The sequence below is a fragment of the Prochlorococcus marinus XMU1404 genome (assembly GCF_017696175.1).
Classification (GTDB): Bacteria; Cyanobacteriota; Cyanobacteriia; order PCC-6307; family Cyanobiaceae; genus Prochlorococcus_A; species Prochlorococcus_A marinus_X.
In genome coordinates, this window is sequence record NZ_JAAORE010000002.1 from 57,672 (window position 1) to 112,760 (window position 55,089).

A 55,089-nucleotide genomic window follows, 5' to 3' on the forward strand; every position below is an offset into this window, starting at 1 on the left:
ACTTCTATTTTAAGTTGATTGTCAACAAATTACTTTAGTAATTGAAGTACCTTAATTTATTGTTTTTCATTAATAGATCTAACCCAAGAATAATATCTTGATTTTCTAATCCTCTGTTCTTTCGAGACTAATCTATCTGCAGATTCAAATGGTGATTCTCCTTTCTCAATTTTTGTTGTAATAGATATACCAAAACCTTTCGCTTCAATTTTTGCAATGCCACCTTCTAAAAAAAATAGAAATGACCAACCTTTATTCCATCCTAAATAGAAGGGATTTCTATACATTTTATTTTTTGGATTTACTACTTAATAATATTTGCCTTAAGAAGGAGTTACTTGTATAGACCATTACCAAATAAAAAGTTTACGTTTGATTAATCCGGAAAATAATTTTCGAATTTAAATAATTACTTAAAGGAATACTTGACGCTGGGCAATAGTACATTTATATTAATAGTACAACTGTATTAGATGTATGACATCAGGAGTCGCTAATGTTCGGGCTAATTTTTATCATGGCAGCCTTATTGACCCCCCAGCTGGCTGGTTGTTTAACCAAAAAGGTGGTTTATTAATTTTTTTTGAGTGTTATAAGAAATCTTTATCTAATAACTTAAAAGTATATACTCACCTTTTTTATTCAAATGAATTAGGTGAACCAGCCCAACTTAAAAACTCAAGACTTCATTCTATTGATTGTGCTTGTGAAACATGGAATGAATTAATTTCTGGAGGCTGGCAAATTGTTACTGGTAAATTCCAGTAATCATGATTAATGTGAATCTATCAAAATGGTAATATCTAAAAGAATTTACCTTAAAACGAAAACGTACAAAGATTCTTATTACTTGCAATCACTTTCGCTAAAGCACTACAGAAACTTTTGCTAAGATTTTGATTTGTCCAATACACCAAAAGTTATACCATATGGTGATCATTTACTTAAAGGTTTTGAGTATGGGCAAAAATAGGACAATATTTTCTCCTAGATCCTCTTAATTATTCTCTCAATTAAACTTCAGTAAGTTGAGATGATTTAATTATGTAAACAAAGCATTATTTTATACAACTTCAAAAAATCTTTTTAAGTAATTTATGATTATGATTCAATTTTACTTTTCAATATTTCTATTAGTTGTGCTTACTTTCTTTGCACTTTTGTTAGATGCACCAGAATTAGCATCTTTAATTCAAACATTTTAGAAAATAATAAATCAGCATTTTTACTGATTTACTTTCTTTATAATTAAGATTTAAGTTTAACTTGTTGAATCGGAGGGATCTAATGATTGACAGTCCACCAAAGGAGTTAGATTCTAATATTTAAATCTAAATAAAACTAATGCTAAATTTGGAATGAATCTTTTATTTGAGATTCATTCCTTTTTATTTTTTTTTTTGAAAATGTGAAATTAGGAATATTAAATTATAAATTTAAAAATATGCTCATATAAAACTAATTTTATGCCAAAGGTACTTTTAGAAAGTGGCTAATTTAATCTAAATCCAAAGCCAGTTTTTTGTTCTTTCTTTTCTTCCCATTCGTTCATAATCAGTTTTAGTATATTTTTCACTTCTAAATTCGAGGCATCAGTATCTTTTTGCAGATTTATACAAATATTCTTTATTTCCTCAAAAGCATTATCAATTAATATTGTTTTTTGATCTAGATTAGCCATAGACTTTAATAAGCTCCATTACAGTTAAATCCACTGCAGTTAATAATTCTAAAAATGTTCATTATGAAAGTATGGAATCTTTCATCATAGAAAAATGCCCAAGTCGTAAATATAGCAAAACCCGAGACAGCAAAAGCAGCATATTGAAGCCAATGTATTCCATAGCTGTCAACACCATTTTTGTCGAAATCAGAATTACTCAATTTTTTTATACATATAATAAGATTATTTTTTTTAAAGGGAGAGTTTGTTTTGAAGGAGAGATTTATTTTTTCTTAATTTTTAAAGTATTGAAAGCTTAAATAAATCCTGGAATTATCCACCCAAAAAAACCATAGTTTATTATTAATGCTGAAAGACCAATCATAGCTAGTCTACCGTTTGTCATTTCGGCATTTTTCCAATATTTACCCATATAGTTGTTAATTTTTTTTGAATTTTTATCTATCAAATAATTTGGTTCTAAAGGTTCTTGGAGCCTTTTGATTGCGTATAAGGAGAATTGGATTGTAATAGCGATAATAACAACTATAAAACTAGTAAGAGCATCCATTTTTTAATTTCATGTGTGATCGATAAGTCAGAAAAGTAAATGACATTTGTATTTTTCAAATATTTCCTCGTAGCTGCTTTATTGACAAAGGAAAATTTAACTTGAATTATTAACGAATGTAACATATCTAAAGTAAATAAGTATGAATCCTTACCTTTTCTTTGGATTTCAGACTTAAAAAGACTATTATGTTACATTTATGTGTAAGCTATATGTAAGGAGTAGCTTCAGTTGAAATACAGAATTAGCTTTAAAGTCTTATTTCTCTAGATCATATAGAGTATTGAAGATTTATTTAATAGGAGTATATTTTTATGTTATTTGTTAGAAATGATTTTTATAACTAGTTATTATTACTTTTGTTTTATTTCGGGAAGGTAGAATTTATTACCTAATGTATAACCTATTGACATAAGCACGAACCCAATAAGTTGAGGTAAATGAGAGTTAGCTAGAGAGATTTTTTCAATCATTTCTCAATTCATAAAATATTATGATAATAAAAAATTTTTAATACTGTAAGTCTATTTTTTTTTTGCTTCTTTAATTTCCCCAGATTTTTTTAGTGAATTTACAAGTCTTTCATTTTCTGTTTTTAAATTTTCTAATGCTGATTTAGTGAATTGTTCTTTAGCCTCAAATTTTGCTGAACTTATAACTTTTTTATTAGGAAGTTTTTTCTTCGGTTCTGGCTTCATATTAAACAGCTTTTTAAAAATTTTAGAAGTTATTTTTTTTGTTTTAGGTATTATTTTTTACACTTTTCTGGTTAATAATATTTGTTTACATAAACAAATTAATCTTTATCTTTTGGGAGACTGAACCATCCAGTAGTCCATTCTGATTTTAGTTTTTCCCATGAAATCCTTTTAATATCTTTTTTATTTTTGGCAGGAAAAATATCAACCCATCTATCCTCTTTTTTACCACCATAAGCTTTAACTTGAAAATGCCTATTGCCATTAATAGTCTTTGGTGATGTCCAACAAAGAGTAGGAGGCCATTTCATGAGATATTTAAAAAAAGTTAAGAAAACTAAAGGTTGCTTTGCCCAGTAAAAACTAATCCATAATATGCAATCGTACCAAGAATAAGTACGATACCTAGTATTCTAATAATCATGCTTTAATGTTTTTAACTCCAAATTATATTAATGAATTTTTACATATTTGAGTTGAGGATTATAAATTTTTTAACTATTCCTTTTTTTATTTCTAACTTTTGAGTGGCAAGATTCAGGATGCCATTCTTTCTGAATATTGCCAATAAAATCATATATAAATGAATCGGGACATCCTGTTTCTTTTTTAAGTTCTGAAAGCTCTTCTTTAATGGATTCATATACACTCGTTATTAACCCTAAATTTTCTTCTTGAGAGGCGACCCATTTTTTGTTCTCCATTATTATGGTTTTAATTATTTTCCACAATATCGTAATAGGTTATATCTCCATAATCAGCATCTGAACAACATAAATCGCCATATAGTTCTTCTAACAAATCGTATGCATCTGAATACTTATCAAAACTTTGAGAAGTTAATTCGTCATCTTTCCCATCTATTCTAATTATCTTGTAGTTCATATTTAGCTTAGATGCAAAAAGTATTATTTTTCATTAGAGCATCTTATTAAATTAAAATCTTATTTAAGAGTATTGGTTGGATAAAGCTTCTGTATTTTATTTTTCTGAATTTCTATTTTTCTTTGTTCATATTTTTTTGCCATTATTTTTCTGATAAATAATTGTGGGATAAGCCAAACTAATGCAATAGCTATAGCCATGAAAGCAGGATTTCTCCAGGTTAACCTAATAATCTCTTGTATAAATTCTTGATTGAAAATTTCCATAAATTAAATCTTGATGACAAAAATATCTTTGCTTTCTTGTATAAGATCTTTTGAATGCCAATAATTATTATAACCTTAAAAAATCTTATCAGGAATTTTATAACTTTTTACTTTTTCTAGTTTGTTTTTTTTTATATTTGGATCTAGATTAATTTTTAATTTTTCTTGAAAGATGCCGACTTATTTAATTACAGGAACAAATAGGGGTATTGGATTAGAATTATGTAGGCAAATTCATAAGAGAGGAGATTATGTAATTGCAACGTGTAGGAAAGCTTCAAAAGAACTTAGAGATTTAGGCGTGAGAATTGAAGAGAATATAGAAATTTCTTCTGATGAGTCGATCACAAATTTGTGTAAAAAATTATCTGGAGTTAATTTAGATTGCTTAATTCATAATGCAGGAATTTATGAATTTAATTCTTTCGAAAACTTTGATAAAAAAAGTATTTTGCGTCAATTTGAAGTCAATGCATTGAGCCCAATATTTATCACTCATTCACTTAAACATCTTTTAAAAAGATCTTCTAAAGTTGCTTTTATCACAAGTAGAATGGGCTCTATTGAAGATAATAAATCTGGAAGTTCTTATGGTTACAGGATGTCTAAAGTCTCCTTATCCATGGCAGCAAAATCACTTTCTATAGATTTATCAAAAGAAGATATTTATGTAGCTATTTTGCATCCTGGGTTAGTGAGTACAAGAATGACTGGCTTTACAAGAAATGGAATTAGTCCTGAAGAATCAGCAAATGGCATTTTAAAACGTATAGATTCTTTAAATAAAAAAAACTCAGGTACGTTTTGGCATGTCAACGGAGAAGTTTTGCCTTGGTAATATCTTTACCTTTGTATTGAAGAGATTTATATCGTTAATTTGTTAAAAAACTTTTAAATTTTTGACGATTTTCTTTTCTTGTTTAATTCTTTAAGTTATCTTTAAAAAAACATTAGTAAAGGAGGTGATTCATTGTCGTATCTACCGAAAAATGCGGTTATTAAAGGGACCGTGAATTCAGTATCTTCATCACATTCATCGGTCTCTTTTTCTTTTATTAAGAAAAAAGGTTTTATCATCAATAGATTTATATAAATCAATCACTTAATAATAAAAAGCTCTGCATCTTAGATAGTTGCAGAGCTTTTTTAATGAATTTGAATAGTCTTTCAAGATGCACTCTATCTTTTTTGGCCGAAATAAATTAAGGCTAAAAATGATAATGTGCTTACCAAAGCAATTAAATACCACCCAGTTGATGAGTTACTAGTTACTTCTGTCATTTATTTTGATTTTTGTCTGAGGAATTGATTATTTGAGAGAAAATTACAATTGATATCATTAAAAAAACTAAAAGGATGTAAGTTACATTCATTTATAAAAAAATGCTAATTATCAAAAAGATTATTCCTAGAACTACCGTAACAATTGCTCCATCAACTAATAAGTCTTTCCATGTATAACTTTTAAGCATCCTTGTTTTATCTTCCTCGCTCATAAGGTTCTTCAACCACGTCCAATCTAAAAGCTGTGTCAATGCAACACCAAAAATTAAATGACCAATCAAAATACCAATTAGATCAATTCTAGAAATATCTTTGGTTAAGCTCGTAATAATAAAAAATTCCACTAGTTTTTGTTTTTATTAGATAAGGCTCCACCTTCTTTTTTATATTTTTCCCAAGCTTCACTTATTTTTGCTTTAGAGAAATTTTGTTTCCCCTCAGAGAATTTATTTTTAAAGTTATTAAAACTATTTGAAAGCTCTTTCTTTGTTGGTTCATCAAGAAAGTTTGATGTCAATTTCCATAAATACCAGCTACTAGCTAGAAGAAGAATTAATCCGAGTAATTGCATATTTGTTTTTTACCATGCTACAACCTTTTAAATGCTTTCGATAAATTAATTTATCTAATACCTGTATAATTATTTTTCTTTAAATCTAAATTAAAACTTTAACCAGTGAAAAAAAATCCTATCTAGCAACCAAATAGTTAATCCCCCTTCTAAAAAAGCTAGCCAGTACATCCCATAATCTGAAAACCCCATTTGTTCTTTTACTGTTTTAATCAATTTTTTGTGAGCTTGAATTAGATCTTTCATTAATAATTAAATTTGTTTTAAACCTGCTGAATTTCTTTAATTAAAAAACCCTTCCCATAGCATGATAGACATGTTTTAGTCTCATCTAATGAAATTCTTAGAAAACCTGCTCCATTACATCTAAAACAATTTACTTTAGTATTTGAATAGAGTTTTGACTTGACTTTAGCAGCACGATTTAAGTAAGAAACTGTTTCTTTACGTCCATTTGCTTTAGCAGCTTTGTTTAAGAGCTTTGTGTAGTTGACTTTAAGTTCTTGAGTATTCATCTTTTAACCGGGACTAGTTTTCAAATATAGGTAATAGGTGTGAATAAATAATTAATATAAGCCCTATTAATTTACCGTTTATATTTCTTATCAGATCTCAGATTGAGACTTAACTAATATAACTGAAATTTTTTTTTAATGTTTATTGTAGGACTACTATTTTTTATTTTTAATAGAAAATTTATATTTGATAAAGTAATTTTAAATATTTAAAAACAAATTATTTGTTGCATTTAGCAGAACAAAATTTTAATTTAAGAAGTTTCTTCAAAATTATAATTTAGTAAATCTTAGAGATTATCCAGCCTTTTTTAGGTTTTTAACTAAAAAATCATTTTCGTTTGTAAGTACATCAAACTTTGATTTCTTAAGTTTTTCTTTGATTTCAGTAGTCGAATTTTTTTTTAATTTATTGGGATGCATAAGTTTAAAAATCAATTTTTAAAAAATGACATCTTGAATCCTAATGATCATCAAAACAAAATGTGGATATATTTTTTTTAAAATAGAAAATATTTTATTTTGCACATAGAAGATTTAATTTAATCAACATATTGTGGAAAACCCTGTTGAAAAACACTAAAAAAGTGGATAACTCTCGGGGAGCATGTTCAAAACAAGCTTTTCTGGAATAATTCCTAAGTATTAATACTTCATCAAGAAAAGTTTAAATATAGTTTAAAAGGCATCAAAATCTATTGTTATAACTGTGGGATCATTACTTTTATATTTATAAAAAGGATCTTTTCTTGAAACTAGTGTTGAAAAAAAAAATTAATTATTTTTTTTGAATGATGTATCAAATTGACAAATAAAGTTAAGAAAAATAAAAGTAAACTTGAATTTTTGAAAATTTATCTCATCTGTTTAAATTAAGTCTTGATTCGGTTTTCTCTATGGCAACATTTCCCAAATGTAAGATTAATCAAATACGTTTAAATGAGTTGGATATTTATAATGGAAAAAGAAAAAAAGGATTCAAAAAAATGTTCTGGCAAGAAAAACATTATGTTTGCCTATGGTTTTATACAACTTGGTTCTAGTTTCGTATCTGCAATAGCTTTAGCTGCGATCGCTTTTGGATTCTGTTCAGTAAAAAAAGAGTCTAAACTTTTCAATAAATGTGTTGCCGAAATTATTGAAGATGGTGGTACGAATTCCGAGGCAGTAAGATATTGCAATGGAGGCAATTAAAATCCCTCACAGAACTATTAAATGGATTCAGCAAGTGATTTGATTTTTGACTCTTTAAAAAAGGAGCCAATTGGAGAAACTGATCACTTTATTTGGTTCATAACAGATATTGGTATTGCTGCCCTATTTAAAAGAGAGCAAAACTATGAAATATATAGTTCAAATGTCGAAATTGAGGCTAATAAAATAGGTTTGGATATAACTAAAGAAGAAAAAGAATATCTCAAAATAAAAGAGAAACAAATTTTCTTGTTTTATTCATAATTTTAGATATTTTTGATTTAGTAAGAGGGCTCAAGGTTAAATGATTGCTCTTTAATATTCTCGCTAAGTAATTCGTATGTCAGCTCTTTATTTAGGGCATTTATATAGGATGTATAAAGTTTTCCCCAAACAAATTCAAATTCATCTTTACTTAAATTCTTGAAAAGAATTTCTCCTTTGAAGTAAATGTGATAAGAATCATTCATCATGGAAAATAAATCTTATCCTTTTTAACGCAGTGAAATATGTATGTAGTATTGTCTGCTACTAAAAAGGAATTTATAAATGTAATTAGAAATACTCTTAGACTATTCGTGTATTCATTTTTTGTTTTTTGAATAATCCTACTGTCTCATCAAGATCCATGCACGGCTGAATACTGATATCCATTAATCTCCTCCATGGATGCCATTGTTTCCAAATTGTCTCAAGTGAATCTGCACTAACTACAGAATGTCCAATCCCATTTTGAACCATAAAAATCCAAGAATGAACCTCATAGTTTTCGGGTCTGTTTTGGGGACCACCTGATTCGTACCAATTAATCAGCATCTCTGCCCCTTCTTCTTGATCCTCGCCATCAGTAAATTCGTAGGAAATCAAATACCTTTGCATATAGATTATTATTAAAATCTCTAAACTATATTAACTCTAGATTTAGATATTGCTTTCAAATTTAATAAATGCTATGAAGTTTATATAAGTGATTTTTTTAAATGATTGAAAGATTTGGGAAAATTAAAAAGAATATTTTGACTAATTTATCTTTTATAAATAAGATAATTTTTAAATATTTTCAAAACCATGATCTTTTTGTATAGCTCCTGTTGAGAGAAAACATTTGATGCTTTTTAAAGTCCAATAAATTAGTTACTATATTTATGTTTAAGTGACTTCAATGAAAAGTAAAAAGAATAATAGTGATCCAATTGATAACTTAGAGTACGAGAAAGTTCTAGAGGAAGAAATAATTAATTCATACGAAAGTAAATTTCAAGAAGTTACTAAACAAAGTAGTAAAAAGACTAAATTTTACAAGCTTAAAAGAACTCCATTGGAGATTGTAAATAGGACATTTTTCTTTTTCTTTATTGGAAGTTTTCTTTTCTCTTTGTTTTTAGCTTATTCAGAAAGTAAGTTGTGGTTCATACTTTATGTAATAAGTACATTGTCTTGTGTTTTATATACTCCCAATAGAAAAGCACTGAAAGAATTAATAGCAGCCTGGCCAAATATAGAAGATCTTATCAAAGGGAGGAGTTTGTGGAGAAAAGATAAGTAAATAGATTGTGAAACCGTTAAATGTATTTAAAAAGTGGTTATTAAATATTCTTGTTCCATGCATTGAGGGCACAAACAAGAAAAAAGAGGATAAAAAATGAGTTTATTAAAGGTTGGAATTATTGTTGAAATTTTTTTGTTCGTAGGAGTTTTTTTATGGGTTAGGAAACTAACTAGTAAAAATGGTAGACAACCATCTCTATCAAAAAAAATAATTAAAAATCTTAAATTTTAGAGTTTTGATCACAAAATAAGGAATCTTTATAAATAGATCTAATTTATGGGAAAATTCTTTACTTTTTTCTCTCACTTTGGATGTGAAATCGGTTAGAACATCCATATCGTTTTAAAAAAATATGGTTTCCTCCATCCAAGGTCTTGCTCCTATAACTAATCCATTAAACAGTGTTCTAATAGAAAAGAAACTAATCAATGTTGATCAGAAGTTTATTCAACTTGTTTCTCTGGCAGAAGGGTTACCTCGTACAGAAGTTGTTGAAAGTGGAAGGAATTATTGGAGAGGTGTTTGTAGAAGTTTGATTTTTAGATTTCCAGATGACCTCGAAATTTTGAAGCTTGATGTAAGAAGTTATGTAGATAGATCAAAAGGAATTATTCAGATAAGATCTGCAGCAAGATTAGGGCAATCAGATTTAGGTGTAAATCTTAGAAGAGTGGAATATTTATTTAATCAATTAGAGAAATTTTAATTAATCTATTTTTTATAAATTTAAACTTCTTTTTACTGAATAGGTGTGCTTTAATTCATAAGAATATTTGAAATGCCATGGTAAAGATAATCTTAGTTGGAATTATTGTCGCGCTTGTATATTCTCAACCAGACCTTCGTCTTACCGTCGCTGATTGGTTAAAAGCAGCTTCTGATTTTCTAATTGAATCGGTACAAGTAAAACCTTGAATATACTTCTAAATTGATAACTAAATAAGACCTGAGACAGTAATCATTTGTTTAATGCATAGAGCTACGAAAATAAATATTATTATCCTGCTTAATATGTATTTCACTTAAACAAATAAATAGTTTTAGGAACATAATAGAAAATTTTTTTGAAATTTTTGAATAGTTAACGATAATAAGGGATATGAAGCTTAGATTATTTGAGTTCTATTTTATTAAAGACTATTTAAGACCTTGGTTTGGTCTTATTTATTCTTTATTCTTTCTGTTTTTTTTAGGTGCTATTGGCTATCGAATAACAGAGGGATGGGAATGGAGTGATTGCTTATGGATGGTTCTGATCACAATAACCACTATTGGTTTTGGAGAAGTTCAACCTTTAAGCCCTGAAGGCAGGATAGTAACTGTTTTAGTAATCGTTGGCGGATTGATCTTTATTCAATTTACCTTTCAAAAAGCTGTTAGATTATTCGAATCCGGCTATTTTCAAAGAGTAAACGAATTACGTTTTAAAAGACTTCTTAGAAAAATGGAAAATCATGTAATTTTGTGCGGATATGGGAGGGTAGGTCAGGAAATATCTAACCAGATAAAAACGCAAAATATTCCAATTATTGTTGTTGAGAGTGATGAAGATAGAAAAAAGATTGCTGAAGAAAACGGTTTAGAAGTTCTTTGTGCAGACGCCACTCTTGATGAGACGTTAAAACTGGCAGGGTTAGAAAAATGCAAAAGCTTGGTCGTTACCTTACCTAATGATGCTGCGAATTTATATGTAGTTTTAAGTGCTAAAGGGATAAGAAGTTCTATAAGAGTAATTGCAAGAGCTGGAACTGAAGAAGCCGCAAATAAGTTGAGATTAGCTGGGGCAAGTATAGTAGTAAGTCCTTATATTGCCGCAGGAAGAGCAATGGCATCAATGGCATTAAGACCTATTGCTATTGACTTCCTTGATCTTCTCGCCGGAAGTGAATGTGAAATTGAAGAATTTGAATTAAGTAATGATATTAGTCTTTTTGAAACAGCAGAGAAAAGATCACTTTCTGAACTTGGAATAGGCAAAAAAAGTGGTGCAAAAATTTTAGCTATTAAAGAAAATGAAAAGTTGTTTACTAATCCTGGAGGTAATTTCATACTTCAACCAGGACAGGTATTAATAGCATTTGGTAGTAAAGAACAACTAAATATTTTGAACGGACTTTTAGGAAATCTTGTTGTGGCAGTAGAGCTATTAAAATAGATTTATCAAAATAATTTGATATATAAATCTTTCAATTTTTAAATTTCTTTAATGCTGTAAATTAACTTTATAATTAACAAACTTATTTCTCATTACTAAGTGGGCATTTTTAAAAAAACCCTCATTTTCTCTTCTGTAATTTCATTGATACTTTCTCCATCTGCAATGGCATCAAAAAGATTGAGCGGAGCAGGAGCTACATTTCCCTCGAAAATTTATACTAGGTGGTTTTTTGACTTAGCCAAATCTGGTGGACCAAGGGTTAATTACCAAGCAGTTGGTTCGGGCTCTGGAAGAAAAGCTTTTATAGACCAAACCGTAAACTTTGGTGCATCAGATGATCCTATGAAAGATTCTGATATAGAGAAAGTTACTAGAGGACTTGTTCAAATACCTATGGTTGGTGGAACTATCGCTTTTGGTTATAACTATGATTGCGATTTGAAACTTACTCAAGAGCAAGCAGTACGAGTTGCAATGGGTATGGTTAAAAACTGGAAAGAATTAGGCTGTAAATCAGGAAAGTTAACTTGGACGCATCGTTCTGATGGTTCAGGAACTACTAAGGCTTTCACAAACTCTATGGAAGCATTTTCACCAATATGGACTTTAGGAACTGGTAAATCAGTTAAGTGGCCAGCAGGCGTTGGAGCAAAAGGTAATTCTGGTGTAGCAGGTGTAATTCAAAACACTCCAGGAGCAATTGGTTATGTAAATCAGTCATATATTAAAGGTAATGTTAAGGCTGCTGCACTTCAAAATCTTTCAGGGGAGTTTCTAAAACCATCTGCAGAAGCAGGAGCTAAGGCTCTTAATGGTATTACTTTAGATGAAAATCTTGCGGGTAAAAATCCTAATCCAACAGCAAAAGGAGCGTACCCTATCGCTTCATTGACATGGATACTTGCTTACGAAAAAGGTAATGGTAGAAACACTAAAGCAATCAAACAAGCCTTTAATACATTGTTAAGTGATGAGTATCAAGATAAGGCTTCATCCCTTGGATTTATCCCCTTAAAAGGAGATATTCTTGATAAGTCAAGAGCTGCCGTTGAAAAAATAGGTAGTTAAAAATTTTAATAGATGTCAAATTATCATGACTTTCATATACCTTTAAGTCCTCTTAAAGTCTTTTACAGCATTTAGTAGTAGATTTATAGAGATATTCTTTTTTTAATGGAAGAGAAATTAACTCTTTTCAAGAATCGTAAAAGATTCGGTATCGAAAAAAATATAGATATTATCTTCAAGAATACTGCCCTAGTCTTGTCTAGTTTCGTTGCAATAATACTTTTAGGAATTATTTTAGTAGTTTTTTTTCAGTCATTTGAATCCTTTTCAAGGTATGGCTTGAAGTTTCTAGTAACCTCTGAATGGAATCCAGTAAAAGATGAATACGGAGCTTTTACTGCAATATATGGCACATTAGTAACCTCATTTCTTTCGTTATTAATAACTATCCCTCTAGGAGTTGGAACGGCAATATTTATTACCGAAGACTTTGTACCGAAAGTTTTTAGAGAAATAATAGGTTCTTTTGTTGAATTATTAGCAGCAATTCCATCAGTTGTATTGGGACTTTGGGCAATATTTGTAATGGAACCTTTTTTTAGAGCCTTTTTTGTCTTTTTACATAATTTCTTTGGTTGGATACCTTTATTCAGTACAGAACCTACAGGCAGGAATTCTTTGTTAGCAATATTGATTTTAGTAGTAATGCTTTTGCCAATAGTGACTTCTATTGCAAGGGATTCACTTAATCAGGTTCCTAAAAAGCTAAGAAATGCGGCTTATGGCATTGGAGCAAGTAGATGGAAAACAATATTTTCAGTAATTTTGCCAGCAGCATTATCAGGAATTATGGCAGGTGTTCTATTGGCTTTAGGCAGGGCAATGGGAGAAACAATGGCTGTGACAATGATTATTGGTAATTCCAATGCATTTAGTTGGTCTTTATTATCTCCTGGATATACCATTTCCTCCATGCTTGCAAACCAGTTTGGTGAAGCTGATGGAAGTCAAGTTTCATCACTGTTTTATGCGGCTTTTGTACTGATGATTCTTTCTTTGGTAGTAAATATCTTTGCGCAGTGGCTAGTTAAGAAATTTAGTCTCAAATATTAGATAATTATGAATTCACTCTATTACCAGAAAAGATTATCAAGAAATATAGGAGATAAATTCTTTACTTCTTTATCAGTAATTTGTGCATTGATCGCAATACTCCCTTTGATTTTTCTGTTGACTTATATTCTCATCAAAGGTGGATCCCAAATCACACCAGAACTATTTACTTTAGAACCAAATCCCCCTGGAGATGATTTAGATGCTGGTGGTATTAATCCTGCATTGATCGGAACATTAATAATAACTACCATTGCTTCAATTATCGCCATACCAGTAGGTGTTGGTGGTGGAATATATCTAGCTGAATACTCTAAAGGTGGAGCTTTTTCAAGATTTATTAGATTTGGAGTAAATGTTTTAGCTGGTGTTCCTTCAATTATTGCCGGTGTATTTATTTATGCCTTAATTGTTTCTACAAAAATCTTGTTTGGAAGTATGTATAGCGGTTTGGCAGGAGGTATGGCTCTTTCAATACTGATGTTGCCTACTGTTATTAAGACCACTGACGAAGGTTTAAAGTTAGTTCCTAACGAATTAAGATATGCTTCTCTTGGTGTTGGAGCAAGTATGTATACAACCATATTGAAAGTTACTTTGCCCTCTGCCTTTAGGTCTATTTCTACTGGCGTTGTTCTTGGTATCGCAAGAGCAGCAGGCGAAACAGCACCTTTGATATTTACGGCTTTATTCTCTTACTACTACATAACAGGCTTTGGAGACTTGTTTTATGAGATGGGTTCTTTAGCAGTTCTTATTTATAATTTTGCACTTGAACCTTATGATGCACAGAATAAACTAGCCTGGGCAGCTTCCTTTATTCTTGTTTTATCGATACTATCAGTAAATATATTTTCAAGGATATTAGCCGCTTTTACTGAGAAAACTAAGAGAGTATAAATGATTAAAACTAATAAAAAAATACCAAAGAATATCATTTTATCTCTTGAGAATGTATCTATTAGCTATGGAACTTTTGAAGCTGTAAGAAATGTTTTTTGTAATTTTAAAAAAGGAAATATAACCTCCCTTATTGGACCGTCTGGTTGTGGTAAATCAACTGTTCTTAGATCATTAAATAGGATGAACGATTTGATCCCTAATTGTTCGTTAAAAGGGACTGTCCTCTTTGATGGAACTAATATTTACGATAAAAGAGTAGATCCAGTTGAAGTAAGAAGAAGAATTGGAATGGTTTTTCAACAACCTAATCCTTTTCCTAAATCTATCTACGAAAATATTGCATTTGGAGCAAGAATTAATGGATTTACTGGAGATATGGATGCATTAGTCGAAAGTTCCCTAAGAAAAGCTGCTTTATGGGATGAATGTAAGGATAAATTAAATGATAGTGGTTACTCTTTATCTGGTGGACAACAACAAAGATTATGTATTGCTAGAACCATTGCTATTGAGCCTGAAATAATTCTCATGGACGAGCCATGCTCTGCATTAGATCCGATTTCCACTCTGAAAATTGAGGAGACGATGCACGAACTTAAGAAGAATTACACAATAATAATCGTTACTCATAATATGCAACAGGCATTAAGAGTTAGTGATATGACTGCATTTTTTAATGCTATTGAATATGAAGATGGTGATGGAGGTAAAGTCGGTTATCTTGCGGAATTTAATTCGACAAAGAAAATTTTTAACTCTCCAAAAGAAAAAACTACTCAGGAATATATATCTGGTAAATTTGGTTGATGTTTAATTTTTTACTTTTAAAAGAAAAAAATTTATACCATAGAAGGATGAGGGGTAGACAAACAGTATAAATACTTATATAGTTATCTCGAACTATTAAGTTTATCTTTGAAAAACTATCCTTACCTACCTTTTTTGATTTTTGCAGGGGCTCTAATAACAACTGCAACAATAGGCTTACCTGTATTTACTTCATAATCTAAAAGTATTTCTATTAAGGGTAATCTTATGATTTCAATAATTAATAAACAATTAATTGGAAGTCCTCATAAAACATTATTAAGAGGAAATTTATTTGACTTTATAAAAAAAAGAGAGAATATGAATCTGTGTGGGAGTGAAAAATCTGTATTTAAACCATTGTTAAAGATGGTTACTTTCTAATTTATTTATCATGGATAAAACTAAAGAACAGTTAGAAAAATTGAGAGAGTTCGCAGAAGCATCTCTTACAAAAACCGATGAACTTCAGAAAGTTCTAGCTCAAATTGAAGCTTTAATGTCTAGAGAAGAATCGCAAACTTTATCAAAGAAGAAATAATTATTTAAAAAATAAATTTTAGTTTTTGTACTTTTAATTACATCTCTAGAATTTGATTGTAGTTATTAATTGGTTAAGCAGAACCCGTTCCAAAGTTTTCTGTTAGGTCTCGAGGTCTTACCTTCTTTTAGTAAAAGACCTCTTTAATTTATTTTTGTTTATTATATTTTCTTATAGCCTGTTTATTTAATTTATTACTTTATAGATTTCTCTCAAACAGACATTTACATCGAATAATTCAGTATTTACAACCTCTAATCCTGTTTTTTCTGTAACTTGAACAGTGGCATTACATTCGTCTTGTTTAAGCGCCATGTAACTTGGCTTTTTTTCATCTATATCTAATTCAATACTAGATTCAGTATCTTCTTTATATTGCTCCATTACAAGTGTAAGGGCCTCTATCTCAACGGAAAAATTCTCATTTGCATTTGTCCCAAATGGAATAATAAGAAATGGAAACAAAATCAAGGCTATTAATTTTTTCATTTCTATAAAATGTGTTTATTTTTTTTATAACGTGGATTTTTTAATAAAGGAAGGGGCATTAGTTTTATATTTCATCGTATCTTTTGTACTTAAGAGATCAAGATTTAATGCTTAATTTAGTCGAAGAAAATTTTTAATGAGGCTTGTAAGTATAAATTGGTATATCTAAATGAAAAATTTGAGTCAATTCAATAGGATTTTTCTTAAAATTTTATTTCGATAATTTCTTCTTCAGAAACAATTGCCCATTTTTTAAATGACTTTTTACAGGGATATCCTCCTGTTAAGTCTCCAAATGCAGGAAGATATAAAACATTTTTATTCACATCCATTGCGAAGCACCTAAAAGATAATTTATCTCCTTTGTTTTTTAAATAGATTTTTGGATGATAATGTCCACAAATATTCAAGGTTTTATTTTTTTTTATATTAACTGGTTCATGGCTAAGAGTAATATTTTTAGTTTTTCTAATATCAAAAATTTTTAAATTTTTAATATCACAACCTATATCGTGATTTCCGAGGACGAGTTCAACATTAGTTTTTAGAAGTTCAGGAAGATCCTCAATTTTTTTTTGAAGAGTTTTATCTATTGAATATTTGCTATGGAATAAATCTCCCAATATTATTAACTTTTCAGGACTATATTTTTTTACTATTTTTTTTATTCTTTCGAAATTGCTTTTATCTGAATTATTAGTAAGAGGTATACCATTTTGTTGGAAATACTCAGCTTTCCCAAGATGAATATCGCATATTAACAACTCTTTTGTTTCCGGTAGAAATAATGCTCTAGAAGGAAGCATCTCTAATAATGTATCTTCCCAACAAAATTTAAAAGAACTTTTTTTCATTTAATCACTATATTTTTTTATAAGATTTTCTATTCTTTTTTCTATTGGTTCATTGCTTAAAGTATTTTTAAGTCTTTCAACTAATAAAGGGAAAGCAAAAGGAGTTGGAGTTTTTATCTCGTTTAGTAGCATTTTTAAATTTTTTAATCTTTCTAATGATCTAGATATTCTTTTATTTTCTAATTGATATTCTTTAACTTCTTGATGCGATTGTTTTATTAAAAGATGACCTTCTTCATATTTAGTAAAGACATCGTAGAAAAGACTTGAACTTATTTGAAGTTGAGAGGATGTCTTTGTTTTGGTTGGATTATTTTGATTTACAAGTCCACTTATTTGGGCAATATTTTTAAATCTACGTTTTGTTAATTCTGAAAAATTAATTGCATTTTCTAGATCTTTTTCTAATTTTTTGTTATCTAAAAAGTAATCAGCTTCTTTTTTTATTATGGAAAAATCATAATCTTCTGCGGTAGTTAAGCTGAATCCAAAATCATTAGCAGTAATACTAAATGTAGATTGTTTTAATTTTGCCAATCTTAAAGCCCATAGAAATGCAATTCCTTCATTTACAAATTTGCCATCAAGTGTAAAAACAAAAAGATTTGATAAATCCTTGGTTTTATATATTTCTATAAGGAATTCATCTTTCTTTGGAATATTTGAGAGAATCTTTTGTTTCTTCAATATTGGGCGTAATGAATTTAGTTCGGGATTTAAGTAATCATAATTTTCTAATTTATTGCATATATCTATTTCTTTTCTCAAACTTTCACAAAGTAGATCAGAAATTGCCATTTGACCTCCAACCCATGCAGGAATTAGAGAACTTTTTTTTGTTGATTTTTTAACATATAAAATCATATCTCTTATTCTTACAAATTGAAGCATTTTGCCGGCAAAGTAAAATGTATCTCCGGGATTTAATTTTGAAGCAAAATTTTCTTCTAAATTTCCTAAAGATTTACCCTTTATATATTTAACATTCACAAATTTGTCACTTGTAATTGTCCCAATATTGAACTTATGAATTCTTATTAAAGATTTGTCTTTTACAAAATATTTAAAGTTTCGATTATTATTTTGTGATTCTTCTTTAACTATCTTTTTATATTTTGGGTATGCTTTAAGACATTTTCCTCCATATTCTAAAAAGTCAAGACACCAATTCCAATCTTGATCTTTTAAGTTTCTATAACTCCAGCAATTTTTAATTCTTTCTTTCTCAATTTTCGGATCAAAGCCATTTCCGCATGCCAAACTTATTAGATGTTGTAGAAGCACATCATAAGATAATTCAGGAAGTCTAATTTCCTCAGATATACCACTTTTTATTATTCTTCTCATTGCACTAATCTCTAATAACTCCAAAGAATTAGTAGGCATAAAAATTATTTTTGATTTTCCACCTGGTCTATGAGCACTTCTTCCCGCTCTTTGGATAAGTCTAGCTAAATTCTTTGCACTGCCAATTTGAACTATTTGATCTACAGGTTGGAAGTCAACACCCAAATCTAATGAGCTGGTGCAGACTACCCATTTTATTAATCCGTCTTTAACCCCCTCTTCAACTCTTTTTCTATCTTCTTTATCGAGTGAGCCGTGATGAAGTGCGATTTTGTCTTCCATTTCTGGGAGAAAAAATTTAAGACATTGATACCATCTTTCAGATTGATTTCTTGTATTTGTGAATAATAAGGTGCTTTTATTTTTATCTAATATTTTTAAAAGTGTAGAATGACTTCTAATTCCAAGATGACCACTCCATGGAAAGGTCGTTTCCTCCTCAGGTAAAACACTTATAATTTCGATCTCTTTTTGAATATTTGTGCTTATTATTTTGGGCCTAATAGCCCTCATACCAACTATTGCTCTTGCAGCTTCTTCAATATTTCCAATAGTTGCAGACATTGCCCAAATTTGTAAATTTTTTATATTACCTCTGAGCCAACTTAAAGATAATTCGCACTGGTTACCTCTTTTACTACCCATCAATTCATGCCATTCATCAATAATTATTGATGACAACTCCTTAAATAGACTATTAGATTCTTTATTAGAAAGTAAAAGAGATAGAGACTCTGGAGTCGTTATAAGAATATTAGGTGGTTTAGCTAATTGCTTTTTCTTTTCATATGATGTGGTATCCCCATTCCTAATTTCAACAGTGATTTCTTTGTCAAAATGCAAAGCTGCTAACCGGATGGAATTTTGTAAATCTCTAGTTAGAGCTTTTAAAGGCGTTATTAATAATATATTCACACTTTTATTATTTTTGGGATCTTCTATCTGTGAAAGAGGTCCCATTAATGCAGCATAAGTTTTGCCACATCCAGTAGGGACCTGTATTATTCCATTCTCTCCATTTAAAAATGCTTCCCAAGATTCGATCTGGTAGGATAATGGCTCCCATCCATTCGTGGAGAAAAACTGTTTAATCTTAGAAATCAAATTATTTTGATTTCTATTTTGCATACTATTTTGTGTAATATTTTTCATGATATTTTTTCTATAAGATCATAAGCATTCTTAAGGCTATCTGCATCATTAATTTTTTTATCTTTTCTCCATTTTGTTATTCTTGGAAATCTTACTGCTATGCCTGACTTATGACGTTTTGAAATTTGTATTTTATCAAAAGATATTTCGAATACCATTGCTGGTTTTAATGATCGAACAGGACCAAATTTTTCTATTGTATTTTTCCTTATCCATTTATCCAGCTCTTTAATCTCAATATTCTTTAAACCAGAATATGCACTGGCAAATTTAATCAATTCTTGGTCTTTCCATAATGCAAAACTATAGTCTGTATATAGACCAGCTCTTCTACCGCTTCCGACTTTAGCGTAAATTAGAACAGCATCAAGTTGCATAGGATCAACTTTATATTTCCACCAAATACCTTTTTTTCTTCCAGAGGTGTATGGAGACATTTTGTTTTTAATTATTAATCCTTCAGTATTATTTTCTCGAGATTTCTCTTTATAAGTTAAAGCATCAGGCCAATCTTTAGGATTGATTAAATCACATATTCTGAAAATATCAGAGATATTATTATTAGTTTTATTTTGCCATTTTGAAAAATATTTTTCTAACTTAATTCTTCTATTTTCTAATTTAATTCCTCTTATATCTCTTCCATTAATCTCTAAAAGATCATAAGCAATAAAAATAATTGGATATTTTATTTGGATTGACCTAGTAGGAGATTTTCTATTTATTCTTTTTTGAAGTAAAGAAAAATCAAAGGCAATTTGGTCTTTAAAATTCCAAACTAATAATTCCCCATCAAGAACAAAATCATCTTTTATACGCTCCATTTCCTCTACTAATTCTGGGAAAGATTCATTTACTAATTCTTGCCCTCTTGTCCATAACGAAACATGGCTTGATCTTTTAACTAATTGAATCCTAATACCGTCGTATTTCCATTCAAATTGAAAATCATTTATTGAATGTTTGAAGATTTTATCTTCAAAGTTATTTGCCAGAAGAAATGGAAATGGTTTAGAGTTTAACTCTTCAAGATTGATATTCTTGTTAATTAAAAATTCATATGAATTTATTGAAGGCTTGAAATTGCCCATCAACCTATGAGAAATAATTTCTTCATCAATATTATTTAGTTTTGATAATGATTTTGTTATTAATCCGATAGAGACTCCTACTCTAAAAGTGCCTGTAAGAATTTTATTGAAAATTAGATGGTTATCTTCAGGTAATGTTTCCCAAATATTTTTAATTTTTAAATTTTTATCCTCCTCATTAAGTTTTGATAATTCAGGTATTGATATGCTTAGTAATTCATTGAGACTTATATTTGATAATTTTTTATTTCTGGAAGTTGTTTTATTTTTAAGTAATAACGTTATTACCTCAGCAGAATCACCAACTTTTAAATAACAGGTATCAATTAACCATTGAGGATATTCATATATTTGTGAAAAAAGATTTTTTAAATATCTTCCACTAATAAATCTCTTATTACTTTTTCCAGTTAATAAATAGATTGCCCATGAATTATCAATTGGTTCATTTGATAAAAAATATCTTTTTAAAACTTCAATTTTATTATTTGTACTATTAATTGAATCTAGATCGCCAAATAATTCTGAAAATTTCTTTAAGCTCATATTTATTTACCGAAGAAAAGAACATTTATTGATTCCTTCTCAACTAAATATTTACTTAAGGCTTCACTATCTCCATGATGAAAAATTACATTTTTTGCTTCAGACTTTTTTACTACTTCCAGAATCCCATCCCAATCTGCATGATCAGAAATTGCGAATCCTTTATCATATCCTGATCTTTTTCGTAGAGCTCTTATTGACATCCATCCACTCGCAAAACCTGTTTGAATATTTTTAAAATTTTTTAGATAAGAGCCTTTACTTAAAGATGGCGGTAATAATATTAGACTTCCCTTAAGTTCATCAATCTTTTTTTTATTTTCGATTTTTATAGTATCTTTAATATCAATTCCAAGTTCCTTATAACAATTGTTCATTTCATAAATACTGCCATGGGAATAAATATTACCTTTAAAATTTGTTTGACTAATTTCGTTTAACAATCTCTGAGCTTTTCCAAGTGAATAGCAGAAAAGTAAAGAAGTTTTTTCTGGCGAATTTGTTACCCATTTTGAAATATCATTTGCTATTTTACTAGTCTCATCCCACTTGAATATTGGCAAACCAAAAGTACATTCGCTTATTAAATAATCAGTTTTTACTATTTCATATCGTTTGCATGTCTCATCTTTTTGTAGCTTAAAGTCACCTGAAATCAGCCATTTTTCTTCTCCAAAAATAAATCTTATTTGACTAGATCCAAGGATGTGTCCTGAAGGATGAAAAGAAATATTTATACCATTTATCTTGAATTCTTCTCCATAATCAAAAGTCTTAATTTTGAGATTATTTCCAACTCTTTCTTTAAGAATTATCGCAGTCTCGTATGTGGAAATGTATTCTTCACAGCCAAATGTAAAGTGATCAAAATGAGCATGGGTTATTAATGCACTTTTTACTGGCTTTCTTGGATCAATCCAAATATCAGCAAGTTCACAATAAAGACTTCCATCATTATATCTAATTAAAACTTCTTGCTTAGTTCTCAAAACTGCATCTCTTACAATGAAGTTAATTTAGCGAATTATGTCCATGCTTGTTTTGATAAAGCTATTGCAGAAATTGTTAATAAAGCAATAACTACAAATTTGTTGCTCCAATTTGTCATGAATGAACTTATTCTGTTAAAAGAAACTCTATTAGATGGCTCAATATTTTTCTGAATAAGAATGTGATGATTCTCATTTTTTTCTAAGTAATTTAAATTTCTAATCTCATTTATTAATTTAGATTCGCAAGTTGAGAGTTGTTCAACTTGATTTAATAAATGAATATCTTCTGGTCTTAATAAAGAATTTAATTCTTTAATTTGGTTTTCGTTTTTCAAGAGAAATTCATTAACTATCTCATTTGTTCCTAACCCCTTTTTAATCTTTAAAAGAATATCATCTCTTTTCCAGGATTTATCAAGAGAATTTAAAATTTTAATTATGGTCATCTTAAGTATTTTTACCTATGATAAATCATTATATTTTTTTTCTGTGACTTATTCCTTTTAGTAATTAGGAAAAATTATTTTTATTTAAGATTTGCGTATAAGTCTGTTTTCGAAATAATTTATCTTTACCTTTTCTAAAATTTTACTTGCACTACTTTTGGTTTTAACTTTATTTAAATTGATCACTTCATCAGAAGCATTCTTGCCTGTTTCAAAATAATATTTAATTTTTTCTAATTCTTCTTTATTTAATCTTTTTGTAGCGCCTTTGGCGTTGATTCCAAGTTTTTTGCAGGCTAATAGTACTCTATTACTTTCGACTTTAAGCTCTTTAGCAATTGTAAAAATTGGAGTGTTGATAGACATTATTGTTTTTCTATGGGATTTATTATTAATAATATATTTTAAATTAATAATTAACTCTATTTTTAACTATTATTAATTTCAAATTTTCTTTTTAAATTAAGCAACATCATCTTCTACATTGTGTAAATCATTAAACTTTTTTTTCATCGTCGGGTTATTTCTAGTTAATTTCTTTACCGTTAAGTCCTGAGATTTGCTGCCAGCAGTTAAAAGATGTTTTTTTGAAAGAATTAAAGCCTCTTTAGTTTTTTGTAAATGGGTTATTGATTTATCAATTTCTGAAATTGCATCATTAAATCTATCTTGGGCCAGTGTAACATTTTTACCAAATGCATTCTTAAATTTCTCAAGTGTACTTTCAAAATTAGTTATGTCATAATTTTCGCGTTTCATTAAGTCAATTTGTGATTTGTATTTTAAGGATTCCATAGATGCATTTCTTAATAGAGAAATAATAGGTAAGAAAAATTGCGGTCTTATGACATACATTTTTGGATATCTATGAGAGACATCTACTATTCCTGCATTATAAAGTTCACTATCTGGTTCAAGAAGCGAAACTAGTACTGCATACTCACAAGATTTTTGCCTTCTATCTTTATCTAATTCTTTTAAAAAATCTTCATTTTTTCTTTTATTAGTTCCAGTTTCGCTTTCGTTTTTCATCTCAAACATTATAGATATTACTTCTGTTCTGTTTTCATCAATTTCTCTAAATATATAGTCACCTTTACTTCCTGAAGTAACATCATTATCCTTTTCGAAATATGAGTTTTTAAATGCAGAGGCACGATTAAGATTAAATTGAGTTTCGCAATGGATTTCTAATGTTTCGCCTATCATCTTTGTAGATAATTTTGATTTCATTTCTCTTAACTCCTGAATAGTCAGGTCTCTTTCACTAATTTTGCTTTTAAACTTTTCTTCAATTAATTTTTCGTTTATTGATTGTTCAAGTTTCATCTTTTCGATGCAATTTGTTAAAGATGAGTTTTCTCTTTCTAGGTTAGTAACAGCTTCATTGATTTTATTTTTTAAAGATAATTCTGAAATTAAAGACTGGTTTTTAAATTCATCTTTTATTTTGATTAACTCATTATTGAGTGAATTAATTTTATTTGTTGCTTGATTTCTTAAATCATTTAGGGCATTTGCTTTCTTTTCTTCTGCCAACTTCAATTTAGATTCAAGAGCTTGGATCTCAGTTTCTTTAATACTGTTTTGCTCTATTAATTGTATTTTTAACTCTCGTTTTAATATCTCCAAAGCTTTTTTATTATCTTCTTCAACCAAAAGAAGTCTCTCTTTTATTTGTTTATTAAATTCTTCGTCTTTTATTTGAAGAAGTATTTCTTCAAAACTACTGGGGTCAATTCGGAATGTTTTGCCGCATGAAGGACATTTAATATCTTTCATTTTTTAAAAACAAAATTAATATTAGTAACGGTTTAATATTCAAATTAATTAAAAAGAATATTATCCTTGATTAAGAATAATCAATGATTCATTGTTATGCATTAAAAAATAAAATAAATTTTCGAAGGAAGTTATATTAATCCAGATTCTTTAAGAATATTAATTTTATTTGCTAACTCTATATCAGCTGATGAAATTGATCGATCTAATGTTTTATGAGAAGAAACTGTATAACCACTGTCATCAACAAATTCATCTTCTGCATCTTCTAAATGAATATTTTCACTTTTCACCTCTTTTAAAATATCCGATTTGTATAAATTTGATTTCTTAATATTGCTATATCCAAAATTCGCAATACCTCTGGCATCTAATGCCTCTTCAACTAAAATCCCAACAACTTTAGATCTACTAATAGATTCACTTTTGGATATCTCGTCAATAATTTCAAGTACCCTTTTTCTAGGTAGATATCCAATCCTTTTGACTTTATTTTCCATGAAACTAAATATATGTCGTTATTGTAACACTTCTGTCAAATAGGATCAGATTTTGAATTCTAGTTGTTTAGAGTAAAATTATTTAATAAATTATTATTTCTGTTAAATTTCAGAGAAAAATTTTCTCAGTTTGTAATTATAATTGCTTTATATGTAATCTCTCTAATTTCCCTTTATGATTAGTTAAAAATTTTAAAACCTTTTTATTTAAATTCTAAATGTAATGAAAGATAAAATTTATGATAATGCTGACAGCTTCGCGATGTCATTCGACGAGGTATGGGAAAAAATTGATTGTGAGGATTTACGATTAAAGATGGATAAAGTAATTGAACATTTATCGGATCATCCTTTTTTAGTCTCTAATCCAGAAAATGCAAGAAAAATTGCTGAATTTAGGATTTTTTCATTAAAAAAATTTAAATAATTTATTAAGTTTAATTTTATTTCTAAAAACTAAAGAATTAGAAATTTGGTGAATTGAAAAACCCTTTGCTGTATAAAAATATTGTTATTCCAATTATTGGACCTATGCCAAATATAAAAAGGACTAATTTTGCAGAATTTTTATTTTGACTTTTTTCTTTATTAATTTTAATAGAATTAGTTTTGATTTTCTTGGTTTTTTTGTTTTTCATGAGAAATATATTACTACATAGTAACTTTGAAGATTTTTGAAAAGTTTTAAACCTTTAATATTTCCCCAATTTGATCAAATATAGATGGGAATCTTACAAACATAATATTGTATAATGTTACTAATGAAAAGTTAATATGAGTGCAACTAAGAGAGAGGAAGTAAGTTCTCACCTTAGATATATAAGGTTAGAACTTAGAGAGATGCATCAGATGCTTATCAAAGACGATTTGTTACCAGATCTCAACGAAGCAAAGGAAGTACACGCACAACTTGATGCTTTACTTGATTTATTATCAGATAAAGAATTAAAAAAGATAAAAAGTCAATATGGAAATTTTTAATTATCTAAATTAATTAGAAATAAATTTAGCTGATTCTATTTTTTTGCGATTATCGTGCATTTGTTCTAATTTGTTATATATTTCTTTAATTTGGATTTGCAATATATCAGTAGAGTTTATATTGCTTAATGCATCCATTGCAGAAAGCAAACTTTCTTTGGCATCTACTAAATGTCTACATTCTTTACTACCTGCTTCGTATGACATAGGAATTTAATAAATTATCATTATCACAACTATATAAATTAATGTTCCGTATTGCTTGATACTCTTATCAAATCAAAGCTTATTATTGTCATTTTTAATACAAATTTAATATATTTTTTTATTATATTTAAAAAAAAACTATGCATGAAAATTCAAATAATTATAAATTTTGTATTAAGGTTGCATTAGATAACGCAAAAAAAAGAATTAATCTACTTAATAGTAAAGATAAAAAGTCCGTTTTAGAAGAATATAAGGAATGGATGAAGGATGGTATAAGTAATCATTCGGTTTTATTAATTAGAGAAGATCCAATTATTTAAAACTAATAACAACCTTTCTAATTCTTTTCATTAGAAGTAACCTTAAACAGAAAATAAAGGCTTATAATAAAAGTCATTATTAGAAATATAGTTAAAGAAGAAAAATTATACATAATAAAATTTTAAGATTTTTATATAATAACAGTTTTTTTAAATCCCTTTTTTATTCAATTTCATCTTAAAAGCGAAAAGATAAATTTCTTTAAATTTTCTCTCTCTAAAGAAATTTCTTTAGACTTATAATTTTTTAGTTTCTTAAAAATTGAATCTACTAATTTTTCTGGTATTGGATTCATAATCTTAAAGTCATTTTTCTAACAAATAAATTTTCTCTTCTCCAATTTTATCTGGCTTTGTTAATTTACACCCTTTATCTTTTTCCATATCACAATCTATTGTGGCAGGAACAGATTTCCATGTACAAATTTTTTCTTGAGAATCTTCTTTTAAAATAATCCATCCATCATCTAAGTATTTTGAAATCCCATCTTGTCCGCACGAAAACTTTATTTCCATTCTTTCCTTTTTTGGATTGTTCTTATCCTTAACATCATCTTCTGAATTAATTATAGGTTTCTCATTATTTAATGATGCTTTACAGGAAGTTAAAAAAGCTAAAGTTATAATTATTTGTGAAAACAATTTTACCCTTTTCATTTTTCTATCTTTTGATTACTAAAGTTATATAAATTATAGTTTATTTTGATTCTATCAATTTTAATAACTGATCCACTTTACTAATCAATGTTTTAACCTCATCTGGCTGAGGCAATATTAATTCTTCTGTAACTGCTAAATGCATCTTTTTTAAGTTTTGTCTTAAATCTTTCAAATGCATTTTTACATTTTCTTTTTTTTGTCTAACATCAGTCATAGGATTAAAATTTAAATTTAATTTAGACTTAAAAAAACCATTATAATATTCTTTGGGTTATTTAAAAAAATAAATTTTTAATTTTCAATTTCATAGATTTCTTTCCCTCCATAACAAAAATTAGTTGATAACATTTTTAATTCTCTTCTATTGATTCTTGCAATATTTTTATTTTTAACAATATAATTCTTGGCTATACTTTGACATTCTAATTTGTTTTTTGCATGTTTAATAACTGGATAAAAATATGCTAATGAAATAAATCCAAACAAAAATGTTATTAATATTTTTTTATCATTTTTAATAAATTCTTTGGATTGTTTTTTGGCTTTTAATATTTTTATTAGTAAGTTATCTGGCAATCCTATCTGAACAAATAACAACTCTACCCACCATGGAAGATCTTTATCTTTTTTTTTCTTTGAGTTTTCGGTTGCATTCATTTTCTTAACTGCATAATTTTGTTTTTTGACATCTTTGTGATTAATTGTTTCTTTTTTATTCATATCAACAATTAACTTCTTGGAATATAGAAGGTTTATTTTGATTTGGAAACTATATATTCATTTTATAAGTTTTAATTTAATTTATCTATGTATTTGAGTATTGTAAATTTGTATTTAAATAAAATTTATAGATGCCAAAAAAAAGAAGGAAGTTAAATAAAGATTTCGAGAAAAAAATATATTCATCAAAAAAAAATGTTGAATTAGTTTTGGCGAAAATCTATGACATTGATGATGAAGATATACAAAAGGAATATATGAGTGCATTTAATGGAGTTGTTTACTCATATGATGAATTAAAAGAAGATTATGAACAGCTAGGATTTAATGATAATTCTGAAGAACTTCTTACAAAATATAAAAATGCTTTTAATCTTTTCGAATCAGAATTTGAAATTTAAACTATAGTTATTTTTTAAATGGTATTACAGGGATTTCAATTAATTTCCCTTTTTTTAGATCTAATTTTTTTTCTTGCAAACTTTTTATGCAATTTGATACTCTTCTTTCTGGTTTACAAATTCTTTTTATTTGGTAGTTAGTTAAGGAGAATGATTTATCTCCAATTATTAGCAAAGCAAACAAAAAAAAGCATAAATTTAAAACTGATTTCATTATTTTTTAGATAGAAAATATATTTATTATAAATTTCAATTACTATTATAAATATCTATAATCTGTTTTAATTCATCTTTACTTAAGTCTGTTGAAATAAAAACTTCTTGGGCTGTTCTCCCTTTTCTTGCTATAGCCTTGAACCCGTTTATGGTTTTAACTGATAATCTTATTGTTAATTTTGATGATCTTCCTCTAACTCTTGATATTACTGCGGGAGTTACAGTCTTAATATTTATGTTAAGAGCTAACTTTTGCAATAACGGAATCAGACCTTCAATATGTGTACTATGATTTAATACTAACCTGCCCAATTTTTTATTAGTATTATATTTATAAAATTTTGTTTCTGAGAGATTAACTTTAACTAAGAAATGACAAAAAAAATTTAAGTTCTGTTATATTTTATATAAGTTTTTAAATCTAATGATCTTTCAAATAGGTTGGGCTGCATTAGCAGCAATTTTTACTTTCTCAATTGCAATGGTTGTTTGGGGTAGAAATGGTGATGGTTCTATTGACATTTGACTTGTCTTCAAATTATGAAGTCTATTTAAGTAAATTTCTTATTACTACATCATTCGTTTTACTTATATTCATCACTTTTGCTGTAATTTATATATCTTATATTTCATGGAAGGATAAAAAAAGGTTGAAGAAATAGAATTTATTTTTTTTGATCTTTTTTCTTATCTTTTATTTTTAGTTCTTCAATTAATTCTTTTGCTTGTTCCATTTTTGATAAAGTGCTTTTATAAATTCCAATATCTTTTTCTGCCTTATTAAAAGATATTCCTAATTTTTCAAAAATATTTAAGATCTCTTTATTCATTTCAGATTCTTTTTTTTCCTTAAATTCTTGAGAATTTGAAATTAATATGTATAATCCTAAGTTCAATATCCTTGAAGGATAAAGTTTTGTTTTGCTTTTTTCAATTAATAATTTCAATAAATCTTTTGATGATTTATCCTTAAATTCCTTCTGAAATTTTTGAGAAATCTCCTTAATCCCCTTCGATTCAAAATTTGTAGAACTGCATAAAGATTCAAAAAGTAGATCTAAATGTTTCTCTGGTTGATATCCTTTGGTTAATTCTTTGAATGTTTCGGTGAGTCCAATACAAAAAAGATTATCTTGTGTAAATTCATTTTGATGATTTAAAAGATTTAGTTCGACAAGCATTTCATCAACTATCTTTTTATATAAACCCGGAATAACGTATGGGAATTGTTCATGAAATAACTTTTTGCTATCAGAAACAGTCAATTTTTCTTTCAATTTTTTATATGTAAACCTTAATAAGGTTAGCGTATGTTGACTCAATATCGTTAATATCTAATAAACAGATAAATATTATTATGATCCCTTTAGTTTTAGAAGAATCAGGTGGTAGTGAAAGAGTCTTTGATATTTATTCGAGGCTATTAAGAGAGAGGATAATCTTTTTAGGAGAACAAGTTACTAGTGAAACGGCTAATAGAATTGTTGCTCAATTATTATTCCTTGAAGCCGAGGATCCTGAGAAAGATATCTATATGTACATAAATTCACCAGGAGGATCAGTCTACGATGGTTTAGGCATCTTTGATACGATGCAGCATGTCAAACCTGATATTCACACAGTTTGTGTGGGGTTGGCAGCTAGTATGGGTGCATTTTTGTTGGCAGCAGGTACTAAAGGTAAAAGAAGTAGCCTTAGGCATTCAAGAATTATGATTCATCAACCACTTGGTGGAGCTAGAGGACAAGCAAGTGATATAAGGATTCAGGCAGATGAAATTCTGTTCTTAAAAGAACGTCTTAATTCTGAATTATCAGAGAGAACTGGTAAGGATTATGAAACTATAAAAGAAGATACTGATAGAGATTTTTATATGTCCCCAAAAGAGGCTGTTGACTACGGGTTAATAGATTTAGTCTTAGATAAGAAGCCTGTGAAAGTTTAGCTTAATAATTGAGGTGTTCTCTCTTTCTTAGGAATAGTAGTGAATTTTGAAAGAATACCTGTAAATTCTTCTCCATCTAATGTTTCTTTTTCTATTAATAAATCTACTATTTTATCCATAGCTTCTCTATTTTTGCTGACGATAGAATAAGTTTCTTTATAACATTCCTTAACCATAACCCTTACACTTTCATCAATTTGCTTGGAAATTGAATCAGATACTTCACTTCTAGTCATCAAATCTCTACCAACAAAAACTTCTTGATTGCCACCTTCTAAAGCTATTGGACCTAAATTACTCATTCCGAATCTGGTAACCATTTGTCTAGCCATAGAAGCCACTTGTTGGAAATCACCTCCTGCACCAGTTGTAATCTCACCTTTTCCGAAAACAACATCTTCAGCAGCTCTTCCACCTAATGCCCCCATTATCCTAGCTTTTAACTGTGCTCTACTAACGAGGGTTTGTTCATCATCTGGAGTGAACCAAGTTAAACCTTTTGCTTGACCTCTTGGAATGACTGTTACTTTTTGAACGGGGTCATGTGCTTTAACAAGTGAACCGATCAGAGCATGGCCAACTTCATGATATGCAATTAACCTTTTACTTCTTCCGTCTGTTAATGGAGAACCCTCCATCCCAGCAACAATCCTATCTACTGAGTCATCTATTTCTGAAATACTTATGGAGTCTTTTCTCCTTCTAGCTGTTAGGATAGCCGCCTCATTTAGCAAATTTGCTAAGTCTGCCCCAGTAAAACCAGGCGTTCTTCTTGCAATGCTTTCTAGAGTTAAATCCTCTTGAAGCTTCTTATTTCTTGCGTGAACTTCAAGTATTGATAGTCTCCCTTTTATATCTGGTGCGTCAACAGTTACTTGTCTATCAAATCTACCTGGTCTCATGAGAGCTGAATCCAAAACATCAGGTCTATTTGTAGCTGCAATTATAATTATTCCACTATTTCCTTCGAATCCATCCATTTCGGTGAGCAATTGATTAAGAGTTTGTTCCCTCTCATCGTTACCTCCTCCAATTCCAGCACCTCTTTGCCTTCCAACTGCATCAATCTCATCAATAAAAATTAGACAAGGACTATTTTCTTTAGCCCTTTTGAAAAGATCTCTGACTCTACTTGCACCAACACCAACGAACATTTCAACAAATTCAGAACCTGATAATGAGAAGAATGGCACTCCTGCTTCCCCTGCAATAGCCTTTGCTAAAAGAGTTTTTCCTGTTCCTGGAGGCCCAACTAATAAAACACCTTTGGGAATTCTTGCTCCGACAGAAGTAAATTTTTCTGGTTTTTTTAGAAAAGTTACGACTTCCTGTAAATCCTCTTTAGCTTCATTTACACCTGCTACATCGTCAAAAACAACTCCAGTTTCTGCTTCCATTGCAAACCTTGCCTTTGTCTTTCCAAATTGCATGGCTTGACCAGGCCCTCCTGGCATACCGTTTGATCTTCTGGCTAATAGAATCAAACCACCAATTAAGACGGCTGGGAAGAGTAAATTACCTAAAATTCCTAATGCAGGTGGGGCAGTTTTAACAGGATGTACATCAAAACTAATTCCCTCATTTTTTAAAACATTAATGAGTTCAGGTGTTAAGCCTGGGAGATCAACTCGTAATCTTTGAACTTTATTGTCTAAATCTGAATCTACTGTTTCTATAACCGCATTTCTACCGCCCTCATATATATCAACCGATGTAACCCTTCCTGAATTAACGTAATCTAAGAATCTTCCATAGCTTACTCTTGCTACTGCAGAATTTCTTGGAGCAACTGTTGTACCATTAGATTTTAATGAATCAATATTGTTAGAAGATAAAAATTGGTAGGAAAGTGCAATTACTAAAAGTATAGGTAAGGCCCATAAAATTAATGTTTTAAATTTCTGATTCATTAATTTGCTTTGTTTGATTAATTGATTCTAGAATGAAACAATGCATTTCGTTGATATTTTTCCTATCTTTGTGCTTATATAACTCCTTAATGTATTTAATATTATTAATGAAATTTGAAATCAAAGACAAGGTTAAGTTGATTGCTCCAGTCTCTTACTTAAAGACTTCAGATAACATGCCAATGTTAAGACCTCCTGATTTAGTGGGGATAGATGAAATTGGAGAAATCCTATCAATAAAATCTCCAGAGACTGTTGAAGTAAAGTTTAGAAGAGGGTCATTTTTAATTGATGTGAATAAAATTGATAAAATCTAAATTAAAAGTTTTTCTTCCAAAGATCACTAATGGTTGAACATATTTTTTTATTACCAGAAATACTTAAAAAAGGTTTTGAAAAATACTTTTTAGTCAACTCAAGAATATCTAATGAAGATATTTCTTCTATTTTTGAATTTAAATAGTTTTCTGAATTAGGTTGTATCCCATAGCTAAGTAATTGTATCTTCCGCTGTAAAATTTCATCTAAAGATTGATCATTTAAAAGAAAAGAGCCTTTTAATTTTTCTTTAGCTAAAACTATTTCATTGTCACTCAAGGGGTTTAAAAGTAAATTTTTCCAGAGTGACGATAAAAGTTCAAAAGCAAAAAGAGCATTTTTATTGGAAACTGATAAATAAATTAAAAATGGAGCGTTTCCACTTCTAACAGGATTAAAAACACCAAGATCGTATGTGATGCCGTATTTTTCCCTAAAAATTTTAAATAAAGCAGCGCTCATTCCATAAGATAAATATGATTCCAAAACTTTAAATGGCAGGTATTCATTACTTCTACGGGAACAAGTTTGATTCCCTATCATCATTATCGTTTGATATGATTCATTACTTGCGGAATCAAATCTTTGCAATGTATCTAAGTCAGAATTTATAAGGCAAGGTTTTTCTTTTTGGTTTTTTTGATTTAATGTTTTTAAATTTTCACCTTTTATTTCTGAATTGTTTGAAATTATAAACTTATCTCTACTTTTGAAATTTTTGAATTCAAATAAAATATCTTCATAGTTTATTTTTGAGACATCATTCGCATTTCCAATTGTACTGAAAGCATAAGGATGGTTTGAGTAAACAATTTTTCTCCAATTTTCAAAACACTTAATGAATGGATTCTCTTTATCTTTTTTTATCAAATCAAAAGATGATTTTTTAACTTTTTGAAATTCAACTTCTGAAAGAATTGGCTTATTTATTATTAAATCTATTAGAGGTAGTAATTTGCTGAAATGTTCGTTTAGAGATTTAAGGCTTATCGAAATCCCATCTTCAAATACTTCTTGATTTAATTCTGCTCCATGAGACTCAATAAATTCCGAAAGGACATAATTATCAAAGCCTTCGCATCCTCTAGTAAGTAATGAACAAAGGATTTTGTTTATACCTTTTTTGCCAATACTATCCATATCACTACCCCCTTTAATCCATATTGAAGCAGTTGAAAAGTTTCTTTTTTTCTGATTTAAAAAATATCTTTTTAACATTTACTAGGGAATGCGATTAATGTGAATTTATCTCCACTGATATAGTCTGTGATCTCTTTAAAATTATCCAAGTCATTCCAATGTTTTAAATGAATACCTAAATTATTGATTGAGGATCTTCTTCCCCAAAGAAGTTCATTGCCAAAGAATGAAGAGAGCTGTGTAGATGTTTCTAAATTAAATACATAATTGCTTTTTACAATATTTATAGCTTTTTTTATTTCATCAAACGTCAAGACTTTAAAATTTGAAATTTCATCAATTATTTTATTAATTTTCTTTTCTACATAAAATATATCTTTATATTCACAACTCGCTTCAATTATAAATAATCCGCCTAATTCTCCAGCATTTACATCTACATATACTGATTCAACAAGATTAGTATCTTCTCTTAAAGTTTTTACTAATCTACTGTTTCTTCCTACAGAGAGTATTGATGCTAGTATCTCTAGCCCAATAATTATTTTTTGGTCACTGAGGTTTGGGATAAACCAAGCCATAAATATTCTTGAAAACTCCAAATTATCGAACTTAATTAACTCTCTGCCATGCCTAATTTTTAGAGAGGGTTTATTTTTTAGATTTCCTAAATATGGATACTTAAAAATTGGATTTTTATTTATCCCAGATAGATCACTTTCTTCAAAAATTTTGTAAATTTCTCCTGAGAGATTACCGGCAATTGCAATACAAATTTTTTCAGAAGTGTAATGTTTTCTATGAAATTTCTCAAGGTCACTTATTCCCAATTTTTGAATAATATGTTCAGTTCCCAGAATCGAATTGGCATAACTTGGACTTAGCCAAACCCTTTTTAAAAAATAATTAAATAATCTTTCTTCAGGCTGATCATTTTGTTGTTTTATTTCATCAATAACCACCCCTTTTTCTTTTATAAATTCATCAGGATTAAAATTTGGAGAAAAGACAATATTTGTCAAAAGAGCAAGTGATTCTCTAAAGTTAGTTGGTGGAACAAGGACGTGGTAATGCACATCATCGTAACCTGTTGAAGCGTTGCTTAATCCGCCAAGTGATTCAATTTTATAGTCAAATTCACCTGGCATTATTTTGTTAGATCCTTTAAAAATCATATGCTCTAGAAAATGAGCAGTGCCATTTTTATCAAACTCCTCAAATGAAGAACCTGCTTTGCACCAAATATCAATGCTTATAAGCGGTAATTCTTTATTATCCACAAACACACATTTAGTTTTGCTTGAATGGGTATAGTAGTTAACGTCTCCTACATTCATTTAAAACCTCTTTTTAAACTTCATTTTGGTACTTTTTAGCCTTGTTGTCTGAATCTTTTACTAAAACAAAATTAAAAGACCCTCTTATTTTGGACTTGTTACAAAATATCAGAGATCATAGATCCATGCTTGAGGATCTTGAGAGTATAAATGTCGATCCAAATCTAATTAATATAATTTCTGACGAAATAGGTAGAGAACTTTACATAGAGAATGAATTTCATAAAGCAAAAGGATTTAGAAAGTTACATATTGAAGTGGCTGAATTTTCAAAGAATCTTAAGATTTTGCACTGCGTTTTTTTTCCTGATCCAAAGTTTGATATTCCAATTTTTGGGATGGATTTGGTAAAAATAAATGATATTGTTTCTGCTGCCATTGTTGATTTATCACCGGCATCTCAAAATCAAGGTGTTAAATACGAAAAATCACTTTCTGCAGTTGATAAAAGCTCTTTCACTTCATTGAGAGAGATCCCTAACTGGGGGGAAATTTTTTCTAAAAATGTATTTTTTGCTTCTTTAAAAAGTAAATCTGAAAAAATTGATTTTTGCAGAGTTGTTGATCAATACCTCTCTATTTTGATCAAATTAAGTAAGGAAGTTAAACCCGAATTTAATGAGGAAATTATTCAAGAGAGAATAGATTATCAAAAAAATTATTGTTTTCAACAAATGAAAAATGAGAAGACTAGCATGGTTCTCTTAAAATATTTTGATGAAAAATGGGTCAATAAATATATAAAAACAGTGCTATTTGATTTTTAATGAAATTAAAATTATTTAAAAATTTATTTATATATTTATTATTATTTACACCATTATCTTTTGGGATTTTTTCCTGTTCTGGCAATAATAAATCCAATGCAAAATTTAAAGAGGAAATAACTGCAGATATTATTCCACCTATTACAGCTGTAGCTGCACTAGGTCAACTTTCTCCTTCGGGAGAGATTAGGCAATTGGCCGCTCCGATTAGTCAGTTTGGCTCGTCCCCTCGAATTGTTGAAATTTTAGTGAATGAAGGAGATTTTGTAAAAAAAGGTGATATTCTCGCAACTTTTGAAAATGGAGAAAAGTTAATTTCTGATCTTGAAAGAAATGAAAATCTAATTAATACCATTAATGATGAAATTTCCCTAAAGAAAGATCAAATTCAAAGGTATGAATTGGCTTTGAACAATAATGCATATTCTTTTGTACAGTTTTCGCAGAGAAAAGATGAATTATTAAAATTGGAAAAACAAAAAATCAACCTTATCGGAGATCAAAAAAATATCAAGATAGATCTTTTTAATTCAAAACTAAGGAGTCCAATTGATGGTTTTATCCTTGGAATAAATACCAGAGTTGGTGAGAGGCCTAGGAATGAAGGGATATTGGATATTGGTTCTAGTCAAAAAATGGAAGCTTTGATAGAGGTTTATGAATCTGATATCGATAGGGTCTTTATTTCTCAGAATGTTGAATTGAGGAGTGAGAATGGTGGTTTCCAAAAAAGTCTTAAAGGAAAGGTAATTAGGATTAGTCCTCAGGTAAAACAAAGAAAAGTTTTATCAACTGATCCAACAGGGGATGCTGATTCGCGTATTATTGAGGTACTAGTCAAACTAGATCAAGATTCTATAGATATAGTGCGAAATTATGCAGGAATGAAAGTTATCGCAAAATTTATTCCCTAATGAGTTTTTCTTTTTTAAAATTCAGAAAAATTCCATTAGCTTGGTTGTTATTAACTAGACAACCATTAAGGCTCGCAGTTGCAATAGCTGGGATAAGTTTTGCGGGAATTTTGATGTTTATGCAATTAGGTTTCAGAGATGGATTATTTGACACGAGCGTAACTATTCATAAACTTTTAGATGCGGATCTCGTTTTGATAAGTCCCAGATCAAAAAGCTCTATAAGTATGAGTGGATTCCCAAAAAGAAGGCTGATTCAGACTCTCGCAGTAGAAGATGTTGAAAAAACGGCTCCCGTTAATCTAAATTATTTACTTTGGAGAAACCCTGAAAATCTTAAAACTAGATCAATACTTGCATTAGGTTTTAATCCCTCCGATTCACTTCTTTTAGATAATGGATTCTCAAGGAAAGCTTATAAATTGAGAAATCCATCAAGAGTTCTTTTTGACAAATTATCCAGACCTGAATTTGGACCAATTGAAGAATGGTTCTTATCAGAAAAAAAAGTTGAGACTGAGGTAGCTGGGAAAAGAGTAATTGTTGAGGGCCTTGTGGAGTTGGGACCATCTTTTGGTGCAGATGGTAATTTGATAACTAGCCGAGAAACCTTCTTAAGACTTTTTCCTGCTAATCCTCCTGGAAGTATAGAAATTGGTTTGGTAAAGCTAAAAAAAGGATCTGATCCTGAAATGATTTCAAAAATATTAAATAACTCACTCCCAAATGATGTTCGAATTCTTACAAAAAACCAATTTATAGAATTTGAAAAAAATTATTGGAAAAATAGTACTGCAATAGGTTTTATATTTAGTTTGGGAGCATTGATGGGTTTCGTAGTAGGGTGTGTGGTCGTTTATCAAATTCTTTATAGTGACGTTACAGACCACCTCCCAGAGTACGCCACCTTATTGGCAATGGGGTATAGACTTAAGTCCCTCTTCTTTGTCGTAGCTAGAGAGGGCTTTTTATTGGCATTGTTTGGTTATTTACCTGCTTATTTCTCTGGTCAAGTACTTTACTCAGTCATAAGGAAATCTACCAAACTCCCAATAATAATGGATGCAGATAAAACAATTTTAATTTTTATATTAGTTTTAGTAATGTGCATGGGTTCCGCTGCTGTTGCTATGCGCAAGTTAGTTGATGCCGATCCTGCTGAAATTTTTTAATAATTAAATATAAATGGTTAAAGCTAATAAATCAAAAAACAATATTATGAACTTTAAAACAGTATCAATAAATAATTTGAGTCACTTTTATGGAAAAAATGAGAATAAAAAACAAGTTCTTAATAATGTTAATTTAAATATTGATAAAGGAGAGTTGGTTCTTTTAAAAGGGCCTTCTGGATGCGGTAAAACGACTCTTTTAACTTTAATTGGGGCCTTGAGAACCTGTCAAAGTGGTGATTTAAAAGTATTAAATAATCAGTTAAATGGAGCGTCAAGGAAAACGCGCCAGATTCTTAGAAGAAGTATTGGAATGATTTTTCAAGGTCATAATCTTCTGAGATGTTTAACAGCAGAACAAAATGTTCAGATGGGTGCTGATTTAATAAAAGGTTTAACATATTTGCAAAGACGTGAAATAGCACAGAATTGGTTGTCAGCAGTAGGATTAGAAGAGCATCATAAAAAGTTGCCAAATGACTTATCTGGTGGGCAGAAACAGAGAGTAGCAATTGCTCGAGCTTTATCTGCCAACCCAAAACTTTTATTGGCTGATGAGCCCACTTCCGCTTTAGATAGTGTTACGGGAAGAGAAATAGTAACCCTTTTAAGAAAACTAGCAAAAGAGCAAAATTGTTCTGTACTTATGGTGACTCATGATCCAAGAATCTCTGATATGGCGGATAGGATATTAAATATGGAAGATGGTAAAATATATAGTGCTCATAGTGAGCTAATATAATTAAAAGCTAAAAATTTATGTCTAAGAGAAGGAATCTAAAAAAAGAAAAACAGGAACGTAATAGAGCGTATGCCAGAAAATTTAAAAAAAGGAAATTAAGAACTGATGGTAGACCTGATGGTGGAAACGTTACAGGCACAGCAAATAACGGCGGTGCAGCAGATTAGGAAATATTTTTTATTTTTATCTTTTTGGAGTCCGATATTATGCATATTTAAATTGTGATCATGAATGTAAGTATTGTTATACCGACTTACAATAGATTACCTATATTAGAGAAATGTCTCTTTGCGCTTGAGAATCAAAAATTAAATACAAATATCAGTAATTATGAAGTTATAGTTGTTGATGATGGGTCCACTGATGGGACAAGCTCATGGATAAATAAAAATAAAGTTGATCTCCCACACGTGATTCTATTTCAGCAAGAACATGGAGGACCTGCATTGGGAAGAAATCTTGGTGTAATTAAATCAAAATATGAAATTATAATATTTATTGATAGTGATCTTATTGTTTTAGATGATTTTATAAATTGCCACGTAGAAAAATTACTTGCCTCTTGGAGAAAAAATGATAAAAAATGTTTTACGTATGGCTCTGTAGTCAATACATCTAATTTTCTAAATCCTCAGAATGAAAAACATAAAATAATGGATACTTCTTTTGCTTACTTCGCTACTGGTAATGTTGCAATATCAAAAGAATTAATTTTAAGTGTCGGCTTATTTGATACTTCTTTCAGTCTTTACGGTTGGGAGGATTTAGAACTTGGAGAAAGATTAAAAAGAATTGGTACAAAATTAATTAAATGTCCTAATGCAGTAGGTTTTCATTGGCATCCCCCATTTAATTGCGAACAAATAGATTCATTAATCGCTCAAGAAAAAGAAAGGGCAAAAATGGCTTTAGTTTTTTATAAGAAACATCCAAATTTAAGAGTTAGATTTATGATTCAATTAACTCCTCTTCATAATTTACTTTGGCATATTCTTAGCTTGGGAGGACTAATGAGTGTTGATAGAATCCTCCCTTTATTGAGATTTCTAGTAAATAAAAGAAGAAATAGACTTGCACTTGAGATACTTAGGATCCCTCTCAATATGATTTATGTTAAACAATTAACCAATTCAAGATAAAAATCAATATAAAAAACTTTTAGAAATACTCATCACTTGCTAGAATTAATGAAATTAAATCCACACATCTGACAGTTTCGGGTGATTTATTAATATAAATCCCCGTCAGATGGAGGCTAACCCGAAACCTTTTTAAATTATGGCTGTTGTATCACTATCTGAAATGATGGAAGCTGGTGCTCATTTTGGGCATCAAACCAGACGTTGGAATCCCAAGATGTCTAAGTATATATATTGCGCTAGAAATGGAGTTCATATTATTGATCTTGTAAAAACCGCTTTGTGTATGAACAATGCGTATAAATGGACTAGAAATGCAGCAAAAAGTGGTAAACGTTTCCTATTCGTCGGTACAAAAAAACAAGCATCAGATGTAGTAGCTCAGGAGGCTACTAGATGTGGAGCTGCATATGTAAATCAAAGATGGCTTGGAGGGATGTTAACTAATTGGACAACAATGAAAGCTAGAATTGAAAGATTAAAGGATCTAGAAAGGATGGAAAGTAGTGGTTCAATAGCAATGAGGCCTAAAAAAGAAGCTGCTGTTTTAAGGAGAGAGCTTGAAAGATTACAAAAATACTTAGGTGGTCTCAAGGGAATGAGAAGATTACCTGACGTAGTTGTTTTAGTTGATCAAAGAAGAGAATCTAATGCAGTACTAGAAGCTAGGAAATTAGATATCTCACTTGTATCAATGTTGGATACAAACTGTGATCCGGATTTGTGTGAAGTCCCAATTCCCTGTAACGATGATGCCGTTAGATCTGTGCAACTTATTTTAGGAAGACTTGCTGATGCCATCAATGAAGGCAGGAAGGGCTCTAATGCCGAAAGAAAAAATTAAACTCTAATTTAAAACTTACTAATTACTATTTTTTATTACTTCAAATGGGAAACATTACAGCAAAACTTGTAAAAGATCTTAGAGATAAGACTGGTGCAGGTATGATGGATTGCAAAAAAGCACTTAAGGAAACTGACGGAAATGTCGATAAAGCTTTGGAATGGTTAAGAAAGAAAGGTATAGCTAGTGCTGAAAAGAAATCGGGAAGAGTTGCGGCTGAAGGGTCAATCGGTAGTTATATTCATACTGGATCAAGAGTAGGAGTTCTACTAGAGTTGAATTGTGAAACTGATTTCGTTGCTAGAGGCGATATATTCCAATCTTTATTGAAGGATGTCTCAATGCAGGTAGCAGCCTGCCCAAATGTTGAGTATGTCTCAATTGATGAAATACCAAGTAATATTGTAGAAAAAGAAAAGCAAATTGAAATGGGGAGAGATGATTTATCAGGAAAACCAGAACAAATTAAAGAAAAAATAGTTGAAGGAAGAATAGCGAAAAGACTTAATGAACTTGTTTTACTTTCACAGCCTTACATTAAAGATAGTTCTCTAACTGTTGAGGATCTCGTTAAACAAGCAGCTGCAAAAATTGGAGAAAATATAAAAGTCAGACGCTTTACAAGATATACATTGGGAGAGGGTATCGAAAAAAATCAGATGGACTTCGCTGAAGAGGTCGCATCAATGCAATCAAACTAGTCACTTGAATGATTTGAATAATTACGTAGATATAGAAAAAGTTAATTCTCAACTAGAGAAAGCAGATACAAAAAAAAGAAGATTAATTAGAAATATTTATAAGGAATATGAATTTTATCTCAATCTAGTAAGAGATCTGCTTTATATATCAGTAAAAAAAGGGCTTAACGAAATATATATTTCTCCATCATTTAATAATAATTTCTTAAATCAAAATGAATTTTTTTGTTACTTTGAAAAAAAAATAAGTAAGCTCATTTATACGACTCTGCCCTTATTAACAGTAGAACAATTAAAAATAAATAAAATTGAGAGAAACATAAACAAGAAAACTAATTTTAAAGATTTAGGTAGTTCTACAAAAACAAATGATGACCAAGAAGGAAAATTTCAATCTGAAGACGGTTCTCAATTCGAAGAACCTATGAAGTTTCAGATAAATGAAGATATTTCTTATACTTATGAATGTTATCAAGTTCATAATCATGAGCAATTGGGATCACTTGATTTAGATAAGAATAATCATATTAATTTTTTATTTACTAATAATATTATTGAAGATATAGGAGAAGAAAAAAAATTAATCTTAACCATGCTGGAATTAATAGAGAAAATTAAACTTGAAAAAACAAAACATTCAGAAAAAGAAAATATCAGTCAAATTGATATTCCACCTAAATATCAGAGTCTTAAAATTTTTGATTTTATAGATAAGTCATTGGAAAATTTACTATTGAATCTTTCATACAAGATTAATCATGAATTATTTAAGTCCAATTTAATAGAAAGGATTCTATCTAAAGACTCCTTTGATTACTTACTAGGCAAAAAATTGATGATAAAACATCCACATCCCTTCGTTATTAATTTCGAATTCAATTTGAATCAGTCAAGATCAAACGGCGATAATCTCCCAAATATTATTTTCTTTAATATATCTACTGTTGAGTTAGAGTTTGAGAATTTAAATCTTTCTATTCAAAGGAATAAAATAAATGAGCTAAAAAATCAATTTCAGCGTTTGATTAAAAAAGAGTCATACTGGAGGCAAAAAGAAACAACTTTGAATAAGATACGTTGAAAAAATAATTCTTTTTTCAGATGTGACTATTAGCGGGAATAAAAATAATAAATTAATTAAAGATTGGATAAGACCTCTTCAGAAGTCTTTAACTATTGAAACTGAAAACAATTTTATTAATACTCTAGGAAGAGAAAAATTTTTTAATGATTATTTGCATGAATCATTGAATAGAATAGATAATCTAAATCTACCAGAAGAATATTTCAGGATATTTAATGAATTTTCTAGAAAATACAATGAATACAATAAACTTGATGATAATCAAAGAAAAAGGTTAATTATAGATACAAGAAAAAGTCTTTATAAACTTGGTAAAACACTTGAAATAGAGAACATTAACAATATTTCTAATAAAATTATTCTAAACAAAGCCGATTCAAGTTTATCTCTTGATGCGGATATTTCATTAATTAAAAATATAGGGAAAGTATATAAAAATAGACTTAATGAATTAGGGATTTTTCATATAAAAGATCTAATTAATTATTTTCCAAGAACATATCTGGACTATACTAATAGAGTTAAGATAGCGAAATTAAAGCCAGATAATTTATATACGTGCATCGCAAATATCAAAAGATTTTATATTCATAAGAGTAAAAAGAATAGTAATTTATCAATAATGAACTTTGTAGTTTATGATGAAACTTCTTCAATAAAGGTCACAAAATTTTTTTTAGGAAGGAGATTTAGGTCATATTCCTTCTACTCGTCTCAAAAATCTTTGTATACACCTGGTACCAAATTAGCAATTTCCGGTAAGGTTAAATTGACAGAGTATGGCAAAACTTTTATAGATCCTCAGATTGAAATTCTTAAGGGTAATGATGATAATTTTAATTTTTCTGGAAAAATATTACCTTTGTATTCATTGGCTGAGGCGTTATCAAATATAAGTTTTATAAATCTTATGAAAAAGGTACTAATTTATGCAAAACAATATCCAGAAATTTTAAATCATAAGCAACTTGATTCATTATCTTTATTATCTAAAGGAGAATCTTTGATTAATATTCATTTCCCACCAACTCAACAGGCACTTATTGAGTCAAAAAAACGTTTGGTATTTGATGAGTTGTTCCTACTTCAAATAAAGTTCCTACTTAGAAAAAGAAAGACAAATAAAAATGTAATTGCGCAACAATTACCTCAAAAGAAATCTTTGCTAAAAGAATTCTTAAATACTTTACCTTTTGAATTAACAAAATCTCAGGTTAATGTTTTAAATGAAATTAAGAAGGATTTGTCTAATCCCGTACCAATGTCTAGATTGCTTCAAGGAGATGTGGGAAGCGGTAAAACTATAATTGCAATAGCATCTCTTTTAATTATCATCGAAAAAAACCTGCAAGGTGCTTTTATGGTCCCAACTGAGGTATTAGCAGAACAACATTATAAAACTTTATTAAAATACTTGGATCCTCTTTTAGTATCTATTGAACTTCTTACTGGGAGCACTCCTCAAAAAAAGAGAAAAGAAATAATATCGAATTTAAACAATGGATTAATTGATATCCTCGTGGGCACTCATGCCTTATTTGAAGATAAAGTTATCTTTAATTCATTAGGAATAGTAGTAATTGATGAACAACATAGGTTTGGAGTTAATCAAAGAAATAGATTACTTAATAAAGGAGAAAATACTAACTTGTTAGCAATGACAGCAACTCCTATTCCAAGGACTCTTGCACTTTCCATATATGGTGATTTAGATGTAAGTCAAATTACAGAAGTTCCTCCAGGGAGAGTTCCTATAACTACAAAAATAATTTCAGAAGATGATTTAACTAACCTGTTCAAGATTGTTGAAGATGAGATCACTAATAAAAGGCAAGCCTATGTGATTTTGCCACTTATTGAAGATTCAGAAAAAATGAATTTAAGTTCTGCAAAGAAAATATTTAAACATTTATCAGAAGAGGTCTTTTTTAATAAAAAAGTTGGATTATTGCATGGCAAATTAAATCCGCAAGAAAAGAATGAAGTGATTAATTCCTTTTTGAAAAATGAAATTAATATATTGGTTTCAACCACTGTAATTGAGGTTGGAATTGATGTACCTAACGCAACAATTATGATTATTTATAATTCGGAAAGATTTGGTTTGTCTCAGCTACATCAATTAAGGGGGAGAGTTGGAAGGGGATCAACTAAATCTTTTTGTTATCTAGTAACCTCCGAAAAAAATGGATTAGAAAATAAGCGACTATGCGTTTTGCAGAAATCTAATGATGGTTTTTATATCGCTGAAAAAGATTTGGAAATTAGAGGTCCTGGTCAGATTTTAGGATATAGACAATCTGGATTACCTGATTTTGTACTGGATAATTTGCCGAACAATAAATTCCTAATTGAAAAGGCTCGTGAAGAAGCTATTAAGGTTGTTAGCAATGATCCTGATCTAAAAAAAAATGAAGTTTTAAAAAATATACTTATTGATAATTCTGATAATAAATTTATTCATGATTTCTTGAATTGAAAAATATTATTGTCATTTTTTAAATATATGCGAGTATAAATCAATTGCAAATTTTAATTGAAAATTTGGAATAAAATACCCATTAAAGACAATGGAGATAAATTAATTGATATACCAAGCTACCTTAAATTTTTTGAACCGCACCCTTATTATCATTTAGGAGCCCCTTACAAAGATAAGAATTCTATTTGGAAATTAAGAAGAGAGGTTGTAAATAGATTAGTTAAAGTAAATGATTATTTGATATCAAACAATAACTTACAACTTTTAATTTATGACAGTTGGCGGCCTTTAGAAGTTCAAGAATTTATGTTCAAAAGAGCATTTTTAATAGAATGCAAAAAATTGGATATTGATGCTTCTATAAAAAATATGAATTCTTACCCATCTATCTTAAAAAAAGTTGAGAAATTTTGGGCATATCCTTCTTTCGACTCTAAGTGTCCTCCTCCTCATTCGACGGGGGGAGCATTGGATGTTTCTTTATCTGATAAACATGGAAATTTTCTTGAAATGGGAAGTAAAGTTGATCAAATGGATGAGACTTCCTATCCTGATTTTTATTCAAACAAAAACAATAATGAATCAATTCTTTGGAATAGTAGAAGAAATTTATTAAGGCAAATTATGACTAGATTTGGGTTCGTTCAACATCCAAATGAATGGTGGCATTATAGTTATGGTGATCAATTATGGGCTTGGAAAAATAAAAAAGCAAATGCCCTTTATGGGAAAATTTAAATTTTATGAAATTTCAGTTAGTAAATTAATGATAGAACTTTCATCTTGTGTATTTATAAAATCTCCAAAATCTAAATCTGAACTACTTTTCCAATGATTAAATAATGGTTTAAGAGTTTTTTCTAAATCATTTAATTCCATTCTTTGTAAAAATGGTTTGGCCAGCCTTTGTAAATTTTTGCTACCCCCCAACCATAGTTGGTATTTGTTTTGCCCACTTCCTACAAGAGCCAATTCTGCCATGTAAGGTCTTGTACAGCCATTCGGACAACCTGTCATTCTAAATAGTATGGTCTTTTCTATCTTTAGATCAGATAGCAACTTTTCAATTCTTGTAAGTACATTAGGTAAAATTCTTTCTGCTTCTGTCATCGCAAGACCACAAAGTGGTAAGGCTGGACATGCCAATGCGTGTCTTTGTATTTCATTAATATCATCTAAATTGTCGTATCCAATAGTTGATAGAACTTTTTTAATTTCACTTTTGTCTTTATTAGGGATATTACAAAGTAAGATATCTTGATTAGGTGTAAGTCTTAAATCAAGATTATATTTTTTTACGATATTGGTAATTGTATTTTTCTTCTCTCCAGATAGTCTTCCTGATAATAAAGGTAACCCTACGAAATAAAAGGACTTATTTTGTTTATGCCAACCTAGATAATCAATAAGAATCTGATTAGGTTCTTTTCTGATTTTTTTAATTTCCTTTTTAAAATACTTATCTAGAAGTAATTTTTTGAACCATTTAATCCCTTTTCTATGAAGAAGATATTTCATTCTCGAATTTTTTCTTGATTTTCTATCACCATAATCTCTTTGAATAGCCACAATGCTTTGTATTAATTCATAAACATCAGGTTCTTCAACATATCCAAGTGGATCTGCAATTCTGGCAAAGGTTTCTTCATTATTATGTGTGCGACCCATACCACCTCCAACATAGAAGTTGCAACCTTCTAAGTTTCCATCTAGAGAAGTAAAGGCAACTATTCCTATGTCATTGGTGAGAAGGTCAACAGAATTGTCACCAGGAACTGTTACTGCACATTTGAATTTTCTCGGTAAATAAGTTGAACCATAAAGAGGCTCATCTTTTATCCCACTAAAAACATTATCTTTAAATTGGAGTTTCCTAATTGCTTCAATATCACTGTCAGGCTTTATAGTGTACTCTAAATCTCCATCGGCCCAAAGCTCTAAAAAAGTACCTTGGCCAGCCAATGGGGTGAGAAGATCTGCAACTTTTTTTGCCAATGCTCTTGCAATATTGTAGTCGGGAGTATCAAATGGTGCCGCTGGAGCCATAACGTTTCTATTTATGTCTCCACATGCAGCTAGTGTTGAGCCCATCGAATTTACTATTGTTTGAATTACTTCCTTTAGGTTCTCCTTCCTAATTCCATGCATTTGAAAGGCTTGTCTCGTAGTGGCCCTAAGTGTCCCATTACCTAGTTTGTCAGATAATTCATCTAATGCTAAAAATAATTTTCCAGGGATTTCACCGCCCGGACTTCTTAACCTAAGCATCATTTGCCAATCTTTACTTTTTCCAGGCCTTCTATTTTCCCTGTTATCTTGTTGATAACTACCATGAAATTTCAATAATTGAACTGCATCATTAGTAAAATGATCGCTTTCATTGACTAATTCGGTAGCAAGTGGTTCCTTAAGAAATTGACTGCTTTTTTTAAAATTCTCAAATTTAGAAACTTCTAGTCCATTTGCCAAACAAACAGTTTCTTCTTTGGCAGAATCTTTTTTCTTTTTTACTTTCTCAACCTTGATCAAAGGACCAAAAAATATCTCTTTTTATACATTAGCGAAAAGCTTATTTAACTGGTAGTAAATTATAGTAAGTGAAGTCATATTTTTTTCTTGTCTAAATATTTACTTGAAATAGGAACAGAAGAGTTGCCCGCAAAATTTTCTCATTCTGTTCTAGAGCAATTTAAATCTCTAATAGAATTTGAATTGGGTAAAAAGTTAATCAAATTCGAAAATATACTTGTCACCTCTACTCCAAGGAGGATAGTTCTACTTCTAGAGGGTTTAGTCGATTATGCTGAAGATAAGATAATAGTAAGAAAAGGGCCTAAAGCAAATTCAGCTTATTTAAATGGTTCTCCTACAAATGCTGCTTTAGGATTTGCTAATAGCTTAGATATAGATGTAAATGAGCTAGAAATAAAAAATACAGAAAAGGGTGAATTTGTATTTGGAAAGAAAATTGAGAAAGGACTATCAACAAAAATCTCTTTGTCTTCAATTATCCCAAAATTAGTGAAGAGTCTTCAAGGCCCTCGATTTATGAAATGGGGGGCTGGGAACATAAAATTTTCCAGACCTATAAGGTGGATTGCCTCAATTTACAATGATGAAATTCTTGATTTTGAATTTGATGAATGTGATCCAAAGATTAAAATAAGTAATAAATCAAAAAGTCATAGGCTAATAAATGAAGTTTTAAAAGTTCAGAATCCTGATAATTTTTTTGAATTATTGAAACGAAATAGAGTAATAGCTATGAGAAAAGAAAGAAAAGATAAAATTGAAAGTTTAATAAATCAGGCATCTAAATCTATAAATCTTAAACCTGACCTTTCAGAAGGATTGCTTAATGAACTAACTGATTTAGTTGAATGGCCAGACTTAATTATTGGTAAATTTAGTAATGAATTTCTTGATCTTCCGGTTGAAGTTCTTTCAACAGTCATGAAAAGTCATCAGAGATATGTTCCTCTTTTATTGAAAAACAAAAGTTTTTCTAAATTAGATTTAAGCTCTGAAAAAAATATTAGTACAACTTTCTTCATTATTTCAAATGGTCTTGAAGAATCAAATAATAATATTGCCAAAGGTAATGAGAAAGTATTGAGGGCAAGGTTTTCAGATGCAAAGTTTTTTGTAGAATGTGACAAAAAAGTTACTTCAATAGAAAGGAATGAAAAGCTTAAATCTGTATCCTATTTGAAAGGATTCGGAAATATTTTCCAGAGGGTAGAGAGAATAGAGGAAGTTACCAAAAAAATTCTTAGATTTTTAAATGATAAGTCTTTGGAAGAAAAAAAAATAATAGAAGCTGCTAAATATTGTAAAAACGACTTATGTAGCGAAATCGTTTTCGAATTCCCTGAGCTGCAAGGAATAATGGGGGGTAAATATCTTAAATATGAAGGATTTAGTGAGGATGTTTGCTTGGCGGTAGCTGAACATTATTTACCTTCTTTTTATAAAGATGCTTTGCCCTCTTCAGAATATGGTGCAATAGTTTCTATCGCAGATAAAGTTGAAACTTTAATAAGTATATTTATTTCTGGTAAACGTCCAAGTGGATCATCTGATCCTTATGCCTTAAGAAGAAATATGAATGGAGTGATTAAAATAATTTGGGACTATGAACTTAATTTACCTTTAGATAAATTATTTAACGAACTTATTGATTTATGGAGAATCGCATTTCCTAATTTGAACTTCTCAAGAGATGCAGTATTTAATGATTTAAATGAATTTTTAGTTCAAAGGATTGTTAGTCATCTCGAAGAGATATCACTAAGTAAAGAATTAATAAAGGCTGTTTGCTCTTCTGATGAATTTTCTCAAAAAAGAGCATTAAATATTGTTGATCTTAAAAATAGGATTAAATCTATTGTTGATTTTCAAGAAAAGGAAAATTTTATTGAAATCCAGAAGGCAATTACTAGGGTAAGCAAATTAGCTAATAATAGTAATCTTTCAAAGAACGTTCTCTCAACAAGAGATTATGTAAACACAAAACTTTTTGAAAAAGATTGTGAATTGAAAGTTTTTGAATTTATTAGAGAATTAGAAAACCTTTTTTCAGTAGGTTATTGCGATTATTTGGAACTTCTAAATTTGTTCGAGATTAATATAAATACCATCGAGAATATATTTGATAATGAAAAGGGAGTCCTAATAATGTCAGATGATTTAAAAATAAGAAATAATAGGCTCAATTTGTTGAGCTTAATAAGAAATTATTCTCTAAAAATAGCTGACTTTACACTTTTGAACTCTTAACTTTAATGCCACCCTTTATTGAATAATTTTCTAGCATTTTTTCTACTTCCCTATTTTCCCTGACAGCACTATCAACGGGTTTATATCTTTCAGGTGCTAAGGCTTTTCCTCTTAAGATCGAGCCAAGCGTAAGCATTGTAATTTTAAGTTGCTGTAATGGTTTCATGGAGACAACTTTTTTATATAAGTAACTATCAAAAGTAAGCCTTTGTACATCCATGTCATCACACATCTCTACAAAGGCTTCTCTCGCAGAATCATTTCTGTAGAAAATATTTTGAAGAATTTCTAATACCTTATAAGTTGTGCCATATTTTTTATCCCATTTTTTAAGATAGTTTTTTAAATCTTTTTCTGATGGAATTACTTGACCATTTTTTGATGCCTCAACAATTTCTTCAGCACACATTCTCCCGCTTTTTGCTGCAAAATAAATACCCTCCCCAGAACTCTTGGTGACATAACCTGCTGCATCACCAACCAAAGCCATCCTCCCAACAACTCTTCTGGGTCTTGGATGCTCAGGGATAGGATGTGCCTCTACCTTTATTACTTCACCATTGACAAGTCTTTTCTTTGCCCTATTTCTTACTCCCTCTTGAAGTCCTTTAATTAATGACTGATTCTTTTGCATGGTTCCAGTACCCACTGCAACATGATCATATTTAGGAAATACCCACCCATAAAAATCTGGAGAAACATCAGTGCCTACATACATTTCAGCAAGATCTTCGTAGTAACTCATTTCTTCTTTAGGAAGTTTAATTCTCTCCTGAAATGCAATAGCAACTTTATAATCCCCTGCATCCATCGCTTTTGCTACTCTACTATTGGCTCCATCAGCTCCGATTAGAAGGTCAACAGTAAGCTCCTTAAGCTCTCCTTTTTTGTCTCCATTGGTAAAATCTGAATAGGAGAGTTTATAAGGACCTTGATTATTATTACCAGTTTCAATAGAAGTAACTAATCCATTTATTAGTGTTGCTCCAAGATCTGATGCTCTATTCCGCATGAAAGCATCCATAACTTCCCTTCTACACATCCCAATAAACTCATTATCGCTTTTCCCATAAACTTTATCTAGGCTTATGTCTACCTCTCTATTTGATGGAGATATCATTCTCATATGCCTTACTTTTCTATCAATAATTGACTCAGGTAAATCAAATTCTTCTACCATGCAGAGAGGGATAGCTCCTCCACATGGTTTAGCATTATCTAATTTTCTCTCGAAGAGCCAAGTTTTTATCCCAGCTTTAGCAAGTATTTCTGCAGCACATGAACCACTTGGACCTCCTCCAATAATAGCTACCCTCAACATATGAAAAAAAAATAATACTGTATATAAAAACTACATCTTTTTTGCTTATAAAAGTGCATTTCTTAAAATAATAGTTAATATCGAAATATGTTTTCAAGATTCACCTCTAAATATTGGAACAAAACAAAGATTTAAATCAAATTGATATACCTCTAGCTAAACGAACCCATTTAAATAATCCCAACTCTATTTTATTAAAAAAATCATTAATATTTTCTCCATTTCTTTTTCTACTTTTTTCTATCTTTACATTGCGATTAATTAGAAATATAGAAATTGGATCTCTTGGTGATCTCAATTTTCAGGCACAGATAAATCACGACCATAGAATTTTAGGTCATTTACCCTATGCCGAAATTCCTAAGGAGAAATTAGTTTTAATTGCTCCCAATATTGAAGTTCATATCGATATGCGTGATTCTTTATTAAAGATGAGAGACGAAGCAAAAAACGATGGTATATATTTAGTTTTCTTGAGTGGCTATAGATCAATAAGTTTGCAAAAAGAAATCTTCTATTCTCTTAAATCTTTTAGAAACCAAGAAGCCGCAGAAAGAGCTAGAGTTTCAGCTCCCCCAGGATATTCTGAACATAGTACTGGTTTTGCAATTGATATTGGTGATGCTACACAAAGAGAAACAGACTTTGAGACCGAATTCGAAAATACTGATGCTTTTAGATGGTTAAAAAAGAATGCAGCTAAATTTCACTTTAAGTTATCATTCAACAAAAATAATAAATATATAGATTATGAACCTTGGCATTGGAGATATGAGGGATCAATTGAAGCTTTAAAAGTTTTTGAAAGTTCAAATAGAGAATTGTGATCAGTTCACTTTCTAAATTATTCAATATAAATATTTTTTCTAAGTCTTAAAAAGAAAATTCTCATAATAAGCATTCTTTGAGTTAGCCTTGATAAAGTCATCTTCTTTTTATATAGATTTTATAAATGTCATCTTCGATAAAAGAAATTAGGAATGTTGCAATTATTGCCCACGTCGATCATGGGAAGACAACTCTTGTGGATGCATTGTTATCTCAATCAGGAATTTTTAGAGACAATGAAGTGATTCCTACATGCGTAATGGATTCGAACGATCTTGAAAGAGAAAGAGGAATTACTATACTCTCAAAAAATACTGCAGTTAACTATAAAGACACAAGAATAAATATTATAGATACACCAGGACACGCAGATTTTGGAGGAGAAGTCGAGAGGGTTCTGGGAATGGTTGATGGCTGTTTGCTTATTGTTGATGCAAATGAGGGACCGATGCCTCAAACAAGATTTGTTTTAAAAAAAGCATTAGAAAAAGGACTAAGGCCGATAGTCTTTGTTAATAAAATTGATAGACCTAGAGTAGTACCTGAAATAGCAATTGATAAGGTCCTTGATTTGTTTTTAGAATTAGGAGCCGATGATGATCAATGCGATTTCCCTTATCTTTTTGGGAGTGGCCTATCTGGTTTCGCAAAAGAGGAAATGGAATCTGATAGTGACAATATGATGCCTCTCTTTGAAGCTATTATTAGACATGTACCGCCTCCAGTGGGCGACTCAAATAAGCCTCTTCAGCTACAAATCACTACTTTAGATTATTCTGATTTTTTAGGTAGAATTGTAATTGGAAAAATTCATAATGGAACTATAAAAAATGGTCAGCAAGCTAGTTTAATTAAAGAAGATGGAAAAAATATCAAAGGAAAAGTTAGTAAGCTATTAGGATTTGAGGGATTGCAAAGGATTGATATAAATGAAGCATTCGCAGGTGATATTGTTGCAGTTTCCGGTTTTGATGACGTCAATATAGGTGAGACCATAGCATGCCCCGATTCCCCTCATCCACTTCCATTAATCAAAGTTGATGAGCCTACTTTAAATATGACTTTTGTTGTCAATGATTCGCCATTTGCAGGGAAAGAAGGAAAATTTGTTACTAGCAGACAATTAAAAAACAGATTGGAGAGAGAACTTTTAACAAATGTTGCCCTTAGGGTCGAAGAAACTGATTCTCCTGACAGATTCTCGGTTTCAGGTAGAGGAGAATTACACTTGGGGATTTTGATTGAAACTATGAGGCGAGAGGGGTTTGAGTTTCAAATATCGCAACCTCAAGTAATTTTTAGAGAAATTGATAATGTTGAATGTGAGCCTATAGAGACTTTGGTTTTAGATGTGCCTGAAGTATCTGTTGGATCATGTATAGAGAAACTTGGCTCTCGAAAGGCAGAGATGAAAAACATGCAGACGAGTTCAGATGGGAGAACTCAATTAGAATTTCTTGTGCCATCAAGGGGACTAATTGGATTTCGTGGTGAATTTGTTCGGATAACTAGAGGTGAAGGTATCATGAGTCACTCTTTTTATGAATATAAACCTAAAACAGGAGACTTTGAAACTAGGAGAAATGGAGTTCTTATAGCTTTTGAGGAAGGTGTGGCCACATTTTATGCATTAAAAAATGCTGAAGATAGAGGAGTTTATTTTATTAAACCAGGAGTTAAAGTTTATAAGGGAATGATAATTGGAGAGAATAATCGACCTCAAGATCTTGAGTTAAATATATGTAAAACTAAACAGTTGACTAATATGAGGTCTGCAGGGGCAGAAGAACTTGATACTTTACAATCACCAGTTGATATTACTCTTGAAAGAGCACTTGAATATATTGGCCCAGATGAAATGTTAGAAGTGACACCGGATTCAATAAGGATGAGAAAAATAAATAAGAAGAAAAAATATTAATATTTAATTTCATGGATGAAGAAAGTAAAGAATGTTTTAAAGATTCCCTTCATACGGCTTTAAATCTTTTTAATAATCATAAATGGTATGAGGCTCATGATGCTTTTGAAGAAATTTGGAATTTTGTTGATGGTGATGAAAGACAAGTCATCCAAGGGATTCTACAGGTATCTGTCTCACAGTTTCACTTAAGTAAAGGTAATTTAAATGGAGCTACTATTTTGCTTGGAGAAGGTTTGGGGAGAATAAAAACTAGAACCAAGATCAATTTAGGTATTGATCTTGAATCTTTCTGCCGATGTTTGGAAGATTTATTGTGGAAATTACAATATAAAGTGAATTTAAATGAGAACGATAAGCCTTTTCTGAAACCTCTTTGATTAAAATGTACATCTTTACCCTTAAATTAAATTATTTTTTTCTATTTCTTTATTTTTTTCAAGAAAATAAAATAATTAATCTTTTTCCAGGAAGATGAACTTAAAAATTCAAAATGTATCCCTTTCGATTAAGGGTAGATTAATAGTAAATGATGTTTCCATAACAGTAAATCCTGGAGAAGTTGTAGGTTTGATGGGACCTAATGGCGCAGGGAAAACTACCACTTTTAATCTTGCAGTTGGAAATATAAAACCAGATAAAGGTAAAGTTTTAATGAATGGTAGAAATATAACCAATCTTCCACTCCCAATAAGATCAAGACTTGGTTTGGGTTATTTAACTCAGGAGGCGAGTATTTTTAGAGATTTAACTGTAAAGGACAATATAGATTTAGCTTTACAGAATTCATCTTATAGTCGAGCGGCGGTAAGAAATAGAAGAGAACAATTAATTAATGAATTTAATTTGAATAATTTTGTAGATAATTATGGTTATCAACTTTCAGGAGGAGAGAGGAGGAGATGTGAAATAGCTAGAGCACTCTCTGTGGGTAGAAAAGGGCCAAAATATTTATTATTGGATGAACCATTTGCTGGTATCGATCCTCTAGCTGTTAATGATCTAAAGAGTTTAATTCTTAAATTAAGTAATAGCGGGGTAGGTATTCTTATTACAGACCATAATGTGAGAGAGACACTTCTGATTACAAAAAAGTCTTATGTATTAAGTGAAGGAAAAATTTTATCTTATGGATCATCAAGTGAATTAGCAGATAACTCAATAGTTAAAAAGTATTATCTCGGAGATAATTTCAAACTTTGAAATACCTCAAAAATAAATTAAAACTTAATTATTAAATATTTACTCATATAAGTATGTTTTAAATTATTATTTGATTGTTATTGAATTTTAAAACAGGCTTAAACTTCTT

76 protein-coding genes are annotated in these 55,089 nt (G+C 29.7%); 38 read left to right on the forward strand and 38 right to left on the reverse strand.

Annotated features, from left to right (window positions below):
- Positions 1-56 precede the first annotated feature (56 nt).
- Positions 57-287, reverse strand: coding sequence for a hypothetical protein (locus HA144_RS03880; protein WP_209042684.1), 231 nt, complete (start codon positions 285-287; stop codon positions 57-59).
- 190 nt (positions 288-477) lie between these two features.
- Between HA144_RS03880 and HA144_RS03885 the strand changes: the two genes are divergently transcribed.
- On the forward strand, positions 478-768 hold the full coding sequence (locus HA144_RS03885; protein ID WP_209042686.1) for a DUF1651 domain-containing protein: 291 nt from the start codon (positions 478-480) through the stop codon (positions 766-768).
- Between the two features lie 724 nt (positions 769-1,492).
- Here the strand turns inward: HA144_RS03885 and HA144_RS03890 are convergent.
- From HA144_RS03890 to HA144_RS03925, 8 genes are all read right to left on the reverse strand, one after another.
- Entirely contained in the window at positions 1,493-1,681 is a 189-nt protein-coding gene (locus tag HA144_RS03890) for a hypothetical protein (RefSeq protein WP_209042688.1), read from the reverse strand.
- Positions 1,682-1,686: 5 nt separating this feature from the next.
- On the reverse strand, positions 1,687-1,884 hold the full coding sequence (locus tag HA144_RS03895; RefSeq protein WP_209042690.1) for a hypothetical protein: 198 nt from the start codon (positions 1,882-1,884) through the stop codon (positions 1,687-1,689).
- 95 nt (positions 1,885-1,979) lie between these two features.
- A complete protein-coding gene (locus HA144_RS03900) occupies positions 1,980-2,234 on the reverse strand; it encodes a chlorophyll a/b-binding protein (RefSeq protein WP_209042708.1) in 255 nt (84 codons plus the stop codon).
- Between the two features lie 524 nt (positions 2,235-2,758).
- The gene (locus HA144_RS03905) at positions 2,759-2,932 is read right to left on the reverse strand and encodes a hypothetical protein (RefSeq protein ID WP_209042710.1); all 174 of its coding nucleotides are present in this window, start codon (positions 2,930-2,932) and stop codon (positions 2,759-2,761) included.
- Positions 2,933-3,030: 98 nt separating this feature from the next.
- Positions 3,031-3,243, reverse strand: a complete 213-nt coding sequence (locus HA144_RS03910) for a TIGR02450 family Trp-rich protein (RefSeq protein ID WP_209042712.1) — start codon at positions 3,241-3,243, stop codon at positions 3,031-3,033.
- Between the two features lie 183 nt (positions 3,244-3,426).
- Positions 3,427-3,636, reverse strand: coding sequence for a hypothetical protein (locus HA144_RS03915; RefSeq protein ID WP_209042714.1), 210 nt, complete (start codon positions 3,634-3,636; stop codon positions 3,427-3,429).
- Positions 3,637-3,646: 10 nt separating this feature from the next.
- Positions 3,647-3,817, reverse strand: a complete 171-nt coding sequence (locus HA144_RS03920; RefSeq protein WP_209042716.1) for a hypothetical protein — start codon at positions 3,815-3,817, stop codon at positions 3,647-3,649.
- Between the two features lie 59 nt (positions 3,818-3,876).
- The gene (locus HA144_RS03925; protein WP_209042718.1) at positions 3,877-4,083 is read right to left on the reverse strand and encodes a hypothetical protein; all 207 of its coding nucleotides are present in this window, start codon (positions 4,081-4,083) and stop codon (positions 3,877-3,879) included.
- 172 nt (positions 4,084-4,255) lie between these two features.
- Here HA144_RS03925 and HA144_RS03930 point away from each other — a divergent pair, with 172 nt between their 5' ends.
- Positions 4,256-4,921 (forward strand): SDR family oxidoreductase, encoded by a 666-nt coding sequence (locus HA144_RS03930; RefSeq protein WP_209042720.1) that lies wholly within the window; start codon positions 4,256-4,258, stop codon positions 4,919-4,921.
- Positions 4,922-5,022: 101 nt separating this feature from the next.
- Here the strand turns inward: HA144_RS03930 and HA144_RS03935 are convergent, their stop codons facing one another.
- The 6 genes from HA144_RS03935 to HA144_RS09555 all read right to left on the reverse strand — a co-directional run bounded on the left by HA144_RS03935 (position 5,023) and on the right by HA144_RS09555 (position 6,876).
- Positions 5,023-5,160, reverse strand: a complete 138-nt coding sequence (locus HA144_RS03935; protein WP_209042722.1) for a hypothetical protein — start codon at positions 5,158-5,160, stop codon at positions 5,023-5,025.
- A 296-nt stretch (positions 5,161-5,456) separates the two neighbouring features.
- A complete protein-coding gene (locus HA144_RS03940) occupies positions 5,457-5,711 on the reverse strand; it encodes a hypothetical protein (protein ID WP_209042723.1) in 255 nt (84 codons plus the stop codon).
- Complete coding sequence (locus HA144_RS03945) at positions 5,711-5,938, reverse strand: hypothetical protein (RefSeq protein ID WP_209042725.1); 228 nt, start codon at positions 5,936-5,938, stop codon at positions 5,711-5,713. The genes HA144_RS03940 and HA144_RS03945 overlap by 1 nt, the downstream gene beginning before the upstream one ends.
- A 90-nt stretch (positions 5,939-6,028) precedes the next feature.
- A complete protein-coding gene (locus HA144_RS03950; protein ID WP_012007524.1) occupies positions 6,029-6,184 on the reverse strand; it encodes a hypothetical protein in 156 nt (51 codons plus the stop codon).
- A gap of 17 nt (positions 6,185-6,201) precedes the next feature.
- On the reverse strand, positions 6,202-6,453 hold the full coding sequence (locus tag HA144_RS03955; RefSeq protein ID WP_209042727.1) for a molecular chaperone DnaJ: 252 nt from the start codon (positions 6,451-6,453) through the stop codon (positions 6,202-6,204).
- Between the two features lie 297 nt (positions 6,454-6,750).
- Positions 6,751-6,876 carry a hypothetical protein gene (locus HA144_RS09555; RefSeq protein ID WP_280634250.1) on the reverse strand — a complete coding sequence of 42 codons (126 nt, stop codon included), beginning with the start codon at positions 6,874-6,876 and terminating at the stop codon, positions 6,751-6,753.
- 534 nt (positions 6,877-7,410) lie between these two features.
- Here HA144_RS09555 and HA144_RS03960 point away from each other — a divergent pair.
- Together HA144_RS03960 and HA144_RS03965 are read left to right on the forward strand one after the other, a co-directional pair.
- The gene (locus HA144_RS03960) at positions 7,411-7,647 is read left to right on the forward strand and encodes a hypothetical protein (RefSeq protein WP_209042729.1); all 237 of its coding nucleotides are present in this window, start codon (positions 7,411-7,413) and stop codon (positions 7,645-7,647) included.
- Positions 7,648-7,668: 21 nt separating this feature from the next.
- Positions 7,669-7,911 (forward strand): hypothetical protein, encoded by a 243-nt coding sequence (locus tag HA144_RS03965; RefSeq protein WP_209042730.1) that lies wholly within the window; start codon positions 7,669-7,671, stop codon positions 7,909-7,911.
- Between the two features lie 17 nt (positions 7,912-7,928).
- Here HA144_RS03965 and HA144_RS03970 read toward each other — a convergent pair whose 3' ends face one another.
- Together HA144_RS03970 and HA144_RS03975 are read right to left on the reverse strand one after the other, a co-directional pair.
- Entirely contained in the window at positions 7,929-8,117 is a 189-nt protein-coding gene (locus HA144_RS03970) for a hypothetical protein (protein WP_245152831.1), read from the reverse strand.
- 97 nt (positions 8,118-8,214) lie between these two features.
- Positions 8,215-8,526, reverse strand: coding sequence for a DUF3303 domain-containing protein (locus tag HA144_RS03975; RefSeq protein ID WP_011818215.1), 312 nt, complete (start codon positions 8,524-8,526; stop codon positions 8,215-8,217).
- Positions 8,527-8,809: 283 nt separating this feature from the next.
- Between HA144_RS03975 and HA144_RS03980 the strand changes: the two genes are divergently transcribed.
- From HA144_RS03980 to HA144_RS04025, 11 genes are all read left to right on the forward strand, one after another.
- Positions 8,810-9,193 carry a DUP family protein gene (locus HA144_RS03980; RefSeq protein WP_209042735.1) on the forward strand — a complete coding sequence of 128 codons (384 nt, stop codon included), beginning with the start codon at positions 8,810-8,812 and terminating at the stop codon, positions 9,191-9,193.
- 96 nt (positions 9,194-9,289) lie between these two features.
- Positions 9,290-9,427 (forward strand): hypothetical protein, encoded by a 138-nt coding sequence (locus tag HA144_RS03985; protein ID WP_209042737.1) that lies wholly within the window; start codon positions 9,290-9,292, stop codon positions 9,425-9,427.
- A gap of 121 nt (positions 9,428-9,548) precedes the next feature.
- On the forward strand, positions 9,549-9,902 hold the full coding sequence (locus HA144_RS03990; RefSeq protein WP_209042739.1) for a DUF1499 domain-containing protein: 354 nt from the start codon (positions 9,549-9,551) through the stop codon (positions 9,900-9,902).
- 77 nt (positions 9,903-9,979) lie between these two features.
- Positions 9,980-10,111 carry a hypothetical protein gene (locus tag HA144_RS09560; protein ID WP_011818220.1) on the forward strand — a complete coding sequence of 44 codons (132 nt, stop codon included), beginning with the start codon at positions 9,980-9,982 and terminating at the stop codon, positions 10,109-10,111.
- 184 nt (positions 10,112-10,295) lie between these two features.
- Positions 10,296-11,351, forward strand: a complete 1,056-nt coding sequence (locus tag HA144_RS03995; RefSeq protein ID WP_209042741.1) for a potassium channel family protein — start codon at positions 10,296-10,298, stop codon at positions 11,349-11,351.
- A 99-nt stretch (positions 11,352-11,450) separates the two neighbouring features.
- Positions 11,451-12,422 (forward strand): phosphate ABC transporter substrate-binding protein PstS, encoded by a 972-nt coding sequence (gene pstS / locus HA144_RS04000; protein ID WP_209042743.1) that lies wholly within the window; start codon positions 11,451-11,453, stop codon positions 12,420-12,422.
- Positions 12,423-12,527: 105 nt separating this feature from the next.
- Entirely contained in the window at positions 12,528-13,475 is a 948-nt protein-coding gene (gene pstC / locus HA144_RS04005) for a phosphate ABC transporter permease subunit PstC (protein ID WP_032524262.1), read from the forward strand.
- Positions 13,476-13,481: 6 nt separating this feature from the next.
- Complete coding sequence (gene pstA / locus HA144_RS04010) at positions 13,482-14,375, forward strand: phosphate ABC transporter permease PstA (protein ID WP_209042745.1); 894 nt, start codon at positions 13,482-13,484, stop codon at positions 14,373-14,375.
- Entirely contained in the window at positions 14,376-15,185 is an 810-nt protein-coding gene (gene pstB / locus HA144_RS04015; RefSeq protein WP_209042747.1) for a phosphate ABC transporter ATP-binding protein PstB, read from the forward strand.
- 228 nt (positions 15,186-15,413) lie between these two features.
- Positions 15,414-15,569: a hypothetical protein gene (locus HA144_RS04020; protein WP_209042748.1), complete on the forward strand. Its 156-nt coding sequence runs from the start codon at positions 15,414-15,416 to the stop codon at positions 15,567-15,569.
- A gap of 10 nt (positions 15,570-15,579) precedes the next feature.
- Complete coding sequence (locus tag HA144_RS04025) at positions 15,580-15,726, forward strand: hypothetical protein (RefSeq protein ID WP_209042750.1); 147 nt, start codon at positions 15,580-15,582, stop codon at positions 15,724-15,726.
- Positions 15,727-15,912: 186 nt separating this feature from the next.
- Here HA144_RS04025 and HA144_RS04030 read toward each other — a convergent pair whose 3' ends face one another.
- The 9 genes from HA144_RS04030 to HA144_RS04070 all read right to left on the reverse strand — a co-directional run bounded on the left by HA144_RS04030 (position 15,913) and on the right by HA144_RS04070 (position 24,925).
- Positions 15,913-16,215: a hypothetical protein gene (locus HA144_RS04030; protein WP_209042752.1), complete on the reverse strand. Its 303-nt coding sequence runs from the start codon at positions 16,213-16,215 to the stop codon at positions 15,913-15,915.
- A gap of 203 nt (positions 16,216-16,418) precedes the next feature.
- Complete coding sequence (gene pdeM / locus HA144_RS04035) at positions 16,419-17,069, reverse strand: ligase-associated DNA damage response endonuclease PdeM (RefSeq protein ID WP_209042754.1); 651 nt, start codon at positions 17,067-17,069, stop codon at positions 16,419-16,421.
- Entirely contained in the window at positions 17,070-19,568 is a 2,499-nt protein-coding gene (locus HA144_RS04040; RefSeq protein WP_209042756.1) for a ligase-associated DNA damage response DEXH box helicase, read from the reverse strand. It abuts the gene before it with no gap.
- Positions 19,565-21,205: an ATP-dependent DNA ligase gene (locus HA144_RS04045; protein WP_209042758.1), complete on the reverse strand. Its 1,641-nt coding sequence runs from the start codon at positions 21,203-21,205 to the stop codon at positions 19,565-19,567. The genes HA144_RS04040 and HA144_RS04045 overlap by 4 nt, the downstream gene beginning before the upstream one ends.
- A gap of 2 nt (positions 21,206-21,207) precedes the next feature.
- Complete coding sequence (locus HA144_RS04050; protein WP_209042760.1) at positions 21,208-22,194, reverse strand: ligase-associated DNA damage response exonuclease; 987 nt, start codon at positions 22,192-22,194, stop codon at positions 21,208-21,210.
- 35 nt (positions 22,195-22,229) lie between these two features.
- A complete protein-coding gene (locus HA144_RS04055) occupies positions 22,230-22,643 on the reverse strand; it encodes a competence protein ComC (RefSeq protein ID WP_209042761.1) in 414 nt (137 codons plus the stop codon).
- An 84-nt stretch (positions 22,644-22,727) separates the two neighbouring features.
- Positions 22,728-23,009, reverse strand: a complete 282-nt coding sequence (locus HA144_RS04060; protein ID WP_209042763.1) for a translation initiation factor IF-2 N-terminal domain-containing protein — start codon at positions 23,007-23,009, stop codon at positions 22,728-22,730.
- Positions 23,010-23,105: 96 nt separating this feature from the next.
- Complete coding sequence (locus HA144_RS04065) at positions 23,106-24,425, reverse strand: DUF2130 domain-containing protein (RefSeq protein ID WP_209042765.1); 1,320 nt, start codon at positions 24,423-24,425, stop codon at positions 23,106-23,108.
- Positions 24,426-24,556: 131 nt separating this feature from the next.
- Positions 24,557-24,925: a CopG family transcriptional regulator gene (locus HA144_RS04070; protein WP_209042768.1), complete on the reverse strand. Its 369-nt coding sequence runs from the start codon at positions 24,923-24,925 to the stop codon at positions 24,557-24,559.
- A gap of 223 nt (positions 24,926-25,148) precedes the next feature.
- Here HA144_RS04070 and HA144_RS04075 point away from each other — a divergent pair, with 223 nt between their 5' ends.
- Together HA144_RS04075 and HA144_RS04080 are read left to right on the forward strand one after the other, a co-directional pair.
- The gene (locus HA144_RS04075; protein ID WP_209042770.1) at positions 25,149-25,352 is read left to right on the forward strand and encodes a hypothetical protein; all 204 of its coding nucleotides are present in this window, start codon (positions 25,149-25,151) and stop codon (positions 25,350-25,352) included.
- Positions 25,353-25,699: 347 nt separating this feature from the next.
- Positions 25,700-25,906, forward strand: coding sequence for a hypothetical protein (locus HA144_RS04080; RefSeq protein WP_209042771.1), 207 nt, complete (start codon positions 25,700-25,702; stop codon positions 25,904-25,906).
- 9 nt (positions 25,907-25,915) lie between these two features.
- Here HA144_RS04080 and HA144_RS04085 read toward each other — a convergent pair whose 3' ends face one another.
- Entirely contained in the window at positions 25,916-26,113 is a 198-nt protein-coding gene (locus HA144_RS04085) for a hypothetical protein (protein ID WP_209042773.1), read from the reverse strand.
- A gap of 140 nt (positions 26,114-26,253) precedes the next feature.
- Between HA144_RS04085 and HA144_RS04090 the strand changes: the two genes are divergently transcribed.
- Complete coding sequence (locus HA144_RS04090) at positions 26,254-26,436, forward strand: hypothetical protein (RefSeq protein ID WP_209042775.1); 183 nt, start codon at positions 26,254-26,256, stop codon at positions 26,434-26,436.
- Positions 26,437-26,742: 306 nt separating this feature from the next.
- Here HA144_RS04090 and HA144_RS04095 read toward each other — a convergent pair whose 3' ends face one another.
- From HA144_RS04095 to HA144_RS04105, 3 genes are all read right to left on the reverse strand, one after another.
- The gene (locus HA144_RS04095) at positions 26,743-27,093 is read right to left on the reverse strand and encodes an alpha-2-macroglobulin (protein WP_209042776.1); all 351 of its coding nucleotides are present in this window, start codon (positions 27,091-27,093) and stop codon (positions 26,743-26,745) included.
- Positions 27,094-27,133: 40 nt separating this feature from the next.
- Positions 27,134-27,310 carry a hypothetical protein gene (locus HA144_RS04100; RefSeq protein ID WP_209042778.1) on the reverse strand — a complete coding sequence of 59 codons (177 nt, stop codon included), beginning with the start codon at positions 27,308-27,310 and terminating at the stop codon, positions 27,134-27,136.
- Between the two features lie 77 nt (positions 27,311-27,387).
- Positions 27,388-27,816 carry a hypothetical protein gene (locus HA144_RS04105; RefSeq protein WP_209042781.1) on the reverse strand — a complete coding sequence of 143 codons (429 nt, stop codon included), beginning with the start codon at positions 27,814-27,816 and terminating at the stop codon, positions 27,388-27,390.
- A gap of 131 nt (positions 27,817-27,947) precedes the next feature.
- On the opposite strand from HA144_RS04105, the gene HA144_RS04110 reads away from it, so the two are divergent.
- Positions 27,948-28,217, forward strand: a complete 270-nt coding sequence (locus tag HA144_RS04110) for a hypothetical protein (protein ID WP_209042783.1) — start codon at positions 27,948-27,950, stop codon at positions 28,215-28,217.
- A gap of 7 nt (positions 28,218-28,224) precedes the next feature.
- Here HA144_RS04110 and HA144_RS04115 read toward each other — a convergent pair whose 3' ends face one another.
- Positions 28,225-28,431 carry a hypothetical protein gene (locus HA144_RS04115; protein WP_209042785.1) on the reverse strand — a complete coding sequence of 69 codons (207 nt, stop codon included), beginning with the start codon at positions 28,429-28,431 and terminating at the stop codon, positions 28,225-28,227.
- 35 nt (positions 28,432-28,466) lie between these two features.
- The gene (locus HA144_RS04120; protein WP_209042787.1) at positions 28,467-28,745 is read right to left on the reverse strand and encodes a DUF2103 domain-containing protein; all 279 of its coding nucleotides are present in this window, start codon (positions 28,743-28,745) and stop codon (positions 28,467-28,469) included.
- A gap of 112 nt (positions 28,746-28,857) precedes the next feature.
- Between HA144_RS04120 and petN the strand changes: the two genes are divergently transcribed.
- Positions 28,858-28,959 (forward strand): cytochrome b6-f complex subunit PetN, encoded by a 102-nt coding sequence (gene petN, locus HA144_RS04125; RefSeq protein ID WP_011376303.1) that lies wholly within the window; start codon positions 28,858-28,860, stop codon positions 28,957-28,959.
- Positions 28,960-29,098: 139 nt separating this feature from the next.
- Here the strand turns inward: petN and psb29 are convergent, their stop codons facing one another.
- Complete coding sequence (gene psb29 / locus HA144_RS04130) at positions 29,099-29,755, reverse strand: photosystem II biogenesis protein Psp29 (protein ID WP_209042788.1); 657 nt, start codon at positions 29,753-29,755, stop codon at positions 29,099-29,101.
- 32 nt (positions 29,756-29,787) lie between these two features.
- On the opposite strand from psb29, the gene clpP reads away from it, so the two are divergent.
- Positions 29,788-30,378 (forward strand): ATP-dependent Clp endopeptidase proteolytic subunit ClpP, encoded by a 591-nt coding sequence (clpP, locus tag HA144_RS04135; protein WP_348535045.1) that lies wholly within the window; start codon positions 29,788-29,790, stop codon positions 30,376-30,378.
- Here the strand turns inward: clpP and ftsH are convergent.
- Positions 30,375-32,288 carry an ATP-dependent zinc metalloprotease FtsH gene (ftsH, locus tag HA144_RS04140; protein ID WP_209042792.1) on the reverse strand — a complete coding sequence of 638 codons (1,914 nt, stop codon included), beginning with the start codon at positions 32,286-32,288 and terminating at the stop codon, positions 30,375-30,377. The two genes, clpP and ftsH, sit on opposite strands and share 4 nt — an antisense overlap.
- Before the next feature lie 107 nt (positions 32,289-32,395).
- Between ftsH and HA144_RS04145 the strand changes: the two genes are divergently transcribed.
- Positions 32,396-32,605, forward strand: coding sequence for an NAD(P)H dehydrogenase assembly family protein (locus HA144_RS04145; RefSeq protein ID WP_209042794.1), 210 nt, complete (start codon positions 32,396-32,398; stop codon positions 32,603-32,605).
- Between the two features lies 1 nt (position 32,606).
- Here HA144_RS04145 and HA144_RS04150 read toward each other — a convergent pair whose 3' ends face one another.
- Both HA144_RS04150 and HA144_RS04155 read right to left on the reverse strand, forming a co-directional pair.
- Positions 32,607-33,824 (reverse strand): M16 family metallopeptidase, encoded by a 1,218-nt coding sequence (locus HA144_RS04150; RefSeq protein WP_209042796.1) that lies wholly within the window; start codon positions 33,822-33,824, stop codon positions 32,607-32,609.
- On the reverse strand, positions 33,818-35,083 hold the full coding sequence (locus HA144_RS04155) for a M16 family metallopeptidase (RefSeq protein WP_209042798.1): 1,266 nt from the start codon (positions 35,081-35,083) through the stop codon (positions 33,818-33,820). The genes HA144_RS04150 and HA144_RS04155 overlap by 7 nt, the downstream gene beginning before the upstream one ends.
- Before the next feature lie 41 nt (positions 35,084-35,124).
- On the opposite strand from HA144_RS04155, the gene HA144_RS04160 reads away from it, so the two are divergent.
- The 11 genes from HA144_RS04160 (at position 35,125) to HA144_RS04210 (ending at position 45,666) form a co-directional block, all read left to right on the forward strand.
- Entirely contained in the window at positions 35,125-35,850 is a 726-nt protein-coding gene (locus HA144_RS04160; protein ID WP_209042800.1) for a phycocyanobilin:ferredoxin oxidoreductase, read from the forward strand.
- Positions 35,850-36,764 (forward strand): HlyD family efflux transporter periplasmic adaptor subunit, encoded by a 915-nt coding sequence (locus HA144_RS04165; protein WP_209042801.1) that lies wholly within the window; start codon positions 35,850-35,852, stop codon positions 36,762-36,764. The genes HA144_RS04160 and HA144_RS04165 overlap by 1 nt, the downstream gene beginning before the upstream one ends.
- A complete protein-coding gene (gene devC / locus HA144_RS04170; protein WP_209042803.1) occupies positions 36,764-37,936 on the forward strand; it encodes an ABC transporter permease DevC in 1,173 nt (390 codons plus the stop codon). Before HA144_RS04165 ends, devC begins: the two co-directional genes overlap by 1 nt.
- Positions 37,937-37,949: 13 nt before the next feature.
- Positions 37,950-38,678 carry a DevA family ABC transporter ATP-binding protein gene (locus HA144_RS04175; RefSeq protein WP_209042805.1) on the forward strand — a complete coding sequence of 243 codons (729 nt, stop codon included), beginning with the start codon at positions 37,950-37,952 and terminating at the stop codon, positions 38,676-38,678.
- Positions 38,679-38,695: 17 nt separating this feature from the next.
- Positions 38,696-38,845 carry a hypothetical protein gene (locus tag HA144_RS04180; protein ID WP_011376314.1) on the forward strand — a complete coding sequence of 50 codons (150 nt, stop codon included), beginning with the start codon at positions 38,696-38,698 and terminating at the stop codon, positions 38,843-38,845.
- Positions 38,846-38,905: 60 nt separating this feature from the next.
- Positions 38,906-39,817, forward strand: a complete 912-nt coding sequence (locus HA144_RS04185; protein WP_209042806.1) for a glycosyltransferase family 2 protein — start codon at positions 38,906-38,908, stop codon at positions 39,815-39,817.
- Between the two features lie 139 nt (positions 39,818-39,956).
- Positions 39,957-40,661: a 30S ribosomal protein S2 gene (gene rpsB, locus HA144_RS04190; RefSeq protein WP_011818259.1), complete on the forward strand. Its 705-nt coding sequence runs from the start codon at positions 39,957-39,959 to the stop codon at positions 40,659-40,661.
- Positions 40,662-40,705: 44 nt separating this feature from the next.
- Complete coding sequence (gene tsf / locus HA144_RS04195) at positions 40,706-41,362, forward strand: translation elongation factor Ts (protein ID WP_209042808.1); 657 nt, start codon at positions 40,706-40,708, stop codon at positions 41,360-41,362.
- Between the two features lie 13 nt (positions 41,363-41,375).
- A complete protein-coding gene (locus HA144_RS04200) occupies positions 41,376-42,443 on the forward strand; it encodes an adenylate cyclase (RefSeq protein WP_245152832.1) in 1,068 nt (355 codons plus the stop codon).
- 22 nt (positions 42,444-42,465) lie between these two features.
- A complete protein-coding gene (recG, locus tag HA144_RS04205) occupies positions 42,466-44,925 on the forward strand; it encodes an ATP-dependent DNA helicase RecG (protein ID WP_209042810.1) in 2,460 nt (819 codons plus the stop codon).
- Between the two features lie 57 nt (positions 44,926-44,982).
- The gene (locus tag HA144_RS04210) at positions 44,983-45,666 is read left to right on the forward strand and encodes a M15 family metallopeptidase (protein WP_209042812.1); all 684 of its coding nucleotides are present in this window, start codon (positions 44,983-44,985) and stop codon (positions 45,664-45,666) included.
- A gap of 3 nt (positions 45,667-45,669) precedes the next feature.
- Here HA144_RS04210 and HA144_RS04215 read toward each other — a convergent pair whose 3' ends face one another.
- Positions 45,670-47,457 carry an NADPH-dependent assimilatory sulfite reductase hemoprotein subunit gene (locus HA144_RS04215; protein WP_209042814.1) on the reverse strand — a complete coding sequence of 596 codons (1,788 nt, stop codon included), beginning with the start codon at positions 47,455-47,457 and terminating at the stop codon, positions 45,670-45,672.
- Between the two features lie 87 nt (positions 47,458-47,544).
- Here HA144_RS04215 and glyS point away from each other — a divergent pair, with 87 nt between their 5' ends.
- Entirely contained in the window at positions 47,545-49,707 is a 2,163-nt protein-coding gene (gene glyS, locus HA144_RS04220) for a glycine--tRNA ligase subunit beta (RefSeq protein WP_209042816.1), read from the forward strand.
- Here glyS and chlP read toward each other — a convergent pair.
- On the reverse strand, positions 49,688-51,028 hold the full coding sequence (gene chlP, locus HA144_RS04225; protein WP_209042818.1) for a geranylgeranyl reductase: 1,341 nt from the start codon (positions 51,026-51,028) through the stop codon (positions 49,688-49,690). The genes glyS and chlP overlap by 20 nt on opposite strands.
- 113 nt (positions 51,029-51,141) lie before the next feature.
- Between chlP and HA144_RS04230 the strand changes: the two genes are divergently transcribed.
- The 4 genes from HA144_RS04230 to lptB all read left to right on the forward strand — a co-directional run bounded on the left by HA144_RS04230 (position 51,142) and on the right by lptB (position 54,980).
- On the forward strand, positions 51,142-51,855 hold the full coding sequence (locus HA144_RS04230) for a M15 family metallopeptidase (protein WP_209042820.1): 714 nt from the start codon (positions 51,142-51,144) through the stop codon (positions 51,853-51,855).
- 125 nt (positions 51,856-51,980) lie between these two features.
- Positions 51,981-53,777 (forward strand): translational GTPase TypA, encoded by a 1,797-nt coding sequence (gene typA / locus HA144_RS04235; RefSeq protein ID WP_209042822.1) that lies wholly within the window; start codon positions 51,981-51,983, stop codon positions 53,775-53,777.
- Between the two features lie 11 nt (positions 53,778-53,788).
- Complete coding sequence (locus HA144_RS04240) at positions 53,789-54,157, forward strand: DUF309 domain-containing protein (protein ID WP_209042824.1); 369 nt, start codon at positions 53,789-53,791, stop codon at positions 54,155-54,157.
- Between the two features lie 94 nt (positions 54,158-54,251).
- A complete protein-coding gene (gene lptB, locus HA144_RS04245; RefSeq protein ID WP_209042826.1) occupies positions 54,252-54,980 on the forward strand; it encodes an LPS export ABC transporter ATP-binding protein in 729 nt (242 codons plus the stop codon).
- The last annotated feature ends 109 nt before the right edge of the window (positions 54,981-55,089 follow it).

Coding starts and splice junctions, on each gene's coding strand:
- ftsH (WP_209042792.1), bottom strand. CDS start 32,288: ATGAATCAGAAATTTAAAACATTAATTTTATGGGCCTTACCTATACTT.
- HA144_RS03880 (WP_209042684.1), bottom strand. CDS start 287: ATGTATAGAAATCCCTTCTATTTAGGATGGAATAAAGGTTGGTCATTT.
- HA144_RS03955 (WP_209042727.1), bottom strand. CDS start 6,453: ATGAATACTCAAGAACTTAAAGTCAACTACACAAAGCTCTTAAACAAA.
- HA144_RS04045 (WP_209042758.1), bottom strand. CDS start 21,205: ATGAGCTTAAAGAAATTTTCAGAATTATTTGGCGATCTAGATTCAATT.
- HA144_RS04070 (WP_209042768.1), bottom strand. CDS start 24,925: ATGGAAAATAAAGTCAAAAGGATTGGATATCTACCTAGAAAAAGGGTA.
- HA144_RS03970 (WP_245152831.1), bottom strand. CDS start 8,117: ATGAATGATTCTTATCACATTTACTTCAAAGGAGAAATTCTTTTCAAG.
- HA144_RS04060 (WP_209042763.1), bottom strand. CDS start 23,009: ATGTCTATCAACACTCCAATTTTTACAATTGCTAAAGAGCTTAAAGTC.
- HA144_RS03885 (WP_209042686.1), top strand. CDS start 478: ATGACATCAGGAGTCGCTAATGTTCGGGCTAATTTTTATCATGGCAGC.
- HA144_RS04180 (WP_011376314.1), top strand. CDS start 38,696: ATGTCTAAGAGAAGGAATCTAAAAAAAGAAAAACAGGAACGTAATAGA.
- HA144_RS03900 (WP_209042708.1), bottom strand. CDS start 2,234: ATGGATGCTCTTACTAGTTTTATAGTTGTTATTATCGCTATTACAATC.
- HA144_RS04040 (WP_209042756.1), bottom strand. CDS start 19,568: ATGAAAAATATTACACAAAATAGTATGCAAAATAGAAATCAAAATAAT.
- HA144_RS03985 (WP_209042737.1), top strand. CDS start 9,290: ATGAGTTTATTAAAGGTTGGAATTATTGTTGAAATTTTTTTGTTCGTA.
- devC (WP_209042803.1), top strand. CDS start 36,764: ATGAGTTTTTCTTTTTTAAAATTCAGAAAAATTCCATTAGCTTGGTTG.
- HA144_RS04165 (WP_209042801.1), top strand. CDS start 35,850: ATGAAATTAAAATTATTTAAAAATTTATTTATATATTTATTATTATTT.
- HA144_RS04110 (WP_209042783.1), top strand. CDS start 27,948: ATGCCAAAAAAAAGAAGGAAGTTAAATAAAGATTTCGAGAAAAAAATA.
- HA144_RS09560 (WP_011818220.1), top strand. CDS start 9,980: ATGGTAAAGATAATCTTAGTTGGAATTATTGTCGCGCTTGTATATTCT.
- HA144_RS04025 (WP_209042750.1), top strand. CDS start 15,580: ATGGATAAAACTAAAGAACAGTTAGAAAAATTGAGAGAGTTCGCAGAA.
- HA144_RS03935 (WP_209042722.1), bottom strand. CDS start 5,160: ATGATAAAACCTTTTTTCTTAATAAAAGAAAAAGAGACCGATGAATGT.
- HA144_RS04105 (WP_209042781.1), bottom strand. CDS start 27,816: ATGAATAAAAAAGAAACAATTAATCACAAAGATGTCAAAAAACAAAAT.
- HA144_RS04075 (WP_209042770.1), top strand. CDS start 25,149: ATGAAAGATAAAATTTATGATAATGCTGACAGCTTCGCGATGTCATTC.
- HA144_RS03990 (WP_209042739.1), top strand. CDS start 9,549: ATGGTTTCCTCCATCCAAGGTCTTGCTCCTATAACTAATCCATTAAAC.
- HA144_RS03980 (WP_209042735.1), top strand. CDS start 8,810: ATGAAAAGTAAAAAGAATAATAGTGATCCAATTGATAACTTAGAGTAC.
- pdeM (WP_209042754.1), bottom strand. CDS start 17,069: ATGAAAAAAAGTTCTTTTAAATTTTGTTGGGAAGATACATTATTAGAG.
- lptB (WP_209042826.1), top strand. CDS start 54,252: ATGAACTTAAAAATTCAAAATGTATCCCTTTCGATTAAGGGTAGATTA.
- HA144_RS03945 (WP_209042725.1), bottom strand. CDS start 5,938: ATGCAATTACTCGGATTAATTCTTCTTCTAGCTAGTAGCTGGTATTTA.
- HA144_RS04080 (WP_209042771.1), top strand. CDS start 25,700: ATGAGTGCAACTAAGAGAGAGGAAGTAAGTTCTCACCTTAGATATATA.
- HA144_RS04155 (WP_209042798.1), bottom strand. CDS start 35,083: ATGAATGTAGGAGACGTTAACTACTATACCCATTCAAGCAAAACTAAA.
- HA144_RS03915 (WP_209042714.1), bottom strand. CDS start 3,636: ATGGAGAACAAAAAATGGGTCGCCTCTCAAGAAGAAAATTTAGGGTTA.
- pstB (WP_209042747.1), top strand. CDS start 14,376: ATGATTAAAACTAATAAAAAAATACCAAAGAATATCATTTTATCTCTT.
- typA (WP_209042822.1), top strand. CDS start 51,981: ATGTCATCTTCGATAAAAGAAATTAGGAATGTTGCAATTATTGCCCAC.
- HA144_RS04065 (WP_209042765.1), bottom strand. CDS start 24,425: ATGAAAGATATTAAATGTCCTTCATGCGGCAAAACATTCCGAATTGAC.
- HA144_RS04030 (WP_209042752.1), bottom strand. CDS start 16,215: ATGAAAAAATTAATAGCCTTGATTTTGTTTCCATTTCTTATTATTCCA.
- HA144_RS03995 (WP_209042741.1), top strand. CDS start 10,296: ATGAAGCTTAGATTATTTGAGTTCTATTTTATTAAAGACTATTTAAGA.
- HA144_RS03965 (WP_209042730.1), top strand. CDS start 7,669: ATGGATTCAGCAAGTGATTTGATTTTTGACTCTTTAAAAAAGGAGCCA.
- HA144_RS04055 (WP_209042761.1), bottom strand. CDS start 22,643: ATGACCATAATTAAAATTTTAAATTCTCTTGATAAATCCTGGAAAAGA.
- petN (WP_011376303.1), top strand. CDS start 28,858: ATGATCTTTCAAATAGGTTGGGCTGCATTAGCAGCAATTTTTACTTTC.
- HA144_RS03930 (WP_209042720.1), top strand. CDS start 4,256: ATGCCGACTTATTTAATTACAGGAACAAATAGGGGTATTGGATTAGAA.
- HA144_RS03890 (WP_209042688.1), bottom strand. CDS start 1,681: ATGGCTAATCTAGATCAAAAAACAATATTAATTGATAATGCTTTTGAG.
- tsf (WP_209042808.1), top strand. CDS start 40,706: ATGGGAAACATTACAGCAAAACTTGTAAAAGATCTTAGAGATAAGACT.
- HA144_RS04100 (WP_209042778.1), bottom strand. CDS start 27,310: ATGACTGATGTTAGACAAAAAAAAGAAAATGTAAAAATGCATTTGAAA.
- HA144_RS03925 (WP_209042718.1), bottom strand. CDS start 4,083: ATGGAAATTTTCAATCAAGAATTTATACAAGAGATTATTAGGTTAACC.
- HA144_RS04175 (WP_209042805.1), top strand. CDS start 37,950: ATGGTTAAAGCTAATAAATCAAAAAACAATATTATGAACTTTAAAACA.
- HA144_RS09555 (WP_280634250.1), bottom strand. CDS start 6,876: ATGCATCCCAATAAATTAAAAAAAAATTCGACTACTGAAATCAAAGAA.
- pstC (WP_032524262.1), top strand. CDS start 12,528: ATGGAAGAGAAATTAACTCTTTTCAAGAATCGTAAAAGATTCGGTATC.
- HA144_RS04115 (WP_209042785.1), bottom strand. CDS start 28,431: ATGAAATCAGTTTTAAATTTATGCTTTTTTTTGTTTGCTTTGCTAATA.
- HA144_RS03910 (WP_209042712.1), bottom strand. CDS start 3,243: ATGAAATGGCCTCCTACTCTTTGTTGGACATCACCAAAGACTATTAAT.
- HA144_RS03905 (WP_209042710.1), bottom strand. CDS start 2,932: ATGAAGCCAGAACCGAAGAAAAAACTTCCTAATAAAAAAGTTATAAGT.
- rpsB (WP_011818259.1), top strand. CDS start 39,957: ATGGCTGTTGTATCACTATCTGAAATGATGGAAGCTGGTGCTCATTTT.
- HA144_RS04085 (WP_209042773.1), bottom strand. CDS start 26,113: ATGTCATACGAAGCAGGTAGTAAAGAATGTAGACATTTAGTAGATGCC.
- HA144_RS03960 (WP_209042729.1), top strand. CDS start 7,411: ATGGAAAAAGAAAAAAAGGATTCAAAAAAATGTTCTGGCAAGAAAAAC.
- HA144_RS04095 (WP_209042776.1), bottom strand. CDS start 27,093: ATGAAAAGGGTAAAATTGTTTTCACAAATAATTATAACTTTAGCTTTT.
- HA144_RS04145 (WP_209042794.1), top strand. CDS start 32,396: ATGAAATTTGAAATCAAAGACAAGGTTAAGTTGATTGCTCCAGTCTCT.
- HA144_RS04150 (WP_209042796.1), bottom strand. CDS start 33,824: ATGTTAAAAAGATATTTTTTAAATCAGAAAAAAAGAAACTTTTCAACT.
- HA144_RS04090 (WP_209042775.1), top strand. CDS start 26,254: ATGCATGAAAATTCAAATAATTATAAATTTTGTATTAAGGTTGCATTA.
- HA144_RS04020 (WP_209042748.1), top strand. CDS start 15,414: ATGATTTCAATAATTAATAAACAATTAATTGGAAGTCCTCATAAAACA.
- pstA (WP_209042745.1), top strand. CDS start 13,482: ATGAATTCACTCTATTACCAGAAAAGATTATCAAGAAATATAGGAGAT.
- HA144_RS03975 (WP_011818215.1), bottom strand. CDS start 8,526: ATGCAAAGGTATTTGATTTCCTACGAATTTACTGATGGCGAGGATCAA.
- HA144_RS04240 (WP_209042824.1), top strand. CDS start 53,789: ATGGATGAAGAAAGTAAAGAATGTTTTAAAGATTCCCTTCATACGGCT.
- HA144_RS03920 (WP_209042716.1), bottom strand. CDS start 3,817: ATGAACTACAAGATAATTAGAATAGATGGGAAAGATGACGAATTAACT.
- chlP (WP_209042818.1), bottom strand. CDS start 51,028: ATGTTGAGGGTAGCTATTATTGGAGGAGGTCCAAGTGGTTCATGTGCT.
- HA144_RS03950 (WP_012007524.1), bottom strand. CDS start 6,184: ATGAAAGATCTAATTCAAGCTCACAAAAAATTGATTAAAACAGTAAAA.
- HA144_RS04185 (WP_209042806.1), top strand. CDS start 38,906: ATGAATGTAAGTATTGTTATACCGACTTACAATAGATTACCTATATTA.